The organism is Pseudomonas sp. S2_C11, assembly GCF_054668395.1.
On the sequence record NZ_CP162765.1, the window covers coordinates 737978 to 795112 of the forward strand.

Consider the following 57135-nt stretch of genomic DNA (forward strand, 5'->3'; position numbering starts at 1 on the left):
GTCTCTGGATGCAAATGCGTGTAAAAGTTGCCATGCCTTGAAGCAAGTGACTGGGATATCGTGCGTGTTCTAAAAATTCGAACAGCGAAAACTGGACTTGCCCATGAATAAAGTGCTGATCGTGGATGACCACCCCGTCATTCGACTTGCGGTACGTATGCTGATGGAACGGCATGGCTACGAAGTCATTGCAGAAACGGATAATGGCGTTGATGCACTACAAATTGCTCGTGAACAAATACCCGATCTTGTCATCCTGGATATTGGAATACCCAAACTCGACGGACTGGAAGTTATTGCGCGCCTGACCTCCACTGCCATGCCGGTGAAAGTGCTGGTGCTGACTTCCCAGGCTCCCGGCCATTTTTCAATGCGTTGCATGCAATCGGGCGCAGCGGGTTACGTGTGCAAACAGCAGGATCTGACCGAATTGCTCAGTGCGATCAAGGCAGTACTGTCCGGCTACAGTTATTTTCCCAATCAGGCGCTGCACACCGTGCGCACCAGTCTGGGCAATGCGAGTGAAGCGGACATGGTTGATCGTCTGTCCGGGCGGGAAATGATGGTGTTGCAGCAGTTGGCGCGCGGCAAGACCAACAAGGAAATCGCCGATGGCATGTTTTTAAGCAACAAGACTGTGAGTACCTACAAGACTCGCCTGTTGCTGAAACTCAATGCGCGCTCTCTGGTTGATCTGATCGAGCTGGCGCAGCGCAACGGCCTGGTTTGAACGATTCGACAGCTGAGAACGTCATGGGCCGATCAAGCTCGGTTGTCGCAGAAAATGAAAAGCCTCCGTCTAGGGAGGCCTTCAGATATCACAGATCATAATCGTAGTCGGCCAATTGCCTTTGCAGTCGGCGCTCCTCAAGCAGGTTGTCGATTGTGCGACGCTTGCTAAGGTTGGTCTTGGCCACTTCAACCACCGGTTCGACCTCATCGGCGTCGGTGGCAATAAGATCCTCTTCTACATCCAGTTGCTCTGTGTCGGTACTCATGAAGTCAACTCCCGGCTAAGACTGCCTTTGGCGCTCCTTATATCGACATTACTGCGGCGGGTAAAAAAGATTTTTTCAATCGATGGATGCGAAAAACCGATGACCGCTCAATCGTCAGAAGTTTTATGTTTGTATTCGCATAGATCTTCGATGCGGCAGCTGCCGCAGCGCGGTTTACGCGCCAGGCAAACATAACGACCGTGCAAAATCAGCCAGTGATGAGAGTCGAGCAGGAATTCTTTCGGTACAAACTTCATCAACTTCATTTCTACTTCCACCACATTTTTCCCCGGCGCGATGCCGGTGCGATTGCTGACGCGAAAAATGTGCGTGTCGACCGCCATGGTCAATTGGCGGAAAGCGGTGTTGAGCACCACGTTGGCGGTCTTGCGCCCGACGCCCGGCAAGGCTTCCAGTTCTTCCCGGGTTTGCGGGACTTCACCGCCATGACGCTCAACCAGCAAACGGCAGGTTTCAATGACGTTTTTCGCCTTGCTGTTGTAGAGGCCAATGGTCTTGATGTACTCGGACAGCCCCTCGACACCCAGCGCATGAATCGCGGCGGGTGTATTGGCGACGGGAAAGAGTTTGGCAGTCGCCTTGTTGACGCCGACATCGGTGGACTGCGCCGAAAGAATCACCGCAATCAGCAGCTCGAACGGCGAAGAGTAGGCCAGTTCGGTTTTCGGCTCGGGATTGTCTTCGTGCAGTCGGCGAAATATCTCAAGACGTTTTGCAGCATTCATGGGCGATGCGTTTCCTTGATGACAGAGTTGCGGCGTGTCCACGCCTGACGGGCGGCGAGAAGCAGGCCCAGTAAAACCAAAGCGCCGGGAACCAGCGTAATCAGACGCAGTCCTTCGGGGAACAAAACCAGACCTGGCCAATGCTCCGAAAGGCCTCGGCCAAGGCTGCCATAACCGATAATCTCGCGCAGCCCGCCGACTACCAGCATGAGCGAGCCGAACATTGCGCAGCGTTTGAAGCTGACAGCGACGGGCTCGCGGAAGGCACCGTGGTATTCAAACACGACGCAGTGCAAGGCGATCAGCCCTATGTAGAGCTCAGACGTCTGCTGCCATGGCAAAAACCAGCGTTGCGCCACAATATCCGCGCAACTGGTCAACGTCGCGGCGATTATCAGGCTGGCGAGCAATGCACGGGTGCCCGTGAGGCGCTCGCGCAGCGGCGACATGCAGACGGCAAATACACCGAGTACCGCGCTGAGCATCAAGGTTATCCCCAGTGCAGCGCTGAATGTTGGTGTGGCGCCCAGTAGGGGCACCAGCATCAATAAATTCACCGTGTGCTTCATGGCCCAGTCCCCAACAGCAGCGCCCGATGCTCGTCGAAATAACGCAGTGCGTCATGAATTGCGTCAATGGCGGCACGGGAGGTAATGGTCGCGCCAGCGATCTGATCGAACTGCCCCTGATCCTTTTTCAGCGCCCAACCGGCGTCTGTCGGCTCAGTACGGGATTTGCCGACGAAGGCCTGAAGCCAGGCATTCGGCCATGCACCGATGTGACCACCCAATCCTGGCGTTTCGCGCTGCTCAAGGGTTTTCACGCCTAAAAGTTTGCCATTAGCATCAATGGCAATCAGCAGTTCCAGAGTACCTGCGTAGCCTTCACTGCAACTGCGCAACAGCACCGCAACTGTCTGACCGGAGCGGGTCGCTCGATAGCCGCCCGACAGCGTGCTATGGCGCAAAGCAGGCTCGGCGAGCGTCAGCGGTTGCTCCAGCGGCTGATTGTCGTAGAGCGCGGCAGGCATGACATCAAGCAATTTGCGGCTGTCGAGCAAGCGCTGCTCGCTGGCAATCTGCGGTGCACTGCTGCGCTGCAACACGTATGTCGCACTCACGCCAACGAGTGCCAGCAGCACCACCGTCGCGACACTCGCTGAGCGATTCACGCGTTCACCTTCGACTGGCGGCTGAGGGCGAAGCGTTCGAGTGCCGGCACCAGAAGATTCATCAGCAATACCGCAAACGCGACGCCGTCCGGGTAACCACCCCACGTGCGAATCAGATAAGTCAGCAGGCCGACGCCAACACCGAACAGCAGGCGGGCAAGGGCGCTTTTCGCGCCGGACACCGGCTCGGTCACAATAAAAAATGCACCGAGCATGGTCGCGCCGCTGAGCAGGTGAAACAGCGGCGAACCATGGGAATCCGACCCCGAGCCGTTCCAGCACAACAGGCTGATGACGAACAGACTGGCGAGCATCCCCAGCGGTGCGTGCCAGGAAAAGATCCGCCGCTGCAACAGCCACAGGCCGCCGAGCAGAAACGCCAGATTCACCCATTCCACACCGCGCCCGCCGAAACGGCCGAAGGCCGGGTTGCTGGCGAACAGCTCCTGCATGGTCAGGCTTTTATTGATGCGCAAACTGTCGAGTGCCGTGGCTTGCACCCAAGCGTCCGGCGCCTGCGCTGGACTGAAAACCTGTTGCAGCGCCGCAAGAGAATCCAGGCCATGAGCGGGCCAATGGGTCATCGCTTGCGGGAACAGCACCATGCTCAGGACAAAGCCAAGCATCGCCGGGTTGAACGGGTTTTTGCCGACGCCGCCATACAGATGTTTGCCGAACAACAGACCTGAAGCGGTCGCAATGACCGTCAGCCACCAAGGGCAATAAGCCGGCAGCGCGGCGGTCAGCAACATCGCACTGACCAGCGCGCTGCCATCAAGCATTGCCGCTTGCACCGCTTGCCGACGCAGACAGGCGACGCCCGCTTCGACGAGCAAAGCACTGACAACCGCCAGGGAAAGGTTGATCAACACGCCCCAGCCATACAGCCAGAATAAAGCGAGCAGACCCGGCACAGCGGCCAGCAGCACGGTGTTCATCGCCTGTTGCAGGCGATCGTCCACTGGCTCAAGGGGCGGCATGGTCTTGCACCCGGCGCTCGGCGTCACTCACGGCTTGCTCCAGTGCTGCGATCTGCTCCGGCGCAGCCTCCGCTGCCTGAGCCTTTTTCAACTCGGCGCGGCGCATGGCCAACTGGATCTTGGCTCGCTTCAGTTCGGCGTCGTTGGTAGTTGCGGGAACGGCGGGAATCACCGTTTGGCTGCTTTCCAGATTCGCCAGCGCCTGCTCGGCGGCTTCGAATTGTTGCTGCAGGACGATCAATTGCGACTGCTGCTCGAACGTCGGCGGGTGACCGAAGGCTTTCAGCGATTTGTGCAGTTGCGCTCGACTCATCGCCACATCGACCTTGGCCTTCTTCAGCGCCGCATCAGCGTTCGCGGCTTTTTGTGCACGCACCCGCTCCAGCGCAGCCTGCACCGGGTCGGCGGTCGATACTTGCGGTTGTGCCGCACGCGCGGCTCGCGCTTCACGTTCAGCCTGCTTTTGCTGTTCTTCATGCAGCAAGCGCTGGTTGCGGCGCTCGAAACGCTGGCGCGCATGGTCACGCTTTTCAGCGCGGGCGCGCTGTTCTTCGAGATCGAATGCGAGACCGCCAACCACTGGTATCGTGTGCGCAGGCAAAGGATGCATTTCTATGCAGTCGACCGGGCACGGCGCAACGCACAGATCACAACCGGTGCACTCGTCGATCAGCACCGTGTGCATGAGTTTTGCCGCGCCGACGATGGCGTCGACCGGGCAGGCCTGAATGCACTTGGTGCAGCCGATGCATTCGGCCTCGCGGATAAAGGCGATTTGCGGCGGTGCCGGGCCACGGCTGATGTCCAGTTCCAGGACCGGTATTTTCAACAGCTCGGCCAGGGCGGCGATAGTCTCCTCGCCGCCCGGCGGGCACTTGTTGATCGGCTCACCGTCAACAATGCCTTGCGCATAGGGTTTGCATCCGGGATGGCCGCACTTGCCGCATTGGGTCTGCGGCAGCAGGGCATCGATGCGTTGAATCAGACTCATGTTTTGATCAATCCACTGAATCCGAGAAAAATCACTGCGACCAGTCCGGCGCTGATCAGATCGATCGGCAGGCCGCGAAAGGGCAGGGGAATATCGTTGTCGACCGTGCGCTCGCGCAGGTCGCAGAACACACTCAGCACCAGCCAGAAACCCAGCCCTGCACCCAAACTCAAAGCTGTCGCGTGCAGCAGGCCATGATCGTTTTGCGCATTGATCAAGGCCAGCCCGAGTACCCCGGCATTGCCCAGCAGCAGCGGCCACAATCCAGCGAACGGCCAATCGGGCAGGCCGCGCGCCAGCAGTTTCAGCAGCGGCGCGATCAACAACACACTCAATGGCAGAAACACGAACAGGCGCAGCGCTTCAAGCTGCAACGGCACCAATATCCACTGCCAGATCGCCTGACCGATAACGCCGACCACCACCATCAGGCACAACGTCGCCAACCCCAGCGCATGGACCTGGCGTCGGCTGCCCGCCAGCAGCGGAGCGACGCCCAGCGGCCAGTGCAACACGAAGTTGTTGAGCAGCGCAGCACTGATCAGCGTTAACACGAGTTCGGTCATGGTTCTGCCAGCGAAACGGGCGGGTGTCTCTTAAGGGTAGGCACTATCGGGCCAGATATGAAAAATCCCACCGGCATGCAGAGCACGTCGGTGGGATCGTTTTGCGGCAACGTCTTACTTGATGCGCTGACCCGGCTTGGCGCCGCTGTCCGGGCTCAGCAGGTAGATCTCTTCGCCGCCGGGACCGGCTGCCATCACCATGCCTTCGGAAATACCGAACTTCATTTTCCGTGGCTTGAGGTTGGCGATCATCATGGTCAGGCGACCGTCGAGCTTGGACGGGTCCGGGTAGGCGCTCTTGATCCCGGAGAACACGTTGCGTTGCTCGTCACCGATGTCGAGGGTCAGGCGCAGCAGTTTGTCGGCGCCTTCGACGTGTTCGGCCTTGACGATCAAAGCGACGCGCAAATCGATGGCGGCAAAGGCGTCGAAATCGATTTCCGGCGACAGCGGATCCTTGGCCAGTTCGCCGTTGCCCGCAGGCTTGGCTTCGCCGGTGTCGGTCTGGCTGGCGGTCAGGTCTTCCTTGGAGGCGTCGGTCATGGCTTGCACTTTTACCGGGTCGATGCGGGTCATCAACGGTTTGAATTCGTTGAGCTGGTGATTAGCCAGCAGGGTGGTGTGGTCATTCCAGGTCAGCGGCGCGACGTTGAGGAACGCCTCGGCATCTGCGGCCAGCAGCGGCAGTACCGGTTTGAGGAAGATCACCAACTGGCGGAACAGGTTGATGCCGGTGGCGCAGATCGCCTGGACTTCATCCTGCTTGCCTTCCTGCTTGTTCAACGACCACGGCGCCTTGTCGGCGATCCAGGCGTTGGCACGGTCAGCCAGGGCCATGGTTTCACGCATGGCGCGGGCGAAGTCGCGGGCCTCGTAGGCGTCGGCAATGCTCGGCGCGGCGGCGAGGAAAGCCTCGGTCAGCTCCGGCGCGGCATTGTTGTCGACCAGCAGGCCGCCGTTGCCCTTGTGGATAAACCCGGCGCAACGGCTGGCGATGTTGACCACTTTGCCGACCAGGTCGGAGTTGACCTTCTGCACGAAGTCTTCGAGGTTCAGGTCGAGGTCGTCGACGCCACGGCCAAGCTTGGCCGCGTAGTAGTAGCGCAGGTATTCCGGCGACAGATGATCCAGATAAGTGCGGGCCTTGATGAAGGTGCCGCGCGACTTGGACATTTTCTGGCCGTTGACGGTCAGGTAGCCGTGCACGTTGATGCCGGTCGGCTTGCGGTAGCCGGCGCCTTCGAGCATGGCTGGCCAGAACAGCGCGTGGAAATTGACGATGTCCTTGCCGATGAAGTGATACAGCTCGGCGGTCGAGTCCTTGCCCCAGAACGCGTCGAAGTCCAGCTCCGGCGTACGGTTGCAGAGGTTCTTGAAGCTGGCCATGTAACCGATCGGCGCATCCAGCCAGACGTAGAAATACTTGCCCGGCTCGCCCGGGATCTCGAAGCCGAAGTACGGCGCATCGCGGGAAATGTCCCACTGCTGCAGGCCGGCATCCAGCCATTCGGCGATCTTGTTGGCCACGGCGTCCTGCAGGGTGCCGCTGCGGGTCCAGGCCTGAAGCATTTCCTGGAAATCCGGCAGCTTGAAGAAGAAGTGCTGGGAATCCTTGAGCACCGGGGTGGCGCCGGAGATGGCCGACTTCGGATCCTTCAGATCGGTCGGCGCGTAGGTCGCACCGCATTTTTCGCAGTTGTCACCGTACTGGTCTTCAGTGCCGCATTTCGGGCAGGTGCCCTTGATGAAGCGGTCGGCCAGGAACATTTTCTTTTCCGGGTCGAAATACTGGGTGATCGAGCGCTGGGCGATATGCCCGGCGTCACGCAGCTTGAGGTAGATCTGGCTCGACAGCTCACGGTTTTCTTCGGCGTGAGTGGAGTGGAAATTGTCGAAATCGACAAGGAAGTCGGCAAAGTCGGCGCTGTGTTCAGCCTGCACGTTGGCGATCAGTTGTTCCGGGGTGATGCCTTCCTTTTCCGCGCGCAGCATGATCGCCGAACCGTGGGCGTCGTCGGCGCAGACATAAATGCATTGGTTGCCGCGATGCTTCTGGAAGCGCACCCACATATCGGTCTGGATGTATTCCAGCATGTGGCCAAGGTGAATCGAACCATTGGCGTAGGGCAGGGCGCTGGTGACGAGGATCTTGCGTGGCTCGGACATGGGGCTTCGCTACTTGATGAAACGGAGGTCGGCCACTATAAAGCGCCGGCGCATATTTTTCACCCCTGCGCCACTGGGTACTTTGAGTGTTCTTGTGGCGAGGGGATTTATCCCCGCTGGGTGGCGAAGCCGCCCGAAAACCGCAAACTTCGATGTATCAGATAGTCCGAGTGCAATGGCTTTACGACTGCTGCGCAGCCGAACGGGGATAAATCCCCTCACCACGGTGGCTTTTCAGCGCAAGTAATCTGTTCGCCTCAAATCGGTGTCCAGCGTACGATAGCCGCCATTCTTTCCAGTCTTGTTATCGGAGTTGCCCATGAGCGCCGTCACTCGCGCAGCGGTGGAAGCCGTCCTCAGCCAATACACCGACCCTTACCTGAACCAGGACCCGGTCAGCGCCGGTTGCGTGAAAAACATCGAGATCATCGGTGACCGCGTCAATGTGCAGCTGGAAATCGGCTACGCCGCGGGACTGTTCAAGAGCGGTTGGGCGCAATTGCTGCAACTGGCCATCGAAAACCTCGACGGCGTGGTCATCGCTCGCGTCGAGGTCACCAGCGTGATCGCCGCGCACAAGGCCCAGGCGCAGATTCCCGGGCTGGCCAACGTCAAGAACGTCGTCGCCGTCGCTTCCGGCAAGGGCGGCGTGGGCAAATCCACCACCGCTGCCAATCTCGCGCTGGCGCTGGCGCGCGAAGGCGCCAAAGTCGGCATCCTCGACGCCGATATCTACGGCCCGAGCCAGGGCATCATGTTCGGCATTCCCGAGCGCACCCGTCCTGAGGTCAAGGATCAGAAGTGGTTTGTGCCGCTCAAGGCCCACGGCGTGGAAGTCATGTCGATGGCCTTCCTGACCGACGACAACACGCCGATGGTCTGGCGCGGGCCGATGGTTTCCGGGGCGCTGCTGCAACTGGTTACGCAAACCGCGTGGGGCGATCTGGATTATCTGGTCATCGACATGCCACCAGGCACCGGCGACATTCAACTGACTCTGGCGCAGAAAGTCCCGGTGGCGGGTGCGGTGATCGTCACCACGCCGCAGGATCTGGCACTGCTCGACGCACGCAAAGGCGTGGAAATGTTCCGCAAGGTCAACATTCCGGTGCTGGGCGTGGTGGAAAACATGGCGGTGCACATCTGCTCGAACTGCGGGCATGCCGAGCATCTGTTCGGTGAAGGTGGTGGCGAGAAACTGGCCACCCAGTACGGCGTCGAATTGCTGGCCTCGCTGCCGCTGTCGATGCTGATCCGCGAACAGGCCGATGGCGGCAAGCCAACCGTAATCGCCGAGCCGGACAGCCAGATCGCCATGGTCTATCAGGAACTGGCCCGCCACGTCGGCGCGCGCATTGTCTTGCAGGAAGCGGCCACGCCGGCGATGCCGAATATCACCATCAGCGACGATTGATCAGCGTCGCCTGCAAAAAGATCGCAGCCTCGCTCCGCTCGTCAGCTTCTACACATTTACCGTAGGAGCTGACGAGCGAAGCGAGGCTGCGATCTTTTGATTTTGCTTTAGATTCGCAACCCGCCATCCATCTCCAGAATCCGCCCGGTGTAGTAGTCGTTCTCGAAGATATACGCCGCCGAATGGGCGATCTCCTCAGGCTTGCCCATGCGCTTGAGCGGAATGCCCGACGTCATCTTCTCCAGCGCTTCCGGCTTCATGCCCAAAGTCATTTCGGTTTCGATGAAGCCCGGTGCGATGCCCGCCACGCGAATGCCGTAACGCGCCAGCTCCTTCGCCCAGGTCACGGTCGCCGCTGCGACGCCGGCCTTGGCTGCGGAATAGTTGGTCTGGCCGACATTGCCTGCGCGGGAGATCGACGAAATATTGATGATCGCGCCGCTGTTCTTCAGCTCGACCATCTTCGCTGCGACTTCACGGGTGCAGAGAAACACGCCGGTCAGGTTGACGTCGATCACCGCCTGCCACTGCGCCAGGCTCATCTTGGTCATCTCGCCGTCCTTGACCTTCAACAGCAGACCATCGCGCAGAATCCCGGCGTTGTTGATCAGGCCGTGGATGGCGCCGAAGTCTGCGGCCACTTGCGCGACCATGTGCTCGACCTGTTCTTCATTGGCGACGTTGCACAGGTAGCTGCGCGCTTCGACACCTTTGGCTTTGCAGGCGGCCACGGCGTCGTCGAGTTTTTCCTGATTCAGATCGACCAGGGCCAGCTTCGCGCCCTTGCCGGCGAAATACTCGGCCATGGAACGGCCCAAACCCTGGCAACCGCCGGTGATAATGATTACTTTGTCGTTGAGTTGCATTCGCATGTCCCGCTGGCAGGTCTGAGTTGTTTTTGTTGTCGGCAACGCTCGATCGGCACCGGTCAGGCCTGGTAGCACACGAACATTTGCCCGATGCGCGCCGGTTACTTTTCGCTGCGCGCCTGTCCGTTTTCTAGACGGAACCCATTTAAGGAGTCACAAATTGAGCGCTGAAGTGGCGAAGAATGCCCGAGAATTGCTTCTCAAGGAATACCGAGGAGTGCTGTCGACCCACTCCAAATCCATGCCGGGTTTTCCCTTTGGCTCGGTTGTGCCGTATTGCCTGGACGAGCAGGGCCGGCCGCTGATCCTGATCAGCCGCATCGCCCAGCACACGCATAACCTGCAGAAAGATCCGAAGTGTTCGATGCTGGTGGGCGAGCGCGAGGCCGACGATGTACAGGCGGTCGGGCGGCTGACTTATCTGGCCGAAGCGCAGAAGCTCGCAGAACCGGCAGCCATCGACGCTGCCGCCGAACGCTATTACCGCTATTTCCCCGACTCGCAGAATTATCACCAGGCCCACGACTTCGACTTCTGGGTGCTCGATCCGGTGCGCCATCGCTACATCGGCGGCTTTGGTGCGATCCACTGGATCGACGATCTGACCTTGGCCAACCCGTTCGCCGGCAAGGCTGAAATCAGCATGGTCGAGCACATGAACAGCGATCATGCCAAAGCCATCGCCCATTACGTCGAGCTGGCCGGGCTGCCCAACAGCACGCCGGCGCAACTGGCCGGCATCGACAGCGAGGGCATGCACCTGCGCATCGGTCAGGCCGTCTACTGGTTGCCCTTCGCGGCGCCATGTAATACGCCGACACAAGTGCGCGAGGCCTTGGTTTCTCTGGCTCACGCCCAGTCCTGGCCGAAAAAAGCGCAAAGTTAAGCTTGAATTCACGCAAGGGCGACGTCATCTAGGGCTTACTGCAAGGCATTTCTTGCGTTGAGGAAACTTTGATGCGCCCTTTTCTGTTGCTCTTTCTGCTGTTTCCAGTGCTGGAGCTGTTCGTATTCGTCAAAGTGGCAGGCTCTATCGGGTTCTTCCCGGCCCTGCTGCTGATCATTCTCGGCTCGATGTTCGGTGTGTTCGTGCTGCGCGTCGCCGGTCTGGCCACCGCATTGCGTGCCCGGGAAAGCCTGAATCGCGGCGAGTTGCCCGCGCAGACCATGCTCGAAGGCCTGATGCTGGCACTCGCCGGTGGCCTGTTGATCATTCCCGGCTTCATCAGTGACGTCGTCGGTCTGGTGATGCTGTTGCCGGTCACCCGTCGTCTGCTGGCGAACAAGATGCGCCAGCGCGCCGAAGATCAGGCCATGCGTCAGCGCGCCTTCGCCGACGACCTGCAACCCCGTGGCGGCCCGGCCCCGCGCGAGCCGCTCGGTCGAGAGCCGAATGTGATCGAAGGCGAGTTCGAACACCGCGACAACAAGTGATATCAGCATCGACACGGCACCCTCGGGTGCCGTGCTCGTTTATGGCGCTTTTTTACTGGGTGGCGATGAAAAATTTTTTCCGCCAGCCCTTGTAATCGGCTTGTACGCCCCTATGTATCGGTCACCGAAAGGTTTCCGGTATTCAAACCGGACAGACTTGCGCGGTTCGCTCGACGGACCGCAACCGGCGCAGGCCGGATTCGTTAAACCCGCCGGGACTACACCGGCCGATGAAAACCACAATTAGGAGAGATCGACAATGAAGCTTCGTCCTCTGCATGACCGCGTCGTCATCCGTCGCAGCGAAGAAGAAAAGAAAACCGCTGGCGGTATCGTCCTGCCGGGTTCGGCTGCTGAAAAAGCCAACCACGGTGTGATTCTCGCTGTAGGCCCGGGCAAAGCTCTGGAAAACGGTGAAGTGCGTGCACTGTCCGTGAAGGAAGGCGACAAGGTTGTGTTCGGTCCTTACTCCGGCAGCAACACTGTGAAAGTCGATGGCGAAGACCTGCTGGTAATGAGCGAGAACGAAATTCTCGCGGTTATCGAAGGCTGATACTCCCGTTCATTTTCCCGTTACTACAAAGTATTTAAGGAATATCGATCATGGCTGCTAAAGAAGTTAAGTTCGGCGATGCCGCCCGCACCAAGATGCTCAAAGGCGTCAACGTTCTGGCTGACGCGGTAAAAGCGACCCTGGGCCCGAAAGGCCGTAACGTGGTTATCGAGAAGAGCTTCGGCGCTCCGACCATCACCAAGGACGGCGTTTCCGTCGCCAAAGAAATCGAACTGGATGACCGCTTCGAAAACATGGGCGCGCAGCTGGTCAAAGACGTTGCCTCCCGTGCCAACGATGACGCTGGTGACGGTACTACCACCGCTACCGTTCTGGCTCAGTCGATCGTCAACGAAGGCCTGAAAGCCGTCGCTGCCGGCATGAACCCGATGGACCTGAAGCGCGGCATCGACAAGGCGACCATCGCCATTGTCAAAGAGCTCAAAGCCCTGTCCAAGCCATGCGCTGACTTCAAAGCCATCGCTCAGGTCGGCACCATCTCGGCCAACTCCGACAACTCCATCGGCGACATCATTGCCGAAGCCATGGAAAAAGTCGGTAAAGAAGGCGTGATCACCGTTGAAGAAGGCTCGGGCCTGGAAAACGAACTGTCGGTTGTAGAAGGCATGCAGTTCGACCGTGGCTACCTGTCGCCATACTTCGTCAACAAGCCGGACACCATGGTTGCCGAGCTCGACGGCCCGCTGATCCTGCTGGTCGACAAGAAGATCTCGAACATCCGCGAAATGCTGCCAGTGCTGGAAGCCGTTGCCAAAGCCGGCCGTCCGCTGCTGATCGTGGCCGAAGACGTTGAAGGCGAAGCCCTGGCGACTCTGGTTGTGAACAACATGCGTGGCATCGTCAAAGTCGCTGCCGTCAAGGCACCGGGCTTCGGCGACCGTCGCAAGTCCATGCTGCAGGACATCGCTGTTCTGACCGGCGGTACCGTTATCTCCGAAGAGATCGGTCTGAGCCTGGAAAGCACCACCCTGGAGCACCTGGGTAACGCCAAGCGCGTAACCCTGTCCAAGGAAAACACCATCATCGTTGACGGTGCTGGCGTGCAGGCAGACATCGAAGGCCGTATCGCCCAGATCCGCGCCCAGGTTGCCGAAACTTCCTCGGACTACGACCGTGAAAAACTGCAAGAGCGTCTGGCCAAGCTGTCCGGCGGCGTTGCAGTGATCAAGGTTGGCGCTGGTTCCGAAGTTGAAATGAAAGAGAAGAAAGCCCGCGTTGAAGACGCCCTGCACGCAACCCGCGCAGCCGTTGAAGAAGGCGTGGTACCTGGTGGTGGCGTGGCACTGATCCGTGCTCTGGAAGCACTGACCGAGCTGACCGGCGACAACGCTGACCAGAACGTCGGTATCGCTGTGCTGCGTCGCGCTGTTGAAGCGCCGCTGCGTCAGATCGCTGCCAACTCCGGTGACGAGCCAAGCGTAGTCGTCAACGAAGTGAAGAACGGCAAAGGTAACTTCGGTTACAACGCTGCTTCCGGCGAATACGGCGACATGATCGAAATGGGCATCCTGGACCCAACCAAGGTAACCCGTTCGGCTCTGCAAGCTGCAGCCTCGATCGGCGGTCTGATCCTGACCACCGAAGCAGCGGTTGCCGACGCACCGAAGAAAGAAGGTGCAGCTGGCGGCGGTATGCCAGACATGGGCGGCATGGGTGGCATGGGCGGCATGATGTAAGCCAGCCCTGGCCCTGTAACGCAAAACCCCGCTGGCGAAAGTCAGCGGGGTTTTTTATTACCCCAATTTCGAAGCTCACTGGTATCCCCCTGTGGGAGCGAGCCTGCTCGCGAAAGCGGTCTGTCATCCGACATGCAAGCCAGTTGAGCCGACAATTCGCGAGCAGGCTCGCTCCCACAGGTGCTTTATTTCAGGCATTGATCGGCTGTGTGTTCATCGCCGTCGAAGTCTTGCCAGCCGGGCGATACAGCACCCAGTAATAAGCCCCCAGGCAAATCAGCCAGCAGAAAATCGCCGTCCACACGTTGTGCGAAAAGAAGTGCGCGCCTTGCATCATGCGACTGATCGAGAACACCGAACCCAGCGCAAAGGCGAACACAAACGCCTGCCGCGCCAGTCGTGGACGGCGGTCGCGCAGCACGAAGAACAGTGCAAACAGGGTGAACCCGGTCGCCGCATGGCCACCCGGCCAGCAACGTCCCGGCTTGTCCGTGGCGGGGCGATGTTCCATGAGTTTGCTGTAGGTCTCGTGACCGCCGAATTGCTCCAGGCTCCATGGGCACTGCACAGCGGTGACGGCTTTGACCGGAGTGACAAATGAAGTCGCCAGCCCCAGCGACAGCACCAGACAGCCCAATTCACGCTTGAACGGTTTCAGCCGTTCGATGAAAAACGCACCGATGAAACCCAGAATGGCAAACACCGAGAAGCCGATCACCAGCTGTTTTGCCCGGTCATGCAGGATGTCTTCAAGCACATAGCTGTGCCGCCCGATGAAATCCCCCGCGACCGGGTCGTAGAACATTTGCGCCAGAACCATGTCCAGATCGGTCAGTTCGAGCAACAGCAGAATGATCGCCGCCGCTGCGGGAATGCCCAGACACAACCACCAGTTGAGCGGTCTTGCAGCGCGAAGGGCAGAGGTCGACACCATGGCAGGTTCCTTGGTCGATGAACGGAGGAGAGAGCGTAATCGCGCGGAGTCTGCGCGCGCTGGCGTCGGCGATTTGTTAACCGAAAGTGAAAAAAACGTCGGAGCGCGCGCAGTGCAGGTTTATCGAAAAACGCCCCTAGCCCTGAGCCACACTTGGCCGTAAGCTGCGCGGGCCAAGACGGCCGTTACCCCGTTCGGAGGAGATGTCCATGCGAATTCTGCTGGTCGAAGACAACCGTGACATCCTGGCCAATCTGGCCGATTACCTGGGCCTCAAGGGCTATACCGTCGATTGCGCACAAGACGGCTTGTCCGGTCTGCATCTGGCGGCGACCGAGCATTACGATCTGATCGTGCTTGACATCATGCTGCCCGGCATCGACGGCTACACCTTGTGCAAACGCCTGCGCGAAGACGCCCGGCGTGACACGCCGGTGATCATGCTGACCGCCCGTGATCAACTCGACGACCGGCTGCAAGGCTTCAAGTCCGGCGCCGACGATTACCTGATCAAACCGTTTGCGCTGTCCGAGCTAGCGGCCCGCGTCGAAGCGGTGATGCGCCGTGCTCAGGGCGGCGGTCGCCGGGCGTTGCAGGTCGGTGACCTGAGCTACGACCTCGACACCCTGGAAGTGACCCGCGAAGGCAAGCTGCTCAAACTCAACCCGGTGGGTCTCAAGCTGCTCGCGGTGTTGATGCAGAAGAGCCCGCACGTGCTGCGTCGGGAGATTCTCGAAGAAGCGCTTTGGGGCGATGACTGCCCGGACAGCGACAGCCTGCGCAGCCATGTCCACCAATTGCGGCAGGTGATCGACAAGCCATTCGCCAAGCCACTGCTGCACACCGTGCACGGTGTCGGTTATCGCTTGGCCGAGGGGCGAGATGGAGTTTAAGCAGAGTCTTTCCCAGCGGATCATCATCGCCTTTGCGCTGATGAGCGCACTGGTCGCCGGCGCTTTCGCCATGGGCATCGTTGCGACGGTGCACCTGGTGGAAGAGAAACTGATTTCGGCGGGATTGGGCGGCGACCTGCAACGTTTGCTGCTGATGGACAATGTCTCCGACTGGAGCCATCGGCCCGAGCCGGATCAGTTGTTCTATTTCAGTGGCGGGCCTGGGGATTTCGACCTGCCCAAGGATCTGCGTCACCTCGATGCCGGTTTCCATGAGGTCTTTCGCGAGCAGCTGTCCTATCACGCCATGGTCGAAGTGGTGGATGGTCGGCGTTATGTCTTGCTGCAGGACCAGAGCGATTTCGAAGAGCGCGAGCGCGTGCTGTTTGCGGTGGTGCTGGTGGGCTTCGTGCTCAGTCTGGCGCTGGCGGTGTTTCTTGGCTGGGTGCTCGCGCGCAAGGTGATGGCGCCGGTGGTGCGCCTGGCGCGGCAGGTCCGTCATCGCGACCAGCTGCTCGGGCTGGCGCCACCCTTGGCGCCGGACTACGCGGCGGATGAAGTCGGTGAACTGGCGGTGGCGTTCGATGCCACCCTGGGGCGCTTGCGTCAGGCACTGACCCGCGAGCGTCTGTTCACCAGCGACGTCAGCCATGAATTGCGCACGCCGCTGATGGTCCTGGCCAGTTCCTGCGAACTGCTGCTGGAAAACCCCGGAATCGATCAGCGCGGTCGCGCCCAGGTCGAGCGCATTGCCCGGGCCAGCGAGGAGATGCGCGAACTGGTACAGACCTTCCTGATGCTGGCGCGCACGCAGAACGAAGAGGCCGCAGCGGCGCCCCAGCAGAACCTCACACAAGTGGCCGAGAGCCTGCTGTGCCTGTGGCGTGAGCCGATCGAGCGCAAGGGGCTGACACTGATATTCGAGCCGGGCACACCAGCGGATACTCGCTACAACGCGACCTTGCTGAACGCGGTGATGGGTAACCTTTTGCGTAACGCACTGCATTACACCGAACAGGGTTTCATTCGCCTGACGCTCACCGCCAACGGTTTCGTCGTTGAGGATTCGGGCGTGGGCATTCCCGAGGAAAAACGCGAGGCGATGTTCGAGCCCTTTGTGCGCGGCAGCGAGAAGCGTGGCGAAGGGCTGGGCCTGGGTTTGTCGCTGGTGCAGCGTATCTGCGAAAACCAGGGCTGGACGGTCAGCTTGAGCACGATGGACCCCAATGGCTGCCGATTCGAGGTAGATCTTGGCGTGAATGCCAGCAAATAGTGGCTCGAGGCTACTCCCGTACACCTGTCTGAATCCTGTATAACGTTGTAATAATTTACGGATTTACCTGACAGATTTTTCACAATTGGATGACCTGACGCTGACACGCCGCTGTTTAAGGTGGCGTCATCAGAACAGGAGTCCAGATGATGGCCGGCCCGATCAAGCTCGATTTTTCCGAAAAGTACGACGACCAACACGCACAACGATATCTGCGCAAGCACCAGCAAAGCCTTGGTCGCCGCCTGTCGCACTTGCGCGATGAGCAAGTCGGTCGCAAGGCCTTGGCGCTGGCGGGAGATCCCGGGCTGGTGCTGGATCTGCCCTGCGGTGCCGGGCGTTTCTGGCCAATGCTCGCGGAGAAGCCCAACCGGGTGATCATCGGCGCGGACAATTCCGAATCGATGATCAAGACCGCGATGCAGGGACAACCGGCCGAGGTGGTCAAGCGTGTACAACCGCTGCACACCTCGGCATTCGATATCGCTCTGCCGGATAATTCGGTCGACAGCATCTTTTGCATGCGTCTGTTGCACCACATCGGCGAGGCCGAGCACCGCCGGGTGATCCTGCGCGAGTTCGAGCGGGTGACCCGTGACAGCGTGATTGTTTCGTTGTGGGTCGACGGCAATTTCAAGGCCTGGAAGCGCAAGCGTGCCGAGCGGGATCGGCCAAGTCATGATTACCAGAATCGGTTTCTGATTCCGGCGGCGACGATCGAGAAAGAATTTGAACAGGCGGGTTTCCGCATTCAGGAACAACTGGACTTCATACCGCTCTATGCGATGTGGCGAGTTTACGTATTACGCAAGAGGTAGAGGATGGCAGTGCAAGCAGCGGTTGAAGCGGATGTCGCTCCCCAGGATCGTTTCGATTATTACTGGAACCAGCGCGGCGAATGGGTTGAAGAGCCCAATGTGCGCCGTGGTGGCGAAAGCGGGGTGCAGCGCATCGTCGACCGTGACGGGCAGCTTTTGTACGCCAAGCGCCAGACCGGGCACATCTATCGCAGTTGGTTGCACCCCTTCGGTCGCCCGACCGTATTGCGTGAACTCGACGCCCTGACTGGCGTTAGCAAACTCGGCGTGCGCGTACCGCAGATCGTCTTTTGCGGCGCCCAGCCGGATCCGCAGCACAAATGGCGCGCGCTGCTTGTCACCAAATCCCTCGACGGTTTCCAGGAACTGGAACGCTGGCTGGCCGCTGCCGGTGGTCGCGATCAGTGTGGCGACGTGGTTTACGAGAAAGTCCTCAAGGACCTCGCCGAGAACCTGGCGCGCATGCACAAGGGCCGCTGGCAGCACAGCTGCATTTACATCAAGCACGTTTTCGTTCGCGTCACCGGCGAGGGCGAAGCAGCGCAGGTTGAAGTGGCGTTGATCGATCTGGAGAAGTGCCGCCAGCGTCTGACCCCCTATCGCGCCGCGCAGCATGACATGAAGCAACTGCGTCGCCATTCGTCGTTCCGCGATGCCGACTGGAAGAAACTCGTCTACTTTTATGAGACGGCGTTTGGCAGCGCTATCAAAGGTTTATAGCGATGAAACTCGAAATTGCACGAGGTTTGTTCCTGATCGGGGCCTTGGCAGTTGCTTCACTGGCGGTGGCTGCCTGGGAGCAGCCGCGCATGCAGGTCATAGGGGCGTCCGGGAACGACGCTCATTGTTCGGTTCCACGGGTGGCGAAAGCCTCTGTGGCAACCCAGCCCGATCATGATCTGCTGTTGTTCATGTTCGGACTGTCCCAAGGGATGAGGCCAGCCAGTTGACACGATTCAAGCCCAAATAAAAGGCCTCGCAGTTGCGAGGCCTTTTTTATTCAACAACTTTCAAGATACATATCGTCCTCTGTGGGAGCGAGCCTGCTCGCGAAGGTGTGTCAGTCGACATCAATGCAACTGAAATACCGCATTCGCGAGCAGGCTCGCTCCCACAGGGAAATGTGCTTATCTGGCATCTGGCTTAGCAAGGAAGGTATAAACACACGGCAGCACGAACAGCGTAAACAACGTGCCAATCGACATCCCCGTGGCAATCACCATGCCGATATCAAAGCGGCTCACGGCGCCCGCGCCGGTTGCCAGAATCAGCGGCACCATGCCGAACACCATTGCCGCCGTCGTCATCAGTACCGGGCGCAAGCGAATTGCTGCCGCTTCCTCCACCGCGTCACGGGCGCTCAGGCCCTTGTCCTTGCGCAACTGGTTGGCGAATTCGACGATCAGGATGCCGTGCTTGCTGATCAGGCCGATCAGCGTCACCAGCCCGACCTGGGTGTAGATGTTCATGCTCGACCAGCCGAGGAACAACGGGATCAGCGCGCCGCAGATCGACAGCGGTACGGTGACCAGAATCACCAGCGGATCGCGGAAGCTTTCGAACTGTGCGGCCAGCACCAGAAAGATGATCGCCAGCGCCAGAGCGAATGTGACCCACAATGCGCTGCCTTCCTGCACGTACTGGCGCGAGGCACCACCGTAATCGAAGGCAAACCCGGCCGGTGCTTCTTCGCGGGCAATCTGCAGCACGGTATCGATGGCTTCGCCCATGCTCACCAGCGGGAAACCGGAAATCTTCGCCGCGTTGAGCTGCTGGAACTGATTGAGCTGGCGCGGCCTTGCGCGGTCGCTGACCTTGATCAGCGTCGACAGCGGCAGCAATTCGCCCTGGGTGTTTTTCACGTAGTAATTGTTCAGCCAGTCCGGGTTGTCGCGGTAGGCCCGTTCGACCTGGGCGATGACCTTGTAGCTGCGCCCGTCGATGGTGAAGCGGTTGATCTCCGCCTCGCCCAGCAAGGTCGCCAGCGTGCTGCCGAGGTCTAGCATCGACACGCCCATCTGCGCAGCCTTGTCGCGGTCGATATCGACCACTACTTCCGGCTTGTCGAACGCCAGATCGAGGTCGACGAAGGCGAACTTGCCTGACTCCATGGCGCGTTTCTCGATGCGCTCGGCGACTTGCAGCAGCAGTTCATAGTCATTGGCGGTGTTGACCACGAATTCGAAGGGCAGGCCTTCACCGGTGCCGGGCAGGGAGGGCAGGTTGAAACCGAAGATCTGCAGGCCGGGAATGCTCTCCAGTTTGCTCTGCACCTCGGGAAGGATTTCCATCTGCGTGCGGCTACGCTCATTCCATGGCTTGAGCAGGAAGCCGCCGATACCGGCCTGCACGCCGTTGTAGCCGTTGATCTGGAACGAGGAGTAGTACTCGGGAAACTCCTTGAAGATGGTGATGAATTCGTCGGTGTAGGTGCTCAGGTAGTCGAGGTTGGTCGGCTGCGGCGCGCTGGCCATCATGAAAATGATGCCCTGGTCTTCGTCCGGGGCCAGTTCCGACTTGGTGAACTTGAGAAACACCGGAATCAGGCACAGCACGATCACCGCAAACACCAGCACCACCGGCCGAGTATTCAGCGTGCCATGCAGCATGCTTTGATAACGGCGCTTGAGGCCTTCAAAGACTCGGTCGAGACGATGGGCCAGGCCGCTGGGATTCTCTTCGTGGCGCAGCAGAAACGCGCACATCATCGGCGACAGAGTCAGGGCGACGACGCCGGAGATCACCACCGCGCCGGCCAGGGTCAGGGCGAACTCCTTGAACAGCGCTCCGGTCAGCCCGGTGAGAAAACCGATCGGCGCATACACCGCCGCCAGGGTGATGGTCATCGACACCACCGGCATGGCGATTTCCCGGGCGCCTTCCAGGGCTGCGTCGAACGGCGTCTTGCCTTCCTCGATGTGCCGGTGGATGTTTTCCACCACGACGATCGCGTCGTCCACCACAAGACCGATGGCCAGCACCATCGCCAGCAGCGTCAGCAGGTTCATCGAGTAACCCATCATCTGCATGAAGAACATCACGCCGATCATCGACAGCGGAATGGTCACCACCGGGATCACCACCGAACGCAACGCGCCGAGGAACAGGAACACCACGACGATGACGATCAGTACCGCTTCGAACAAGGTCTTCACCACCTCATCGATCGAGGCCTGAATGAACAGCGTGGCGTCGTAGGCGATCTCGCTTTTCAGGTTCGGCGGCAGCTGCGCTTCCAGCTCGGGCATCAGCTTGCGCACTTCCTTGATCACGTCCAGCGGGTTGGCGCCGGGAGTGGCCTTGATGCCGATATACACCGACGGCGTGCCGCCGAACGAGCTGATCGAATCGTAGTTTTCCGCGCCCATTTCCACCCGCGCGACATCACGCAGCAACACGCGGCTGTCGCCATCGACCTTGAGCGGAATCGCCGAAAAGGCCTCGGCGGATTTCAGTTCGGTGTTGGCGTTGATGCTGGTGACGGTGTACTCGCCTTTCACTTCGCCGGCGGCGGAGAGGAAGTTGTACTGGCGCACCGCCGCAGTCACGTCGGCGGCGCTGAGGCCGAAGCCGGCGAGTTTCACCGGGTCGAGCCACAGGCGCATGGCGAACACCTGGTTGCCGAGAATTTCCGCTTCGGCCATGCCCGGCAGCGTCGCCAGTTTTGGCTGGATGACCCGCGACAGGTAATCGGTGATCTGCGGGTTGCTCAGGTCCTCGCTGAAGAAACTGATGTACATCAGCGCCGAGGCATCGGCGGATTCCTTGCTCAGCACCGGGTCTTCGGCGTCCTGCGGCAGCTTGTTCTTCACCTCGTTGGCCTTGGCCAGCAGTTCGGTGAACAAGCGGTCGGTGTTGGCACCGATGCGCGCGTAAATCGAAATCACCGAGAAGTTCTGCCGGCTGACCGAGGTCATGTAATCGATGCCTTCGGCGCTGGCCAGGCTCTGTTGCATCGGCTGGGTGATGTAGCCCTGAATGGTTTCGGCGTTGGCCCCGGGATAAGCGGTGGTCACCGTGATCAGGGCGTTTTCCATTTGCGGGTACTGGCGCAGCGGCAGCTTGCTCCAGGCCTGAAAGCCCAGCAGCACAATCAGCAGGCTGACCACGGTGGCGAGCACCGGGCGGCGGATGAACGGATCGGTAAAAGCCATGGGGATTCCTTGATCAGTCGGCGCGAGGCGGACTGTTCTGCTCGCCGAGGGTCTTGTCGTCGCTGATGGCAATGTGGGCGCCGTTGTCCAGTTTGATCTGGCCCGCCGTCACCACTTGTTCGCCGCTCTGCACGCCCTTGTTGATCATCACCAGGCCATCGCGGCGTTCACCGGTCTCGACGAAGCGCCGCTCGGCAATCAGCAGCGGTTGGCCGTTGTCATCCTTGGCGACGCTGCCGTCCTCGGCCTTCTTCTGCCCGACCACGTACACCGAGTTGCCGTACAGGGTGTAGGTGATCGCGCTTTCCGGCACGACGATGTGGTTCTGGGGATTCGGCAGCAGCACTTCAAGGCTGGCGAACATCCCCGGCAGCAGCTTGCCGTCGGGGTTGGCGAGGGTGGCGCGGACCAGAATATTACGCGTGGTGCTTTCGACGATCGGGTTGATCGCGCTGATCTTGCCGACAAAGTTCTGTCCCGGATACGCGGCGACAGTGAACTGCACGGGCTGGCCGATAGCGAGTTTCGGCACCGCTTGTTCGGGCACGTAGAAGTCGGCGTAAAGGCTGCTCAAGTCCTGCAACGTGGCGATTTTGGTGCCACTGGCGAGGTAGTCGCCGACGTCGACCTGACGGATGCCGATGGTGCCGCTGAACGGCGCGAGGATGCGCTTTTTCGCCAGCGATGCGTTGAGCTGATTGACCGTGGCCTTGTTCTTTTGCAGCACGGCGGAGAGGCGGTCGTACTCGCCTTTGGAGATCGCGCGGCTGTCGACCAGTTGCGCGCCACGGCCGAAATCAAGCTGCGCTAGACCGAGGTCGGCGCGGGCAGTTTCCAGCAGAGCGGTCTCGACGGCGCTGTCGAGCTGCAGCAGCGGTTGGCCGGCCTTGACCTTCTGCCCGGATTCGAATTTGAGTTCAGTGACGGTGCCGGCGACTTCCAGACTCAAGTCGACACCTTGCAGGGCCTTGAGCGTGCCGACGGTGGGCAGGCGCATCTGCCACGGCTGTTCGCCGGCAGTGGCCACGGCGACGCTGATCGGCGGCTTGGGCTTGGAAAAGCCCTGGATCATCGTGTAGATCGAAAAGGCTTTGTATCCGCCCAGTACCAGGACGATCAGCAAAACAACACCCAACATGATCAGCATGCGGCGACGCAGCATATTTCCATTTCCTTGGATAAATCATGAGACAGGCGGGCACATTACTCCGAGTCAGGTGGGGATTCCAACTGGCAGTTATTACGTGAAGGCCGGATATGAACCCTGTGGCGAGGGGATTTATCCCCGTTGGGCTGCGAAGCGGCCCCCTGAATCCATCAGTCATACCGCAATTGCAGTTTTAAGGGCGGCTGCGCCACCCAACGGGGATAAATCCCCTCGCCACAGGATGGGGGGCCATCTCAAAAATGGGAGGGTATCAGGCCATCAGATGAAGATGGTTGTCCCAGAGCCCCGCCGGCAATTCCAGCGGCTTGGCCAGCAGTTGTTCCTGGCGGCAATCGTAGTAACGGCAACGGCCCTGCCCCGAGGTCACGACAAAGCCATCCTTTACCGCACCGACGCCGGCGCAATCAGGCAAAGGCGCATCGAGGCGCAGTTCGCCGCTGTCCAGATCCCAGATAAAGAAGCGATTGCCGCGCGGTGCCGTCAACGCGACCAGACGCAGATCGCTGTGCACCGCGACGCTGGCGGTGTAGTGCCCCATCGCCTGCAACTGCTGCTCGGCCACCGGGAACGCCACGAACGCTTGTCCCGGTCGCTTGATCGCCAACAGCTCCGAGCGCTCGTGGGAAGGCCCCATGAATTGCTGACCGGCAACGATGGTGCCGTCACTGGCGATGCCCAGGTGGCGGACGCTGTTCATCTGCTGGGCGAGGGTTTCCTTGCTCAGCAACGTGCCGTCGCGCTGCATCAACACCAGGCTCGGTTCCATGGCGTTAAGGTTCATGTCGACGCGGCTTTCCGCCTCGGTGCGAATCCCACCGTTGGCCACTACCAGCGTCTCGCCGTCGGGCATCCAGGACACCTGATGCGGGCCGAGACCGTGAGTGGAAATCTCGCCCGTGTGCACCAGCCGTTCGCCTTCGAACTTGTACACGCCGAGCAGGCCACGGCCGGGATCGCTCGTGTCATTCTCGGTGGCGTACAGGTATTCGCCGTCCTTGTGCACCACGGCGTGGCCGTAGAAGTGCCGGTCCGGCTGCGAGGTCACGGTCTGCAGCAGCTTGCCGTCGCGCAGGTCGATCAGGTAACTCTCGGTTCCCGGACGCCGCGCGACGAACAGCGCCAGCGGCTGCGTCGGATGATTGATGATGTCGTGACAACGCTGGCCGACGTGGGTAGCGAACACCCGCGTACCGTCGAGCCGATAGCCGACGGCGTAATGCTTGCCGTCAGTATCGTCGCGCGCCGACAGCAACAGCGGGCTCTGATCCTTGCGTTTGAACAGCGTCCAGCCGCCCAGCGTCACTGCTCCCAGCAGTGCACTACCTAAAGTCAGAACCTGACGTCGCAGCATGGCACTCGCCCTCATCAGTCACCGTCGTTGGCGTTGAAGCCCAGTTGGATGCCCAGCGCCTTGGCCAGCTCGCCTTCATGCAGGCGATGGACGACGTTGAGGCTGTCGTAGATATCGTTGAGTTGCTGGCGCCCGGCGTCGTCTTCGAGCATTTCGCCGAGCGAACGCTGGGTGCTGTCGAACAGCTTCAGCGAAGCGGCATAAGCGGCATCGACCTTGTCCGCCAACGGTTTCTGCTCGGCCGGCAGCAGACCGCGCAGGCCTTTGTTGTCGACGCCTTCCCAGACGGTTTTGGCTGCGGCAAGGCTGGCTTCCAGCGCCGTCAGCGACGACTGGCTGCGCCACGCATCCGCCTGGAATGGCTGCGGCACGCCTTTGCTCTGCCGGCCCATCGGCGTGCCGAGTTTTTTCTTCAGGGTATCCAGTGCCGTCACTTGTACGCGCAGCAGATCGGCGATCGCTTCGTGGGAGTCGGCGTAGCGCTGGTTAGGGAACTTGCTCATCTGCGCGAGCATGCCGTCGGTGTTGTTCCAGCCCTGCAGGATTTCTTCGGCCAGTTGCTTCTGGCGTTCGCCGATGGCGATCAGCAGCGGGCAGTATTTGGCTTTTTGCGCGTCGTTGGCGACGTCAGGCTTGGCGTCGAAGAGGATGTATTCGTAAGCCGACAGGCCCTGCACCACGACGCTGGATTTGGCCAGCGCTGCGGCATCGATCTGCGGCTGGGCCACGACCAATTGCTCGACCTGACGGCCGACGAGGTTTTTCTTGTCCGGCCAGAACTGCACTTGCCACGAGCGATTGCCCTCGGCCAGCGGCCCGATCAACAGCGGTTGCAACTCGGCCCAGGCTTTCTGCGCGTGAAGGAAGTCGGCACGGGCGGTTTCCAGGGTCTCTTTGCCCTGGCAGTAGGCGAGGGCGCTGACCGCCAGTTGCCGGTCGGCTTCGACCCAGCGAGTGTAGGTCGGCAGGATCACCGATTTGGCGATCGCCGCCGAAGTGACCGCTTGCGGGTCCTGCGGCGAGCAGGCGCCGAGGGCGAGCGCGGCAAGGCTGGTGAACAGTAACTTGGGACGGAACATGTCGGGCTCCCGATGCTTTTACAGTATTTAAAGTGAGTTCAGAAAAGCCAGCAACGCAGCGCGCTGCTCGGCATTGAAAGACAAAACCTGTTGCTGCGCCGCCGTCGCCTCGCCGCCATGCCAGAGCACCGCTTCGAGCAGGTTGCGTGCGCGACCGTCATGCAAAAACTGGGTGTGACCGCTGACCGCTTGCGTCAGACCAATCCCCCACAACGGCGGCGTGCGCCAGTCGCGGCCGGAGGCCTGAAATTCGGTGCGGTTGTCCGCCAGGCCTTCGCCCATGTCATGCAGCAGCAAGTCGCTGTATGGACGAATCACCTGATTGGCCAGTTCCGGTTCGGCGGCATCGGCGGCAGTGGTGTATTTCGGCGTGTGGCACGACTGGCAACCGGCCTGGAAAAACAGATTCTTGCCGGCCAGCACCTGTGGATCGTTGACGCCACGGCGCGCCGGCACTGCGAGATTGCGGCTGTAGAACAGCACCAGCCGCAGGATGTTGTCGCTCACCTCCGGTTCACCGTCCGGGCCATTGCCGTTCGGCGCCTGTTTGCAGGCAGTCTGCGCCTCGGTGCAATCGTCGAACGGCCGCAGGCTGGTGGTCAGGCCCATGTCCCCCGAGAACGCATGAACATTCTGTTGATTGAGATTCGGTTGCCCGGCTTTCCAGCCGAACCGGCCGATGACGGTTTTCTGCAACTGGTCATCCCAGACCTGGTTGGGTCGGCCATTGATGCCGTTGCTCTCTTTCGCCTGGGCGGCGGCGTTGGCGAGGATCGCCTCTTCGGGGATCGCTTCGAGCAGGCCCAGACCAATCATCGGCGGCGCCACCCGCGCGGAAAAACGCGTGTCCGGGTGCATCGGCCCGTAACCGAGTTGAGTGATCTGCAAGGTCGGTTTGCGCAGCTCGACTTCAGTGCCGTCCTTGAAGCGTACCGGCACCGGCGTGTAGTCCACCCGCACCTTGCCTTCCGGGGCAACCCCGGGCACGGCCATATCCTGGAACTGCCCGCCATATACCGGCTCCGGCACCACGCCGAGCTGTTGGATGACTTTGGCGTAGGGCGGCGCGTCGGGAATCGACAGGCGCACCAGCATCGACACTGCATTGCTTGCATCAGGTGCCGGCGGATGACCGCGACCGTCCTTGATGTGGCAATTCTGGCAGGCGTTGGTATTGAACAACGGGCCGAGACCGTCGCGCGCCGTGGTGGTCGACGGCGCGATCACCCACGGGCTGCGAAAGAAACTGTTGCCGACACTGAAGTCCACCCGCCGCGAGGGCGGCAAGTTGGCCGATGGCAGGGAGAAGGCGTTCTGATCGCTCTTGCGCACGGTCGCCGCACCGCCCGAACGCGCTTCCCCCGGCTCGGCCTTGGTGAAACGCGGGGCGTCATCGCAGGCACTCAGGCCCAGGGCCAGCAACAGTGCGGACAAGCGAAGAGGCAGCGAGGGCATCAGACATCCTGCGGACGGGCAAAAATGAAGGCGCAAAGTCTAACAGGGCGGGGGAGTTTGAATAAGAGGAATTATCGTTTGCTTGATATCGCGCAAGCCTTTAAGCGCATGCCAACACTGTGGGAGCGAGCCTGCTCGCGAAAGCGATGCCCGACGCGCTGAAAATGCTGCGCCGGATCAAGCCTTCGCGAGCAGGCTCGCTCCCACAGGGATAGTGGTGTGCCAATAATGAAAAAGGCGACCCGAAGGTCGCCTCTTTTTGACGCGGACGCTGCGATCAGAATTCGTGATCGGCGCTGTCCGGGTTCAGGTCGCTGATGCCCAGTTTGCCCGCAGCGGCTTCGATCGAGCCGGTCTGCTTGACCAGCGCGGCGATGGCGTCGCGAACGACCTGGTTGCCAGCGGTGTTGCCGGCAGCGATCAACTGGTCGTAGTGCTCACCCTTGTTGGCGTGATCGACCATGACCTGGATCTTCGCTTCGGTCGCGGCCAGATCGGCTTTCAGCGCGGTGTCGGCAGCCGGGTCGGCCTTGGCCACCAGCGACGACAGGCTGGCGCCGGTCATCTTGGTGCCGTCAACACGGGTGTACTCGCCCAGGTAAACATTACGAATGCCTTTGGCGTCGTAGAAGTGCGAGTAGTGGGTGTTGTCGCTGAAGCAATCCTGCTCGTCTTCAGGGGAGTTGGCTTCCAGGGAAACCTTCATGCGCTCGCCCGCCAGTTCACCCAGGGACAGGCTGCCCATGCCGAAGAGCATTTTGCGCAGGCCGGTTTCGCCTGGCTCGGCTTCCAGGGTGGCGCGGTAGTTGTCGGCCACGTTCGGCTTCCAGTTGGCGACCATTTCTTCCAGATCGCTGACCAGCAGTTGGGTCACGGCTTTCAGGTAGGCGCGACGACGCTCGTTGTGACCACCGGTGGCGCCGGCGCCTTCCAGGTAGTCCGAGGCCGGACGGTTGCCAGCGCCAGGGCCGGTGCCGTTCAGATCCTGGCCCCAGAGCAGGAATTCGATCGCGTGGTAGCCGGTGGCGACGTTGGCTTCGGAACCGCCCAGCTCGTTGAGGCTGGCGAGTTTTTCCGGGGTGATCTCTTTCACGTCGACTTTGTCTTCGCCGACCTGCACTTCGGTGTTGGCAATGATATTGGCGCTGGCGCCCGGGTTACCCAGTGCGTGCTCGTAGGATTTGTCGACGTAGTCGATCAGGCCTTCGTCCAGCGGCCAGGCGTTAACCTGACCTTCCCAATCGTCAATGATGGTGTTGCCGAAGCGGAACACTTCGCTCTGCAGGTACGGCACGCGCGCGGCAACCCAGGCAGCCTTGGCGGCTTTCAGGGTGTCAGCATTCGGCTTGGCGAGGAACGCGTCGACCGCAGTTTGCAGGGTTTTCGCAGTGGATTCGGCATCGCTGTAAACGGCGAAGACCATGTCGGCATAGTGCGCGACCACGGCCTTGGCGGCAGCATCGTCAACTTTACCGGCAGCAGGAGCCGGTGCAGCGGCAGGGGCTGGAGCAGCGCTGCTGGAAGCCGGAGTCATTTCGGAGGCTTTTTCTTTGTCCTTGCCTTCGCCGCAACCGGCGAGGGAAATAGCGATGGCCAGCAGACTGGCGGTAGCCAGAGGCATACGAATCATGGCGAACATCCTGCTTCGGTAGTTGAATGGACTGGCGCCGGTGGCGCGCAAAACTGCGACATAATGCAAATCTTTCGCATTATGTGTAAAGGCGTGCTTGGAAATATTTCTTATTTGCGCATGAAAATCAAAAGTCGCAGCCTCGTTTCACTCGTCAGCTCCTACAGGGGGAACGCATTTCAAATGTAGATACTCTGTTCACGGTCAAGCTTTTTGGGTGTGTTTATCGCTAAAAAGCTTGGCTGTACTGAAGTCTTCGCCTGCCCGCATGCAGGCCCATAGTCCGGTCAGGTATTTGCGCATGACTGCGACAATAGCCTGCATCTTCCTCTTTCCTCGAGCCACCAAGGCTTCGTAAAACGCTTTAACGTTCGGGTCGCAACGTATGGCGGTCAGCGCAGGCATGTACATCGCTGATCGCAAATAGGCATTGCCGCCCTTACTTATCCGGCCGGGTTTATCAATGCTGGTGCCTGATTGCGTGAGTCGGACATCGAGTCCGGCATGGCGGCTGACCTGCGCTGACTTGAGCGTTACCGGTAAGGTCGTCAGTTCAGCCAGCGCCGCAAATACTGAGATCTCACCCATGCCAGGGGCGGCGATCATGTGGGCGAACTGGGCGCTCAACGTTGGGCAGTTGTCGATCAATGCACGACCCGCTAGTCGGAAACGCTCGATTCGTTTGTCAAAGGCGTTGATGGCTTCTTCTTCGTCTTCAATCAGCATCAGAAGAGTTGTTTGAGTGGCTTTTAGTGCATGCAGCTCGTTTTTGGCGCGGGTGCGATGACCCGTCAAACGATTGATGTGGCGACCGATAGCGCGTAGCTCAAGCTGTATTGAAGTGGGCGGCGTCCACAACCTTGGGCTCATGCGTTCGCCGTACTCAGCTAATAACTGGGCATCGATTGCGTCCGTTTTGCTGTTTTTCAGCATCAGTTTTGCAAAGTTGTGAAAACTCTTCGGATTGATAACCGAGACTGGCAAACCCGCCGCAGCGAGCTCCATGGCCAAGTCCAGATAGTAGATTCCTGTGGCTTCCATCACCACAGACATAGGCTTGAGCTCAAGCAATTTGCCGACAGCAGCTTTGCGCCCCGCCGGTGTCTGGTCGATATTGCACTGACCTGCAAAGCGGCCGCCATTGCGCCAGCCCATCGCTGTAGTGCGAGATCCCACATCCAAGCCGACGTGCATGTTCATGCTTTCAACTCCAAGAGAACTGAGTTAAAAATGCTTCCTGGTTCCCCTGACCTCGAACTTCATGCCACTGCAACCTTGTAATGCGAAGTCCGACTCGTCGGCTTCTCGATACTCTTCGTGGTGGGCAATGAGGCGGGGGGACCTCTCTACATACAAGGTCAGGAGCAAGTCCTGCCTTAAGGAGCGATCGGTCTCCCCCAGAAACACATCTTCGTATGTCGCACCAGCGAGCTTAGATCTCATTCATGCTGGTGTGTGGGGAACATACAAGGAGCTGCCGAAGGCTGCGATCTTATAAAATAGCCGCGTTGCTGCGTTGCGCCTGCTTGAGGTAAATACCCAGCTCCCGCGCCGGCAGCGGTTTGCTGTAGTGGTAGCCCTGACCTTCGTGGCAACCCTCGGAAATGATGTAGGTTTCCTGCTCGGCGGTTTCCACGCCTTCGGCAATCACCTGCATGCCGAGGCTCTTGCCCAGTTGAATGATCGCCCGAACGATGGTCGCGTCATCGTCGTCATCGAGCAGGTCCTGCACGAAGCTTTTGTCGATCTTGATCTTGTCCAGCGGCAGGCTTTTCAGATAGCTGAGGGACGAGTAGCCGGTGCCGAAGTCGTCGATCGCGATCAGCGCGCCGGAGCGGCGCAGGCTGAGCAGATGCTGGGCGGCGGTGGTGATGTCTTCCATCAGGCCGGTTTCGGTGACTTCCAGTTCCAGACTGCGCGGCGGCAAGCGGTACATCTGCAACAGGTTGTTGACCACCCGTGGCAGCTCGGCGTGGTGCAGTTGCACGGTGGACAGATTGACCGCCATGCGCAAATCGACAAAACCTTGATCGTGCCATTCGCGCAATTGCTTGCAGGCCTGATCGAGCACCCACTCGCCGATGGCGATGATCGTGCCGTTCTGTTCGGCCAGCGGAATGAACAGGTCCGGCGGCACCAGCCCGTGTTCCGGATGTTGCCAGCGAATCAGCGCTTCGACGCCAACCACGCGGTGATCGCGATAACTGATCTGCGGCTGATAGACGAGGTAGAACTGGTCGCGGATCAGCGCATCGCGCAAATCCTTTTCCAGCTCGCGACGACGGCGCATCTCGCTGTCGACGCTGGCGATATAGAACTGATAGCGATTGCGCGAGCGGGTCTTGGCCAGGGTCATGGTCTGCTCGGCTTTCTGCAACAGCTTCTCGGTGCTGTCGCCGTCCTCGGGGAACAGGGTGATGCCGATGGTCGCGCGCAGGCGGATTTCCTGATCGTCGAGGGCGAAGGGCGCCTCGAGGTCATCGAGAATGCTCTGCGCCAGTTCCGCTGCTTCGTAAGGCTGTTCAATGTCGGCCTGCACCAGCGCGAACTGATCGCCGCCCAAGCGAGCGAGGGCGCCCAGGCGACCGCTGTGGGCACGTAGACGATCGGCCAGGGCCAGCAGCAATTGGTCGCCGGTCTGGTAGCTGAATTGCTCGTTGATGCCCTTGAAGTCATCCAGGCCGACGCACAACACCGCGACGCGGCGCTGCAATTTTCCGGCATCGACGAGAATCTTGTCCAGTTGCTGCTGCAATTGCTGGCGGTTCGGCAGGCCGGTGAGGAAGTCGTACTGGGCCATGCGCAGCAGGCTGTTTTCCGCTTCGTGGCGCAGGTGGGTGTTGCGTTCGATGGACTCGAGCAACTGGTTGGCGGTGTTGATCCACAGGCCCAGCTCGTTTTTTTCGTGGCCCTTGATCTGCGGAATCTTGTGCTCGCTGGGACGATCGGGGTTGATCTCGGTGAGGTGCTCGATGATTCGCGACAGCGGTTTGGTCAGCAGCCAGTGATAGACCAGATACAGCACCAGCCCCAATGCCAGTGCGCGCAACACCCCGGAAATGAAAATGATCACTGAGCTGACGATAAACCCTTCGCCATAGGTGGCGGTGTCGAGGGTGATGCTCAGGTCGCCGTAGTATTCGCTGTAGGGGCCGCGGCCGACCAGTTGCGTGGTGAAGGTGCGTTCCTGGCCGAGGATCAGGTCGGTCAGCCAACGGCTATTGGAATGCTGCAGTTCGCGGGATTTCTGCGCGAGCATGGCTTCGTTGGGGTGGCCGATGGAGGCCTGACGCACGGCGTCGTCCTGGAACAGCCCTTCGATCACCTGCATGCCCATTTCCCGGTCCAAGCTGTACACGGCCTGGGTCGATGGATCGCGGAACATGTCGAGGATGCGCTCGGCGTCGCCGGCAACCGCCTGACGGGTCTTGTAGGCATCGAAGACAATCTGCGCGCAGCTCAAGACTACGCCTACGATCAATGCCGACAGGAGCACGACCCGGAGCAACTTCACCGACAAGCTGTTCTTGAGTTCCAGCTTCAAAGGGTTATTCCTTGTTCCGTGCGGGTAGCGTCAAGTTGCCATGAGTATTGGCAATCCCGGGTTGGCAGTCAAAGGGACAATCGGGCACGGGAAAAGTCGCCGTGATCCTGGCCGCAATGTCGTCATTTGAGTAATAGCTCTGAATTAACTGTGTCGGTTGCAATTGCCTTCAACTTGAGCACTGGGCCAAAGATTTTTTCCTGTCTGTGATGGTAGACGGCTGGGGGCTGGCGGCAAACGGCGCGAAGCTGCTTTTACCGTGCGAGAAACGCCATGCGCCGGGCATAAAAAAACCCGGCCGAAGCCGGGTTTTTCATCTGGCGCGCAGCTTAAGCGGTGAAGGTTTTGCCTTCGAACTGCTCGGCCACGAACTTCCAGTTGACCAGGTTCCAGAACGCTTCAACGTACTTCGGACGCAGGTTGCGGTAGTCGATGTAGTAAGCGTGTTCCCAGACGTCGCAGGTCAGCAGCGGGGTGTCGCCGCTGGTCAGCGGGTTGCCGGCGCCGATGGTGCTGGCCAGGGCCAGGGAACCGTCAGCCTTTTTCACCAGCCAGCCCCAGCCGGAACCGAAGGTGCCGATCGAGGTTTTGCTGAATTCTTCCTTGAACTTGTCGAACGAACCGAACGCTGCGTTGATGGCATCTGCCAGTGCGCCGGTTGGTTGACCGCCGGCGTTTGGCGCCAGGCAGTTCCAGTAGAAGGTGTGGTTCCAGACCTGAGCGGCGTTGTTGAAGATGCCGCCCGAAGAAGTCTTGACGATTTCTTCCAGGGTCTTGCCTTCAAACTCGGTGCCTGGCACCAGGTTGTTCAGGTTCACGACATAGGTGTTGTGGTGCTTGTCGTGGTGGAACTCCAGGGTTTCCTTGGAGATGTGCGGCTGCAGGGCATCGTGTGCGTAAGGCAGCGGCGGCAATTCGAAAGCCATGATGATTCTCCTAATCAGGTCTGTTGCGGTGAGCGCAAGGCCGATCACGGGCGGCCGGAAATGCACCGGCGAGTTTTTACTCTTTGCGGCGCAGGGTTCGGATCATAGCACCGGGGTCGCGCCTTAACCACGCAACAACTGTGTGGGATAGAGGTTCCAGAGCCTTTGCGAATAAATCATCCGGCGATGATCAACTGCGCGGCGACGGCGAACATCATCAACGCCACCACCAGATCGAGAATGCGCCACGTGCTCGGGCGGGCCAGCCACGGTGCCAGCCACGCCGCGCCGAGGGCCAGGGTGAAAAACCACAACAGCGAGGCACTCGCCGCGCCGACCACATAAGCGCCCGGCACCGATTGCTGCGCGCCCAGCGAGCCGATCAGCAAAACCGTATCGAGATAAACGTGGGGGTTGAGCAAGGTCACCGCCAGCGCGCTGAGCATCACTGCGCGCAGCGAACGCACGCTCTGGTTCTCGCCTTGCTCAAGGCTCTGTTTCGAGCAGGCCCGGCGCAGTGCCTGGCTGCCGTACCAGATCAGAAACGTCGCACCGCCCCAACGGGCGATCGCCAGCAGGGTCGGGTTCTGCGCGAGGATCGTCGCCAGGCCGAACACCCCGGCCGCGACCAGAATTGCGTCACACACCACGCACAATGCCGCCACCGGCAAATGGTGTTCACGGCGCAGGCTTTGCGCCAAGACAAAAGCGTTCTGCGTGCCGATCGCCATGATCAGGCCGAACGCCACCAACAGGCCGTTTACGTAGCTTTGCCACATGGGAGAGATCCTTGAAAGAGAGTGCTTGCTGGCTATTCTCCGGTGTGACGCTGTATAAGAAAAACCAATAGTGCTGATCGCCCATTAGGAAAACTGATGTTCGACTATAAATTGCTTTCCGCGCTCGCCGCTGTGGTCGAGCAGGCCGGATTCGATCGCGCCGCACAGGTGCTCGGCCTGTCGCAGTCGGCGATCTCCCAGCGCATCAAATTGCTTGAAGCGCGGGTCGGCCAGCCAGTGCTGGTGCGCGAAACACCGCCATCGCCGACCGAGATCGGCCGACGCTTGCTCAACCATGTGCAGCAGGTGCGTCTGCTGGAGCGCGACTTGCAATCAGTGGTGCCGGCGCTGGACGAAGAAGGCCTGCCCGATCGCCTGCGCATCGCCCTCAACGCCGACAGCCTCGCCACTTGGTGGGCCGAGGCCGTCGGCGATTTCTGCGCCGAGCAGCATTTGTTGCTCGACCTGATCGTCGAAGACCAGACCGTTGGCCTCAAGCGCATGCGTGCCGGTGAAGTGGCCGCATGCCTGTGTGCCAGCGAGCGGCCGGTGGCCGGCGCACGCAGCGTATTGCTCGGCGCCATGCGTTATCGGGCGCTGGCCAGTCCAGCCTTCCTCGCTCGGCATTTTCCCGAAGGCGTGCGCGCCGAACAGCTGCCGCGCACCCCGGCGCTGGTGTTCGGTCCGGACGATTTCCTTCAGCATCGCTATCTGGCGCTGTTGGGCGTCGACGGCGCGTTTGAACATCACTTATGTCCGTCCTCCGAAGGCTTTATCCGCCTGACCGAAGCCGGTCTGGGTTGGGGCCTGGTGCCGGAACTGCAGGTGCGCGAGCAATTGCAACGCGGGGTGCTGCGCGAATTGCTGCCAGATAAACCGATCGACGTGCCGCTGTACTGGCATCATTGGCGCAATGGCGGCCAGTTGCTCAATCTACTGACCGAACAACTGCTGCGCTCCTCAAAGCAATGGCTAGTGGCTTGAACGCAGCATCAAGCGTCAAGCTGCAAGCGGCAAGAACACGCACCGTTTCAACTTGCAGCTGAAAGCTCGAAGCTTGCAGCTGCTTCCCTGGAGTTTTTGATGAAGATTTTGGTTACCGGCGCCAGCGGCTTTATTGGCGGGCGCTTTGCGCGTTTCGCCCTGGAGCAGGGCCTTGAAGTGCGGGTCAACGGTCGCCGGGCCGAGAGCGTCGAACATCTGGTGCGCCGGGGCGCGGAGTTCGTGCCGGGCGATCTGAGCGACGCCGATCTGGTGAGGGATCTGTGCAGCGATGTCGAGGCCGTGGTGCATTGCGCCGGTGCTGTCGGTGTGTGGGGGCGTTATCAGGACTTTCATCAGGGCAACGTCGAAGTCACCGAAAACGTCGTCGAAGCCTGCCTCAAGCAGCGGGTGCGGCGGCTGGTGCATCTGTCGTCGCCATCGATCTATTTCGATGGCCGCGACCATGTAGGCCTGACCGAAGAGCAAGTGCCCAAACGCTTCAAGCATCCCTACGCCGCGACCAAGTATCTGGCCGAGCAGAAAGTCTTCGGTGCCCAGGAATTCGGTCTGGAAACCATCGCCCTGCGCCCGCGTTTCGTGACCGGTGCCGGCGACATGAGCATCTTCCCGCGCCTGCTGAAGATGCAACGCAAGGGCCGGCTGGCGATCATCGGCAATGGCTTGAACAAGGTCGATTTCACCAGCGTGCAGAACCTCAACGAAGCCATGCTCAGCAGCCTGTTGGCGCAAGGTTCTGCGCTCGGCAAGGCTTACAACATCAGCAACGGTACGCCGGTGCCGCTGTGGGACGTGGTCAATTACGTGATGCGGCGGATGGACGTCGATCAGGTGCGCAAATATCGCTCCTACGGTCTCGCGTACAGCGTCGCGGCGCTCAACGAAGGCGCGTGCATGCTCTGGCCGGGACGCCCGGAGCCGACCCTGTCGCGCCTGGGCATGCAGGTCATGAAAAAAAATTTCACCCTCGACATCAGCCGCGCCCGGCATTATCTCGACTACGATCCGAAAGTCAGCCTCTGGGCTGCCCTCGATGAGTTCTGTGCGTGGTGGAAAGCCCAGGACATCCGTTGAAACGATTCGGCCGGGCGGCAATGAACCGCCTTGCGGGTTGAGGGTCAATGCCTGCGGCTGCGGCGGTTATACTTCGCAGCATTTAGCCATCACCGCGTTTGCCAAAGGTTGCCTCAATGTCTATGCGAAACGATGCCCACGACGACGATTTCGATAACGTGCCAAGCCTGCGCGCTGACCCGTTCGACGACGATGACATCGCGCCCGGCCCCCGCACTTCCGTGCATTCGCGCACGGCGCCAGTGATCAAGGTCAGGGCCGCCAGCACCGGGCCGCTGTGGGCGCTGGTCGGTGCGTTGTTTTTCGCCTTCATCGGTCTGGCCTGGTGGAGCTTCCAGCAGATCTCGCTGATGGAACAGCAACTGGTCGCCACCCAGGAAAGCTTCGCCCGCATCAGCGAAGAAGCGGCGGGGCGCCTGCAGGATATTTCCGGCAAGGTCGTCGCCAGCCAGAGCAACGTCAACAGTGACAGCGAAGCGCTGAAGCTGCAGATCAAACAACTCGAAGGCAAGCTGCTCGACCAGAGCAAGCAGCAGCAAGGCGTGGCCGGGCAGGCCAGTGAGCTGGACAAGCGGCTGGCGCAAATGACCGCGCAGACCACCGAACAGCAGAACGCCAATACGCAGTTGCAGGTTCAGGTCAAAGCCTTGAGCGCCGAGCTGGCGACCATCAAAAGCACCCCGGCCGATACCAGCAAGGTCGATGCGCAGTTGAAAGCCTTCGACGCCCAGTTCAAAAGCCTCGGTGCCGATATCGCCGCGCTGAAGAAACAGGGCAACCCGAGCGCGGCGATCGATCGTCTGGAGCAGGACATCGTCGTGCTGAAAAGTCAGCAGGACAATCGCCCGGCAGCGCCGCAGGGTGGCGGCAATACCGCCGAGTTCGATGCGTTCCGCGCGCAGATGACCCGCAACCTCAACACTTTGCAGGCGCAGATCCAGAATCTCCAGCAGCAGATCAATTCCCGCCCGTAGCGACTGATCTGTTGCCCGGAGGGCTTTGTCCCCTCACCACAGGGGCCTGTAATCCCCTGCATCATTCTGAATACTCGTACATCAGCCCAAGCCGTCTACGCTCTTGAGACACCAAAAAGAACGAGGGATGCGCTATGGGGTTTTTGCATAAAGTGGCCTGGCTCGGCCTGATTCTGCTGGCCGGTTTCGGCCAGGCCAGCGCCGCCACCGCCGCCAAGGATGACAGTCAGGCGGCCATCGCCCTGCTGGAAAAAGCCTTGGCCTACTACCACGACAATGGCGACAAGGCCTTCGCCGCCTTCAGCCGCCAGGGTGAGTTCGTCGACAAGGATCGCTACGTGTTCGTCCTCGACACCAAAGGCGTCATGCTTGCCAGTGGCGGGCCGTCATCGGCGCTGATCGGCCGTGATGTCAGCGAAGTCCTCGGACCGGATCTGCAGAAGGCGTTCAAGGATGCGCTGAAAGTGCCGGAAGGCAATGGCATCCAGCAGGCCGAATACCGCTGGCAGAACTGGGCCGACGGCAAGGTCGAGCGCAAGCATGTGTTTTATCAGCGCGTCGGGCAGCGGATTCTCGCGGTGGGTTACTACTTGCCACGGGCTTCGGCTGAGCAGGCCAAGGCCTTGCTGGACAAAGCCGCGACGGATCTGGGCAAGGACGAGAAGGGCACGCTGGTGGCGATCAACTCGCTCAAGGGCGGATACCTGCAGGATGACCTGTATGTCTTCGTGGTCGATCTGAACAACCAGCGTTATGTCGCCCACGGCACCAATCTGCGCTTGATCAACACTGATTTTGGCAAGGTCAAGGACCCGGAAGGCAAACCGGTGGGCGAGCCGATTCTGGCGCTGATCGGCAAGCAGGATGAAGGCGAATACGAATACCGCTGGAAAAACCCGGTGACCGGCAAGATCGAGGACAAGCATGCGTACCTGAAAAAGGTCGGGCATTTCCTCGTCGCGGTGGGTTATTACAGCCCTTGAGCGAACACCGTTCCCTTGTGGGAGCGAGCCTGCTCGCGAAGCGGTGTGTCATTCAGCTATGTGTCGGCTGACACCGCGCATTCGCGAGCAGGCTCGCTCCCACAGTGGTATTTGTTGCGGCAATTATTTCGCGCCGTGCTCCCGTCCGCGCAGCAGGTTGTTCGGCATGGCAATCGCCGCTGCCAGCCCCAGCAACGACACTGCCGTGCTGACCCAGAGCAAGTGGCGGAAGGTCACCAGCAGCTCCGCGCGCAAAGCGTTCTGCGCTTCACCGGGTGCGGCGTTCAGGCCATCGAGCAGGACGTTGCCCGAATGCCCTTCGCTGATCAGCGAACTGTTCGCCAGGTGGGCGAAACTGGAATCGTGCAGCAACGCCAGCAGCAGCGCCGACATCAACGCCACGCCCACCGCGCCGCCCAGTGAGCGGAACAGGTTGGTGGTGCTGGTGGCGACGCCGATGTCGCGTTGTTCCACCGAGTTTTGCGTGCCGACCAGCGAGGTCGGGAACTGCATGCCGCCGGCGATGCCGCTGAGCAGCATGAACAGACCGCTGAGCAGCGTTGCTTGTGGCGGACTGAAGGCCATGCCGAGAATCGAGATCGGCATGAGGATCGCCCCGGTGAGAATCTGCGGTTTGTAGCGTCCGGTAATCGAGGTGCGGCGGCCGGCGAAATAGGCACCGATCGGCAAGCCCATCGCCAATGGCAGCAAGTGCAGCGCTGCGCTGTCGGCGCCAGCGCCGGTGACGCTTTGGAAACGCAATGGCATCAGCACGATCAGCGAGATGGCCTGGAAACTGGTGAAGAAGATCGTGCACCAGCACAGCAGCGCGCTGCGATTGGTGAACAAGTGCATCGGCAGCAATGGCTCACGTGCACGGCGTTCATGCCAGACGAACAGCGCCAGCACCACCACGGCGCAGGCGAACAGGCCGAGCACTTCGCCGCTGCGCCATGAATGACCCTGGCCGACTTCGGTGATGCCGAGCAGCAACGCCGTGAGACCAATGATCATCAGCACCGTGCCGAGGTAATCGATCACCGGTTTGCGCTGCGGAATCGGCAAGCCGCGCAGGTTGCGCCGTGCCACCCACCACGCGCCAAGCCCCAGCGGCAGGTTGATCAGAAACACCCAGCGCCACGACAGGTATTCGGTCATGTAGCCGCCGAGCACCGGGCCGGCGACGCTGGCCACGGCGTACATGCTGCTGAAGTAACCCTGATAGCGCCCGCGTTCACGTGGCGGGACGATGTCGCCGATGATCGCCTGACTCACCGAGATCATGCCGCCGGCGCCGATGCCCTGAAGGATCCGCGCCAGCACCAGTTGCTCCATGCTCTGCGCCATGCCGCAGAACAGCGAGGCGAGGGTGAACAGGCCCATGCCGAACAACATCAGTTTGCGCCGCCCGTACAGGTCGCCGAGTTTGCCGTAGATCGGCACCGCCACGGTCATCGCCACCATGTAACCGGAAATCACCCAGGCCAGCAGGCTGACGTCCTTGAATTGCGCGGAGATCGCCGGCATCGATACGGCGACGATGGTCTGGTCCAGCGCACCGAGGAAGATCGCCATCATCAAGGCGACCAGCACGCTGCGAATGGCCGGTTTGGGCGTTTCAGGTTGATTGAGAGTGGTCACGGGCGAGCCTGCGGGCATTGATGGACCCGCGCGGCCATCGCGCGCGGGTGGATGCTCGCAGTGTAAGTCGGTAGGAAGCTATTCGATAGCCTCGTACGGAAGCCCGACGTAATTTTCTGCAATGGTTTTTTGCCCGGCTTGCGAGCTGACAAAATAGTCCAGTTCCGAAGCGCAGATGCGCTGGCTGAACTCATCGTGATCGTCGAAGCGATGCAGCATCGAAGTCATCCACCAGGAAAACCGTTCGGCTTTCCACACCCGGCGCAGGCAGATTTCCGAGTATTTTTCCAGCAGATCAGTGCGGCCTTCGCGATAGACCTTCAGCAGAATATTGAACAACGTGCTGACATCGCTGGCCGCCAGGTTCAAGCCCTTGGCGCCAGTGGGCGGGACGATGTGGGCGGCGTCGCCGACCAGGAACATCCGGCCGTATTGCATCGGTTCGACGACAAAACTGCGCAGCGGCGCGATGCTTTTTTCGATCGAAGGACCGGTCACCAGTTTTTCCGCGAGGGCATCCGGCAGGCGTTTTTTCAGCTCATCCCAGAAACGCTGATCGCTCCAGTCATCGACGTTTTCATCTGCCGGGACTTGCAGGTAATAGCGGGTGCGGGTGGCCGAACGCATGCTGCACAAAGCGAAGCCACGCTCGTGGCGGGCATAGACCAATTCGTCGTGGACCGGCGGCGTGTCGGCGAGAATGCCCAGCCAGCCGAACGGGTAGACCCGCTCGAAGATCTTCAGGCAATCGGCCGGAATCGACTGCCGCGCGACGCCATGGAAACCATCGCAACCGGCGATGTAATCGCAATCGACGCGCCAGCTTTCACCGTCCTTTTCAAAGGTGACGAAAGCTTCGTCGCTTTTCATGCCGTGGGGAACGACATTGCTTGCCTGATAAATTGTCGGCGCCCCCGCATCCCGACGAGCGGCCATCAGGTCGCGGGTGACCTCGGTCTGACCGTAGACCACTACTGTTTTACCGCCGGTCAGAGCGTGCAGATCGATGTGCACCTGACGCCCGTCCAGCGCCAGATCGAAGCCGCCATGAACCAGGCCTTCGGCATCCATTCGCTGACCGACGCCGGCCTCACGCAGCAGCTCTACCATGCCTTGTTCAAGCACACCGGCACGGATGCGCCCAAGAATGTAATCAGGCGTCTGGCGTTCGAGGATCAGGGTTTCGATGCCAGCGTTGTGCAACAGCTGGCCGAGGAGCAGTCCGGAAGGACCGGCGCCGATAATGGCGACTTGGGTTTTCAGGGTTTTCATTGTTTTTATGACTCGCAAGCTTCACGCAGCAACAGCCGGTGAATGATTTTATGGATCGAGTGCTTGCATTTTTCCCTTGCGGGTCTGTCAATTGAAGGTGAAAACTGAGCCGATACCTGTACATTCTGCCAATCGGTGCGATTATCGCCCAAAAACCAGAGGCCTGGATTGAAGTATGAACAAGCCTGCCCTGCCTTCTATTCCGGTGTTCAAGCTCTACGGTGAAAGCCTGGACTGGCCGACCCCGGACTTGCTGCACTGTGAAACCATTTCCTCGCGCAGTCGTGAACATCAATGGGAAATCAAACCTCACCGCCACGCGGATCTGTGCCAGCTGCTGTTCGTTTTCAAAGGTCAGGCAGAGCTTGAAATCGAAGGCCAGCGCACGCAGCTTGAGACGCCAGCGATTCAGGTGCTGCCACCGTTATCGGTGCACGGGTTTCGTTTTTCCGAGGATGTTGAAGGCTTCATCGTCACCTTGGCCACGCCGCTGATCAATCATTTGCAGGCGCAATTGGGCGATTCGGTACACGCGTTGGCTCGGGCGGAGAACTACCCGGCCGGCAAGGATGGCGATTATCTCAACAGCCTGTTTTCAGCCTTGCAGGCCGAGTACAACGGTCATCAACCGGCGCGGGAAATGCTCATGCATTCGCTGGTCAGCGTGATCATGGTCTGGGTCAGCCGCCAGGCGATCGTCCGCCACAAGGCCAGCCAACGGCCGCAACGCCAGCGCGAATACCTCAACGGTTTCATTCAGTTGGTGGAAGAGACTTACCGCCAGCACGTCAAGGTCGAAGACCTCGCCCATCGCCTGGGCATCTCCGTGTCGCATCTCAACGGCACCTGCCGTGAACTGGCCGGGCAACCGGCGTTGCAGATCATGCACGAGCGTCAGTTGCTGGAAGCCAAGCGCCTGCTGACCTACACCAGCATGACGATTTACGAGATGTCGGAGTTGCTTGGTTTTTCCGATCCAACCAACTTCACGCGCCTGTTCCGTCGCCGGGTGGGGATTTCGCCAAAGGCATTCCGCGACCGCTTGAAGGCCGAGCAACAATCCTGATGCGCTGATGCGCTGATGAGCCCTGTGGGAGCGAGCCTGCTCGCGAATACGCTCTTTCATTCAGCAACTAGGCTGGCTGACACAGCGCATTCGCGAGCAGGCTCGCTCCCACAGCAGTTGCAGTCCAGCGCAGGTCTATCAGCGCAATGCGTTCAGCGTGGCATTGTGCGGAATACACCGCTCATAGTTGCAGCTCGCATACTCACGCGGCAGCTGGCGCAACTGCTCGACCCGCCAGGCAGCGGTGCCGTACAGCGCTAGCGTGGCGGCGCAGGTGATGAAGATGGCGGCGTATCTTTTTGTTTTGATGTTCATGGTGTTCGACCTCTGAACGTCTACCTTGCGGTATTACTTTGAGCATAGGTCAGCGGCGCGTACTTGCCAGCGAGTGCGCTTGAGGATTTAGCCGGCCATTCAGCGAATTGATGCCTATGTGGGAGCGAGCCTGCTCGCGAAGGCGGTGGTCCAAGCGACATCAATGTTGAATGTACTGGCCTCTTCGCGAGCAGGCTCGCTCCCACAAGGGATCGGGTTTACAGGCCGGCATCCCAGGCCGGGGCCTCGGGAAAGCGCTGCACAAGAAAGTCGAGCATGCTGCGCAATGCCGCCGGCATGTGTTTGCGTGAGGCGTACACCGCGTAGATATTCATCTGGCGCGGTTCGACATGTGGCAGCAAGCGCAGCAGTTCGCCGCTGTGAATATGCACGCCAGCCTGGTAGGTCGGCAGCATCGCCACGCCCGCGCCGGCCAGGGTTGCGCGCAGGAGGGTGCTGGCCTCGTTGGCGCTGATATTGCCCTGCACCGGCACCGAAACCGGTTCGCCATCCTCCTCGAAATGCCACAGGCTCTTGCCGAAATAGGAATGGGTCAGGCAGTTGTGTCGGCTCAGTTCCTCCACCCGCAACGGCGCCGGATGCTCAAGCAGATACGCCGGTGCTGCGCAGACCACCGAGCGGCACACGGTCAGGCGCCGGGCGATCAGATTCGGATCAAGATCATTGCTGGTGCGAATCGCCAGATCGATGCGTTCATCGACCAGATTCACCGTGCGGTCGAGCATTTGCAGATCGATGCTCACGCCGGGGTAAAGCTTGACGTATGCCGCCATCGCATCGGCCAGTTGCGCTTGGCCAAACGAGGTGCTGACGCTGATCCGCAGCAATCCGCGCGGCGCGTCATGGGGTTCACTGACGGCGGCCTGCATGTCGTGCGACAGGTCGATCATCTGCCGGCAGCGCGGGAGGATTTCGCTGCCGGCGGCGGTCAGGCTCAATTTGCGCGTGGTGCGGTGCATCAGCCGCGCGCCGACCCAGTCTTCCAGCTCCGCCAGATAGCGCGACACCACCGGCCGCGACAGATCGAGGTGGTCGGCCGCCGCCGACTGGCTGCCCAGGTCCACGACCGTGACGAATACCCGCATTGCTTGAAGCCGATCCATGATTTGCCCGCTTTCAGAAACAAACTATGTCCAAGCATCGCATTTTTTGTACTGAGTCTGGCAACTAAGCTCTGTTGCATCGCCAGACTGGCATTCGCAATCCGGAGCAACACATGATCGGCTTCACCCCCTTCAAACGCGTTCTGCTCGCCGCAGCATTTTTCGGCTTTGCCGCCCATGCATCCGCCGCCGAGCTGAGCCTCGATGTCTACAACCCGGGCACCCAGGCGATTTTCCCGGTCAGCTCGGTGCTGGTCAGCGGTGAGAAAGAAGCGATTCTGGTCGACGCGCAATTCGGCAAATCCCAGGCTGAGCAGGTCGTGGAAAAGATCCGCGCCAGCGGCAAGCAATTGACCACCATCTACATCAGCCATGGTGACCCGGATTACTACTTTGGCCTCGACACCCTGACCAAGGCATTCCCGCAGGCGAAAGTGCTGGCTTCGCAGCCGACTGTCGATCACATCAAGCACACCGTCGACGGCAAACTGGCCTACTGGGGGCCGAAAATGGGCGCCGACGTGCCGGCGAAAACCATCGTCCCGGACGTGCTCAAGGGCGACAGCCTGACCCTCGAAGGCAAGCAATTGCAGGTGATCGGCCTCGACGGCAAGCAACCGGATCGCAGCTTCGTATGGATCCCGTCGCTCAAAGCAGTGGTCGGTGGCGTAGTGGTCGCCGAGAACATTCATGTGTGGATGGCCGACACCCAGACCGCGCAATCCCACGCCGACTGGCTGCACACCCTGCACACCATCGAAAGCCTGAAACCGCAAACCGTGGTGCCCGGTCATTACCTGGGGGACAGCAGCCGCTCGCTGGCCAGCGTGAAATTCACCGCTGATTACATCAAGGCCTTCGATGCCGAAACCGCCAAGGCCAAAGACTCTGCTGCACTGATCGCTGCGATGAAAAAACGCTACCCGCAACTCGGCGAGGAAAGCTCGCTGGAACTCAGCGCAAAAGTCGCCAAGGGCGAGATGCAGTGGTAAGCCGAACCTGAACACGCAGCATTTTCAAGCCAACTGGAGAATGTCATGAGCAAGATCGCAATCATTGGCGCCACCGGCCGTGCCGGTAGCCAATTGCTGGAAGAAGCCCTGCGTCGCGGCCACAGCGTCACCGCCATTGCCCGCGATACTTCGAAGATCGGCAGCCGTGCCGGTGTCGTCAGCAAGAGCCTCGACGTGCTGGATTCGGCGGCGCTGCAAGCGGCGGTGGCCGGTCACGACGCAGTGATCAGCGCAGCGCATTTCGCCTCCGTCCCGGCCTCGGCGATTGTCGGACCGGTAAAACAGGCGGGCGTGAAGCGCTTGCTGGTGGTCGGCGGCGCCGGTTCGCTGTTGCTGCTGGATGACACGCGAGTGATCGACAGTGCCGGTTTCCCGGCCGAATACAAAGCCGAGGCGAGCGCAGGTGCTGATTTTCTTGATGCGTTGCGTCACGAGCAGGAACTGGACTGGACCTTTTTGTCGCCGTCGGCGGAGTTCGTCGAGGGTGAGCGCAGTGGCACATTCCGCGTCGGCAAGGATCATCTGTTGGTCAGTGCCGAAGGACGCAGCTGGATCACATTTGCCGATTACGCGATTGCGCTGATTGACGAAGTGCAAACGCCGAAGCATTCGCGGCAGCGTTATACCGTCGGGTATTGAGTCAAGCCTTTTCCCCTCACCCCAGCCCTCTCCCGGGGGAGAGGGAGCCGACCGAGTTGTCTTGGGTCACGCATTGACCTGAACGACCGTGTCGATTATGGATTCGGCGTGGCTGTGTCAGGTCGATGAATTTCTTGAGTATCCCCAATCAGTTCCCTCTCCCTGGGGAGAGGGAGCCGACCGAGTTGTCTTGGGTCACGCATTGACCTGAACGGCGGTGTCGATTATGGATTCGGCGTGGCTGTGTCAGGTCGATGAATTTCTTGAGTATCCCCAATCAGTTCCCTCTCCCTGGGGAGAGGGAGCCGACCGAGTTGTCTTGCGTCACACATTGACCTGAACGGCCGTGTCGATTATGGATTCGGCGTGGCTGTGTCAGGTCGATGAATTTCTTGAGTATCCCCAATCAGTTCCCTCTCCCTGGGGAGAGGGCTAGGGTGAGGGGAGAGGCTTCAGCGCAAATGAGCCTGCTCAACCAGCCAGAGCATCAGCTCCTCAAGTTGCGGCGAGGGTTCGGCTCCAGCAGGCACCACCACGTAATACGCCAGCCCCGTCTTCACCTTCAACGCAAACGGCATCACCAGCCGTCTTGCGTTCAGATCATCACCAATCAGCGACCAGTCCCCGATCGCCACCCCCGTGCCGTGCGAGGCCATCGACATCGCCTGATCCAGCGTTTCGAAATGCTGCCCGCTGCCAAGGTTGCCCAGTCGCAATCCCGCCGCGTCGAGCCACACCGACCAGTCCTGAATGTCGTGGGTCGGGTGCAATAACAGATGCTCCTGCAAATCCTGCGGTGAATTCAGCGCCGGCGAACCTTTGAGCAGTTGCGGTGAGCAGACCGGTGTCAGTTGCTCGTCGAACAGATGCAGTGCGCCTGGCGAATTGTCCGGCGGCGGACCGTAGATCACGGCGGCGTCGAATTGCTCGCGCTGGAAATCCACACCGTGTTGCAGCGACGCCGTCAATTTCACCGGCACGTCCGGACGTTCCTTCTGCCATTGCAGCAGACGCGGCAGCAGCCAGCGCATCACGCAGCTTGGGGCCTTGAGTTGCAAGGTTTGCCGCGTCTGACCGATCTGCTCGGTCGCTTCACTGATCAGCCCGAAAACCTTCTCCACTTGTGGCAGCCATTCGCGGCCTTCGGCCGTCAGCGCCAGACCTCGGGCCAGACGGATGAACAGCGGATAACCGAGCTGTTCTTCCAGCCCGGCGATCTGCCGGCTCACCGCGCCCTGAGTGATGTGCAACTGCTCGGCGGCGCGAGTGAAATTGCAGCATTGCGCGGTGATCCAGAACGTATGCAGAGCGGGCAGGGGTGGCAGGCGTTTCATGGCGATCCGAGGTATGACGTGGGGACATGGCTAGTATGACTTTTAATCGATTGTTGCTGCCAGTTGCGCACCGTTCCAATGGGCACTCCACGGACCCTGTGGGAGCGAGCCTGCTCGCGAAGACGGTTCAAGGTCCGACACGGATGTTGGCTGGACCGCTTATTCGCGAGCAGGCTCGCTCCCACAGGGAGTGTTCAGTGAATGAAAGGGCAATCAACATGGCAACGTGCGGCGAAGTACTGGTCAGGCTGTTGGAAAATTACGGGGTCGAGCAGGTGTTCGGCATTCCCGGTGTGCACACCGTCGAGCTGTACCGAGGCCTCGCGCGTTCAAGCATCAACCACGTCACGCCTCGCCACGAACAGGGCGCCGGGTTCATGGCTGACGGCTACGCGCGTACCAGCGGTAAACCCGGTGTGTGCTTCATCATCACCGGCCCGGGCATGACCAATATCACCACGGCCATGGGCCAGGCTTACGCCGATTCGATTCCGATGCTGGTGATCTCCAGCGTGCAGTCGCGCAGTCAGTTGGGCGGAGGGCGCGGCAAGTTGCATGAGCTGCCGAACCAGAGCGCACTGGTCGGCGGCGTCGCAGCGTTCTCGCACACGCTGATGTCGGCTGCCGAATTGCCGGCGGTGCTGGCACGTGCGTTTGCCTTGTTTCAGGCCGGACGACCACGACCGGTGCACATCGAAATTCCGTTGGACGTGCTGGTGGAAGAGGCCGATGAATTGCTCGCCAGCCTGCCGGTGAATATCGATCGCGCCGGCGCCGCACCGGCTGCCGTGAGCCGCATGAGCGAAATGCTGGCCAGCGCGCAACGTCCACTGATTCTTGCTGGCGGCGGTGCTATCGACGCGGCGCCGGAGCTGACCCGACTCGCCGAACTGCTCGACGCTCCAGTGGCGCTGACCATCAACGCCAAAGGCATGCTGCCGACCAGCCATCCGTTGTTGATCGGTTCGACGCAAAGCCTGGTCGCCACTCGCGCACTGGTCGCTGAAGCCGACGTGGTGCTGGCGATCGGCACGGAGCTGGCCGAGACCGATTACGACGTGACCTTCGCCGGCGGCTTCGAGATTCCCGGCAAGCTGCTGCGCATCGACATCGATGCCGATCAGACCGTGCGCAACTACCCGCCGCACGTCGCACTGGTCGCTGATTCGCGCAACGCCGCGCAAGCCTTGCTCAGCACGCTGACGCAAAAGCCGCTGGCCGAGCGCCGCAATGATTGGGGCCAGGTTCGCGCCATGCGTCTGCGTAATGAATTGGCGGCGAGCTGGGATGCACCAACGCTTGCGCAGACGCGTTTCCTCGAAACCGTGTTGCACGAATTGCCCGAAGCGGTGTTCGTCGGCGATTCCACGCAACCGGTGTACACCGGCAACCTCACCTTCAATCCCGCGCGTCCGCGTCGCTGGTTCAACGCATCCACCGGTTACGGCACCCTCGGCTATGCGTTGCCGGCGGCGATTGGTGCGTGGCTCGGCGGCCAACTCGACAACGGCGCGCGCCCGCCAGTGGTGTGCCTGATCGGTGACGGCGGCTTGCAATTTACCCTGCCGGAACTGGCCAGCGCCGTTGAAGCACGGGTGCCGGTGATCGTGCTGCTGTGGAATAACCAGGGTTACGAGGAGATCAAAAAGTACATGGTCAACCGCGCCATCGAACCGGTCGGCGTGCACATCTACACCCCGGATTTCGTCGCCGTGGCCAAGGGCCTCGGTTGCGCCGCGCAAGCCATCAGCAGCATCGACGAATTGCGCGCAGCGTTGCGTAAAGCGACGGACCGCCAAGGCCCGACGCTGATTGAAATCGACCAGAACCAGTGGATGCAGGCGGTGGCCCAATGATCAGTTTTCCAACCACACTCGACGGGCTCTACATCAACGGTCAATGGTCGTCAGGCCGCGAGCATCTACGGGTGATCAATCCCGCTACCGAAGCGCTGCTGACCACCGTCAATGGCGGTGACGAACACGCCGTCGACCAGGCGATCAGCGCGGCGACCGAGGCGTTCAAACACTGGTCGACAACCACCGGCGCCGAACGCGCTGCGATCCTGCGCAACATTGCCAACGGCGTGCGCAACGGTCGCGATCACTTGATGAACCTGCAGTCGAGTAATAACGGTAAACCGCAGTTCGAAGCGGCCATCGATGTCGATGACGTGATCGCCACTTTTGACTATTACGCCGAACTCGCCGAAGGCCTCGACGCCGGGCAGGACAGCAACGTGCCGCTGCCCAGCGATGACTTCAGCGCACGCCTGCGTCGTGAGCCATGCGGTGTGGTCGGGCTGATCGTGCCGTGGAATTTCCCCATGGTCACCACCGCTTGGAAGCTCGCCCCGGCGCTCGCCGCCGGTTGCTGCGTGGTGCTGAAACCTTCTGAAGTGACGCCGTTGCCGGAGCTGGAACTGGCCGCGATCATCGCTGCATCCGGTTTGCCCGACGGCGTGTTCAATCTGGTCTGCGGCACTGGTCTGGCGGTGGGCGCGCCGTTGTCGGCGGATCCACGCATCGCCAAGATTTCCTTCACTGGCAGCAATGCGGTTGGCGTGCAGGTAATGCAACGCGCTGCTGAAACCGTGAAGGGTGTGAGCCTGGAGCTGGGTGGCAAATCGTCGTTGCTGGTGCTGGCGGATGCTGATCTGCAGCTGGCGGTGGAACTGGCTTGTGGCGGGGCGTTCTTCAACGCCGGGCAGATGTGCTCGGCCACCAGTCGGGTGCTGGTTGCCGAGGAATTGATGGATGAGTTTCTTCAGCGTCTGCAAAAGCGCGCAGAGGCGATTCGAGTGGCCGATCCGTTCGATCCGGACGTGGAGGTGGGCGCGCTGGTCAATCAGGCGCAGTACCAGCGGGTGCTTGGGCATATTGATCGCGGTTTGAGCGCCGGGGCGAGGTTGGTGTGCGGCGGTAATCGTCCGGCGCATTTGCCGCGCGGTTATTTCCTGCAACCGACGGTGTTCACCGACGTGCCGCTGGACAGCGCGTTATGGCGTGAAGAGATTTTCGGCCCGGTGGTGTGTGTGCGCGGTTTCGCCAGTGAGAACGAGGCGATTGCGCTGGCCAACGACACGCAGTTCGGCCTGGTCGCGAGCGTAGTGACACGCGATGCCACAGCGGCGGATCGTGTGGCCAATGCCTTGCAGGCAGGGCTGGTGTGGATCAATGCACCGCAGGTGATTTTCCCGCAGACGGCTTGGGGCGGTTACAAGCAGAGCAGTGTCGGCCGCGAACTGGGGCCTTGGGGGTTGGCGGCGTTTTTGGAGATCAAGCACGTCGTGCGAGCGGTGTAGAAGCCTGCCCTCACCCCAGCCCTCTCCCGGGGGGAGAGGGAGCTGACCGAGGTGTCTTGCGTTCTCCGTCGACCTGAAAAACCGAGTCGATTATGGATTTGAAGGTCATCAACCCAACGCCGGGTTGGCCTGGCTTGGCTGATTCCGGATTCAGCACCGATATCGCAAGTCGATGAACCTCTCCAATATCCCACAATCGGTTCCCTCTCCCTCTGGGGAGAGGGAGCTGACCGAGGCGTCTTGCGTTCTCCGTCGACCTGAAAAACCGAGTCGATTATGGATTTGAAGGTCATCAACCCAACGCCGGGTTGGCCTGGCTTGGCTGATTCCGGATTCAGCACCGATATCGCAAGTCGCTGAACCTCTCCAATATCCCCCAATCGGTTCCCTCTCCCTCTGGGAGAGGGCTAGGGTGAGGGGCTTCTATGGAGTCACACCGACAGCCGCAACCGCGCCAGATCCCGCAACGGCGGCGCGCCAAACAGGCGGCTGTATTCGCGGCTGAACTGCGACGGACTTTCATAGCCCACCCGATACCCCGCCGCCGAGGCTTCCAGGCCTTCGGTCAACATCAGCCGCCGCGCCTCTTGCAGGCGCAATTGCTTCTGGTACTGCAACGGACTCATCGCGGTCATCGCCTTGAAACGGTGATGCAACGTCGACACGCTGAGGTTCACTTCCCGCGCCAGATCATCGATGCGCAGGGGTTGTTCGAAATTGCCGTTGAGCCATTTGATGGCCTGGCTGATGCGATGGCTCTGACTGTTGGCAATCGCAATCTCATACAGACGATGGCCCTGTGGGCTGCGCAGCAGGCGATAGAGAATCTCCCGGCGAATCAGTGGCGCGAGCATGGCGATGTCTTTCGGCGCGTCGAGCAGCCGCGCCAGCCGCAGCACCGCGTCGAGCATGGCGCTGTCGATTTTTTCCACGTACAGACCGCGTCCGGTCGGCCGCGTCGGTACGCCCATCGGGCCGGCGTCGGCGATCAGCGCGGTGATTTCGGTCGGATCAATGTCGAGGCGCACGGCGAGGATCGGTTCTTCCGGCGAGACATTGACCACGCGCCCGCTGAGCGGCATCGAGACCGACACCACCAGATAATTCAGCGGGTCGTAGTTGAAGAACTCGTCGGCCAGGCGCACCTCTTTGCGCCCCTGCGCCATGATGCACAGCGCCGGCTGCGCGAGCACCGGGGCAAAGTCATGGGACTGGGTGTGGCGCGACATCACCAGCGAACCGATCGCGGTCTGGTAGCTGCCATCGTCGCTGGTGTTGCGGCGGATGATCGCCGCCAGCTCCGCGCGCTGCTTTTCCATGTCGGCGCTGGGTTCGGCTTGAAAACGATCGAATGACGTCATGCACGGCATCCTCGGCAAGTGAGGGGGGAATGCAGCAGAGCATATGTTTGTGCAAGCGGCGGCGGTAGACACATTCTGCCAAATGCTTGCCTGATTCTGCCCGCAGGTGCGCACATGTCTCCCGCCATACGATTCTGTAGGAGCTGCCGAAGGCTGCGATCCGTTGATCTTCAAGGCAAAAGCACAAGATCGCAGCCTTCGGCAGCTCCTACACAAAACGCGTATGACAGACGTGTTGCGCGGGTTTACAGGTTGTTACAGGTCGTCTGCGCAGTCTCGCAGGATTGTGCAACGCGAAGGCAGGAATCGACTAACGGCGCAGCCGCCCCGGCCCTTAATCTTTGCTTCAGTCGCAGCCCGTCCCCCGGCTGTCACGCGATTTCATGGAGGGTTGATCATGTCCAAGCAAATGCCTGTCAGTCATATGGCCTTCGTTCGTGCCCAGGCCGGGCGTTCGGCGGAACTCGGTGTGCGCCTGAGCGCATTGATCGAAGTCTCGCGCGCGGCGCCCGGCTGCCTGAGTTTTTCCTTGCAACAATCGCAGTGCGACGCCGACCTCTGGCTGGTCAGCGGCTACTGGAGCAGTCAGCAAATGATGACGGCGTATTTCAACAGTCCGTCGATGGAAGTCTTCGCCGAGCTGGTCCAGGACCTGGTGGTCAACAGCCTCGACTTCCACACGTTCAGGGACGTTTCCGCCGCGCAGGCCCTCGGTCAATGCGCGGCGCCGATACACAAACTCGCCGGTTGAGGGTTTAATGTCCGGCTTATTTGATTGAGCCAGGATCCGCGACATGGCACGTAAAGAGTTTGAACGCTTCGAAGCAGTCTCCGCAGTCGTCCCCGTCGAGCTGGGCGGCAACAAGGGTTATTACGCGGCGATCGCGGTCAAGGCCCTGGTCGATGGCGGCGCACCACGCTTTCACAAATTGCTCAATGAGCAGGTGTTTCCTGGCGCCATTGCTGCCGATGACGCAGCCATCAACGAACTGGACAAGCTCAAGGGCGTCACCGATGACGCCGAGCTGATCTGGTAATTACTTCTGCGCCCCCGGGCGCCACATCTTGAACAGCGCCTCAGGCCCCAGCTGGAAATAATCCGCCGGCCCGCCGCCGCGCAGAATCGGTTGTGCGGCGGCGGTGTCGTAGATGCCATCCTTCAGCAGCCATTTGGCGATGTGCACCGCGACCACCTCGCCGAGGATCAGCCAACTCGGCACCGTTTCGCCATCGGCGCGTTGCAGCTGGACGATCTGCGTGACCTTGCACTCGAAGGACACTGGACTCTCGGCGACCCGTGGGACCGAAATCACCTTTGACGCCACGGTGGTCAGCCCCGCCAGTTCAAACTCGTTGACCTCGGGCGCGACCATCGCGCAGCTCTGGTTCATCTGCTCGGCCAACGGGCGCGTGGCGAGGTTCCAGACGAACTCACCGGTCTGCTCGATGTTGTTCAGACTGTCTTTGCGCCCGACACTGGAAAAACCAATGATCGGCGGCACGTAGTTGAAGGCGTTGAAGAAACTGTACGGCGCGAGATTGAGTCGGCCTTCGGCATCCTGCGAGGAAATCCAGCCGATGGGGCGCGGGCCGACGATGGCGTTGAACGGATCGTGAGGCAGGCCGTGGCCGTTGGCGGGTTCGTAGAAGTGGATGTCATCGGGCATGGGGAGCGGATTCCTGAGCTGCATTCGGATGCAGCCATAGTGCAAGGACCCAGCGCATATTTCCAGCCAGACGCGAGACCCCGTAGGGTTCGTGGCAGGACACAGATTTTGTGGCCTGCCAGCGATGCGGTGCGATCAGTCAGTGACGATCCGCGAATGCTTCTGGGTATCTTTCATGGTGATGTACACCAGCAGCGACACGGCAATGCACGCCGTGACGTACCAGTAGTAACCGGTTTCCATGCCGATGCTCTTGAACCACAGCGCGATGTATTCGGCAGTGCCGCCGAAGATCGACACGGTCAGTGCGTACGGCAGGCCAACGCCCAGGGCGCGGATTTCGGTCGGGAACAATTCGGCTTTGACCACCGCGTTGATCGAGGTGTAGCCGCTGACAATGATCAGCGCCGCCATGATCAGGAAGAACGCGCCCCACCAGGTCTGGATGGTGTGCAGGGTCATCAGGATCGGCACGGTGAAGATCGTACCGAGCACGCCGAAGGCGATCAGGATCGGGCGACGACCGATCTTGTCCGACAGGCCACCGATGATCGGTTGCAGGCACATGAACAGGAACAGCGTGGCGGCGGAAATGGTGGTCGAGTCGGAGATGCTCATGCCGACCGTGTTCACCAGGTATTTCTGCATGTAGGTGGTGTAGGTGTAGAACGCCAGGGTGCCGCCCATGGTCAGGCCGACCACGGTCAACAGCTCTTTCGGGTGGCGCATCAAGGTGCGCATGGCGCTTTCCTTGGATTTCTCTTTTTTGGTGAACGACTCGGTTTCTTCCATGCCGCGACGCAGGTACAGCGCCACGACCGCACACAGCGCACCGATGGCGAACGGGATACGCCAGCCCCACGCGTAGAGCTGTTCGGTGGTCAGCATGTTTTGCAGCACGATCAATACGCCAAGGGCGATGAGCTGCCCGGAGATCAGGGTCACGTACTGGAAGCTGGAGAAGAAGCCGCGACGTTCCTTGGTCGCCATCTCGGACAGATAAGTCGCCGAGGTGCCGTACTCGCCGCCGACCGACAGGCCTTGCAGCAGGCGGGCAAACACCAGCAGGATCGGCGCGCCGATGCCGATGGTTTCATAATTCGGGCTCAGGGCGATCAGCAGCGAGCCGAAGCACATCAGGTACACCGAGGCCATCAGCGCTTTCTTGCGCCCGACCTTGTCGGCGTACATGCCCATCAGCCAGCCACCGATCGGACGCATCAGGAAGCCCACGGCGAAGATCGCTGCGGTGTTCATCAGTTGCGCAGTGGTGGAACCGGCGGGGAAAAAGGTTTTCGCGAAGTACAGGGAGAAGGCGGCATACACATACCAGTCGTACCACTCGACCATGTTGCCGACAGAGCCGCTGAAGATCGATTTGATCCGGCTGGCGGTGGTTCTCGGTTTGGCCGGCACGGCAGCCGACCCAAGGGGCAGGGCGTTGGAGTTATCCATTGAAGGATCCTTCGTTTAATTGTTTTTGTGGAGCGCGTCGGAACGCAGCCTGCCAGGGCTATAGCAGGAGGTGTGCCAAGGGGTGAGGGGCCGGTTTAGAGGGGGTAGCGGGGAGGAGTGAGCGGATTTGTGCCGACTGATTGGGCTGAGTGAGCGGATTTCCGCTTACCGCGTGAAGATCAAAAGCCCCTCACCCTAGCCCTCTCCCAGAGGGAGAGGGGACTGACCGAGGTGTTCTCGTGGGTTACATCGACCTGCAATATCGAGTCGAATACAGATTCGGGAAAGCATGGAGATCGGCTCCCTCCCCCCTCGCCCCCTTGGGGGAGAGGGCTGGGGTGAGGGGGATGGATTTCAGCTACACCACAAATCTCTGCCTCACTCCGCCAGAAACATCTCCCGACTCAACCCATGCCGCTGCATCTTTTCATTGAACGTGCGGCGCGGCAGTTGCAGTTCTTCGAGCACGGCTTTGACATCACCTTTGTGCCGGGTCAACGCCGCGCGCAGGCATTGCGCTTCGAAGGCTTCCTGCTGCGCCGCCAGTGATTGTCCCGGATCGATTCCGGCGACCGGTTCATCCAGCCCCAATACCTGACGTTCCGCGACGTTGGCCAGTTCGCGCACATTGCCCGGCCAGTCATGGCTGAGCAGGTGACTGAGCTGCGCACCGGTCAACGGCGGAAAGGTCCGGCCCAGACGCTGGGCGGCGTTGTGCGCAAAGGTCTCGAACAGCAACGGAATGTCTTCGCGGCGATCGCGCAGCGGCGGCAAGCGCAGTTCGGCGACGTTCAGGCGATACGCCAGGTCCTCGCGAAAACGCCCGGCGCGGGCTTCGTCGAGCAGGTCCGGTTTGGTCGCCGCGACGATACGCAAATCAACGCGAATGCTCTGGTTCGACCCCAGCCGCTCAAGCTTTTGCTCCTGCAAGACCCGCAGCAATTTCACCTGCTGGGCCAGCGGCATGCTTTCGATCTCATCGAGAAACAGCGTGCCGCCATCGGCATATTCCAGCTTGCCGATGCGTTTGCCCGAGGCGCCGGTAAACGCGCCGCTCTCATGGCCGAACAGTTCGGCCTCGAACAGTTGCTCCGGGATCGCCGCGCAGTTCAGCGCCACGAACGGTTTGCCGGCGCGCGGGCCGAAATCATGCAGGCAACGTGCGACCAGTTCCTTGCCGCTGCCGGTTTCGCCCCGGATCAGCACATTGACCGGCAATGTCGCCAGATCCAGCACTTGCCGACGCAAAGTCTGCAAGCCACGGGACACGCCAAGCAGCGTCGCATCGAGCTTTGCGCGGTTGTCGGCCAGTTCGTGCAGGGCGCGGTTTTCCAGGACCAGGCGGCGTTTGTCCAGCGCCCGGCGCAGGCTGCCGAGCAGGGTTTCCGGGCTGAACGGTTTTTCCAGAAAGTCGTAGGCGCCATCGCGCATGGCTTCGACCGCCATCGGCACATCGCCATGGCCGGTGAGCAGAATCACCGGCAGATCGCTGTCGCGCTTTTGCACTTCGGCGAGCAATTGCAAACCGTCCATGCCGGGCATGCGCACGTCGCTGAGGATCACCCCGGCAAAATGTTCCGGGAGCGCGGCGAGGCATTCTTCGGCACGGCTGAACAATTGCACCTGAAACCCCGACAGGCTCAGCCACTGTTCAACGGCGTCGCGAATGCTGCTTTCGTCGTCGACCACCATCACCGAATTGAGCATCAGATATGTGCCTCCAGATCGATTGGCAGGGTCAGGCTGAACACCGCGCCGTGGTCGCCATTCTCGACGCTCAGGCGTCCGCCGGATTCATGCACGATGGCGAAGGATACTGCCAGCCCCAGGCCCAGACCGTCACCCACCGGTTTGGTGGTAAAGAACGGATCGAACACCTGGCCGAGATGTTCCTCGGCAATGCCGCCGCCGTTGTCGCTGACGCTCAGCCGCCACAATTGTTCATCAGCCTCCAGACGGATTTCCAGACGCTTGCAGGCTTTGCCGTGCATCGCATCCAGCGCATTGCGCAGCAGGTTGATCAGCACCTGTTCCAGACGAATCGCATCACCGCGTACCCACGCCGGGCGGGTCAGATGCAGCACCAGACTGACCTGTTCGTCACGCAGTCGCGCATCGAGCAGTTGCAGCGATTGATCGACCACCGTCGCCAAATCCAGACGTTCGCGCAAGCCGCTCGGGCTTTTGCGGGCGAAGGTCTTGAGGTGGCCGGTAAGGGCGGCCATGCGCGTGAGCATGTCGTCCACCGGTTTCAGCGCCTTGTAGGCGTCATCGACGCGGCCATGTTCGAGCAGCAGGCGCAGAGTTGCCAGTTGCATGCGCTGGGCGGTCAGCGGTTGATTGATTTCGTGAGCCAGCGCCGCAGACATCTGCCCCAGCGCGGCGAGTTTGGCCGACTGCACCAGACCTTCCTGCGCGGTACGCAAGTCGCGGGTGCGCTCCTCGACCAGGCGCTCGAGTTCTTCACGATTGCGCTGACGGACCTTGGCCAGCCGCCAGCGCTGATTGAGGAACAACAACAGGAACACCAGCGCCAGCCACACGCCAGCGGCGGCCAGCGCGGCGTTGCGCAAATCCTCGAAGGCCACTTGCGGACGGCGCAGCAGGTGCAGGGTCCAGCCTTCGGTCGCCAGCGGCAGTGATTCCCACAGATAATCCGCCGTGCCCTGCGGACCTTCGACCCGGCGCAGATCGCTGTTGTCATCGAAGCGCCGTAGCGGCAAATGGGTCAGCGGCAGCAGCGATTGCTTGTCGTACTGTCGCGTGGATTTGATCTCGGCCAGATCATCAGCGCTCAACGGCCGCAAGGCGCGATAACGCCAGCCCGGCTGATTGGCGATAAAGATGATCCCGCGTGCATCGCTGACCAGCAGCGTGTCGCTGCCCTGGCTCCATTCGCGCTCCAGTTCGGGAAACTCCAGCTTGACCACCATCGCGCCGAGAAACTCGTCGTTGTCGCCAAGTACGGCGCTGGAAAGGAAATACCCGGGAATGCCGCTGGTCACGCCTACCGCGTAAAAACGCCCGGTGCCTTGGGTGCGGGTCTGGCTGAAATAGGGGCGGAAGCCGTAATTGTGGCCAACGTAACTGCTGGGCAAGCGCCAGTTGCTGGCGGCCACGGCCAGGCCGGTGCGATCGAGCAGTTCAAGGGTCGAGGATTGCGCGGCGCCATTGATCTTTTCCAGCTTCACATTCAATGCCGCTTGCTGCGCAGCATCGACCGGGCCGGCCAGGGCCGAACGCAATTGCGGATCCAGCGCCAGTACGGCGGGCAGGGCGCGATAGCGGTCGATCAGGGTGTGCAAGGAGTTGGCGTACAACC

52 protein-coding genes (1 of these 52 running past the window's edge) are annotated in these 57135 nt (G+C 60.5%); 22 read left to right on the forward strand and 30 right to left on the reverse strand.

Annotation, left to right across the window (positions count from 1 at the left end; translation table 11 throughout):
- Positions 1 to 103 precede the first annotated feature (103 nt).
- Positions 104 to 730: a response regulator transcription factor gene (locus AB4N48_RS03510; RefSeq protein ID WP_016773408.1), complete on the forward strand. Its 627-nt coding sequence runs from the start codon at positions 104 to 106 to the stop codon at positions 728 to 730.
- Positions 731 to 818: 88 nt separating this feature from the next.
- Here the strand turns inward: AB4N48_RS03510 and AB4N48_RS03515 are convergent, their stop codons facing one another.
- The 8 genes from AB4N48_RS03515 to metG all read right to left on the reverse strand — a co-directional run bounded on the left by AB4N48_RS03515 (position 819) and on the right by metG (position 7618).
- Entirely contained in the window at positions 819 to 998 is a 180-nt protein-coding gene (locus AB4N48_RS03515; RefSeq protein ID WP_041479865.1) for a PA3496 family putative envelope integrity protein, read from the reverse strand.
- Between the two features lie 107 nt (positions 999 to 1105).
- The gene (gene nth / locus AB4N48_RS03520; protein WP_016773410.1) at positions 1106 to 1744 is read right to left on the reverse strand and encodes an endonuclease III; all 639 of its coding nucleotides are present in this window, start codon (positions 1742 to 1744) and stop codon (positions 1106 to 1108) included.
- The gene (locus AB4N48_RS03525) at positions 1741 to 2313 is read right to left on the reverse strand and encodes an Rnf-Nqr domain containing protein (protein WP_460094805.1); all 573 of its coding nucleotides are present in this window, start codon (positions 2311 to 2313) and stop codon (positions 1741 to 1743) included. The genes nth and AB4N48_RS03525 overlap by 4 nt, the downstream gene beginning before the upstream one ends.
- A complete protein-coding gene (locus AB4N48_RS03530) occupies positions 2310 to 2915 on the reverse strand; it encodes an RnfABCDGE type electron transport complex subunit G (RefSeq protein WP_460094807.1) in 606 nt (201 codons plus the stop codon). Before AB4N48_RS03530 ends, AB4N48_RS03525 begins: the two co-directional genes overlap by 4 nt.
- Positions 2912 to 3895, reverse strand: a complete 984-nt coding sequence (locus AB4N48_RS03535; protein WP_460094808.1) for an RnfABCDGE type electron transport complex subunit D — start codon at positions 3893 to 3895, stop codon at positions 2912 to 2914. The genes AB4N48_RS03530 and AB4N48_RS03535 overlap by 4 nt, the downstream gene beginning before the upstream one ends.
- Entirely contained in the window at positions 3882 to 4886 is a 1005-nt protein-coding gene (rsxB, locus tag AB4N48_RS03540) for an electron transport complex subunit RsxB (protein ID WP_460094809.1), read from the reverse strand. Before rsxB ends, AB4N48_RS03535 begins: the two co-directional genes overlap by 14 nt.
- Entirely contained in the window at positions 4883 to 5452 is a 570-nt protein-coding gene (locus AB4N48_RS03545) for an Rnf-Nqr domain containing protein (RefSeq protein ID WP_150637387.1), read from the reverse strand. Before AB4N48_RS03545 ends, rsxB begins: the two co-directional genes overlap by 4 nt.
- 114 nt (positions 5453 to 5566) lie before the next feature.
- Positions 5567 to 7618, reverse strand: a complete 2052-nt coding sequence (gene metG / locus AB4N48_RS03550) for a methionine--tRNA ligase (RefSeq protein ID WP_095181794.1) — start codon at positions 7616 to 7618, stop codon at positions 5567 to 5569.
- A gap of 319 nt (positions 7619 to 7937) precedes the next feature.
- Between metG and apbC the strand changes: the two genes are divergently transcribed.
- Positions 7938 to 9032 (forward strand): iron-sulfur cluster carrier protein ApbC, encoded by a 1095-nt coding sequence (apbC, locus tag AB4N48_RS03555; RefSeq protein ID WP_024014150.1) that lies wholly within the window; start codon positions 7938 to 7940, stop codon positions 9030 to 9032.
- Between the two features lie 107 nt (positions 9033 to 9139).
- Here the strand turns inward: apbC and AB4N48_RS03560 are convergent, their stop codons facing one another.
- Positions 9140 to 9898, reverse strand: a complete 759-nt coding sequence (locus AB4N48_RS03560) for an SDR family oxidoreductase (protein WP_053123391.1) — start codon at positions 9896 to 9898, stop codon at positions 9140 to 9142.
- A gap of 163 nt (positions 9899 to 10061) precedes the next feature.
- Here AB4N48_RS03560 and AB4N48_RS03565 point away from each other — a divergent pair, with 163 nt between their 5' ends.
- From AB4N48_RS03565 to groL, 4 genes are all read left to right on the forward strand, one after another.
- Positions 10062 to 10787 (forward strand): HugZ family pyridoxamine 5'-phosphate oxidase, encoded by a 726-nt coding sequence (locus AB4N48_RS03565; RefSeq protein WP_041479857.1) that lies wholly within the window; start codon positions 10062 to 10064, stop codon positions 10785 to 10787.
- A gap of 71 nt (positions 10788 to 10858) precedes the next feature.
- Positions 10859 to 11335 (forward strand): FxsA family protein, encoded by a 477-nt coding sequence (locus tag AB4N48_RS03570; RefSeq protein ID WP_016773418.1) that lies wholly within the window; start codon positions 10859 to 10861, stop codon positions 11333 to 11335.
- A gap of 259 nt (positions 11336 to 11594) precedes the next feature.
- Positions 11595 to 11888, forward strand: coding sequence for a co-chaperone GroES (locus tag AB4N48_RS03575; protein ID WP_007916610.1), 294 nt, complete (start codon positions 11595 to 11597; stop codon positions 11886 to 11888).
- Positions 11889 to 11938: 50 nt separating this feature from the next.
- Entirely contained in the window at positions 11939 to 13585 is a 1647-nt protein-coding gene (gene groL, locus AB4N48_RS03580) for a chaperonin GroEL (RefSeq protein ID WP_460094811.1), read from the forward strand.
- Between the two features lie 190 nt (positions 13586 to 13775).
- Here groL and AB4N48_RS03585 read toward each other — a convergent pair whose 3' ends face one another.
- Positions 13776 to 14519, reverse strand: a complete 744-nt coding sequence (locus AB4N48_RS03585; RefSeq protein ID WP_460094812.1) for a phosphatase PAP2 family protein — start codon at positions 14517 to 14519, stop codon at positions 13776 to 13778.
- Positions 14520 to 14728: 209 nt separating this feature from the next.
- Between AB4N48_RS03585 and colR the strand changes: the two genes are divergently transcribed.
- The 5 genes from colR to AB4N48_RS03610 all read left to right on the forward strand — a co-directional run bounded on the left by colR (position 14729) and on the right by AB4N48_RS03610 (position 18453).
- Positions 14729 to 15412, forward strand: coding sequence for a two-component system response regulator ColR (gene colR / locus AB4N48_RS03590; RefSeq protein ID WP_041479855.1), 684 nt, complete (start codon positions 14729 to 14731; stop codon positions 15410 to 15412).
- The gene (locus AB4N48_RS03595) at positions 15402 to 16685 is read left to right on the forward strand and encodes a sensor histidine kinase (protein ID WP_041479854.1); all 1284 of its coding nucleotides are present in this window, start codon (positions 15402 to 15404) and stop codon (positions 16683 to 16685) included. Before colR ends, AB4N48_RS03595 begins: the two co-directional genes overlap by 11 nt.
- Positions 16686 to 16834: 149 nt before the next feature.
- Positions 16835 to 17503 carry a class I SAM-dependent methyltransferase gene (locus tag AB4N48_RS03600; protein ID WP_041480029.1) on the forward strand — a complete coding sequence of 223 codons (669 nt, stop codon included), beginning with the start codon at positions 16835 to 16837 and terminating at the stop codon, positions 17501 to 17503.
- A 3-nt stretch (positions 17504 to 17506) separates the two neighbouring features.
- Entirely contained in the window at positions 17507 to 18223 is a 717-nt protein-coding gene (locus AB4N48_RS03605) for a lipopolysaccharide kinase InaA family protein (RefSeq protein ID WP_460094814.1), read from the forward strand.
- A gap of 2 nt (positions 18224 to 18225) precedes the next feature.
- Positions 18226 to 18453 (forward strand): hypothetical protein, encoded by a 228-nt coding sequence (locus AB4N48_RS03610; RefSeq protein ID WP_041479852.1) that lies wholly within the window; start codon positions 18226 to 18228, stop codon positions 18451 to 18453.
- Between the two features lie 177 nt (positions 18454 to 18630).
- On the opposite strand, the gene AB4N48_RS03615 is transcribed toward AB4N48_RS03610, so the two are convergent.
- From AB4N48_RS03615 to AB4N48_RS03660, 10 genes are all read right to left on the reverse strand, one after another.
- Positions 18631 to 21657, reverse strand: a complete 3027-nt coding sequence (locus tag AB4N48_RS03615) for a multidrug efflux RND transporter permease subunit (RefSeq protein ID WP_460094816.1) — start codon at positions 21655 to 21657, stop codon at positions 18631 to 18633.
- A gap of 13 nt (positions 21658 to 21670) precedes the next feature.
- Entirely contained in the window at positions 21671 to 22819 is a 1149-nt protein-coding gene (locus AB4N48_RS03620) for an efflux RND transporter periplasmic adaptor subunit (RefSeq protein ID WP_460094817.1), read from the reverse strand.
- Between the two features lie 256 nt (positions 22820 to 23075).
- Positions 23076 to 24176 (reverse strand): DUF1513 domain-containing protein, encoded by a 1101-nt coding sequence (locus tag AB4N48_RS03625; RefSeq protein WP_056789981.1) that lies wholly within the window; start codon positions 24174 to 24176, stop codon positions 23076 to 23078.
- Positions 24177 to 24190: 14 nt separating this feature from the next.
- Positions 24191 to 25255 carry an imelysin family protein gene (locus tag AB4N48_RS03630; RefSeq protein ID WP_460094818.1) on the reverse strand — a complete coding sequence of 355 codons (1065 nt, stop codon included), beginning with the start codon at positions 25253 to 25255 and terminating at the stop codon, positions 24191 to 24193.
- A 27-nt stretch (positions 25256 to 25282) separates the two neighbouring features.
- Positions 25283 to 26710, reverse strand: a complete 1428-nt coding sequence (locus tag AB4N48_RS03635; RefSeq protein ID WP_460094819.1) for a di-heme oxidoreductase family protein — start codon at positions 26708 to 26710, stop codon at positions 25283 to 25285.
- Positions 26711 to 26987: 277 nt separating this feature from the next.
- Positions 26988 to 28340: an imelysin family protein gene (locus AB4N48_RS03640; protein ID WP_076563990.1), complete on the reverse strand. Its 1353-nt coding sequence runs from the start codon at positions 28338 to 28340 to the stop codon at positions 26988 to 26990.
- Positions 28341 to 28544: 204 nt separating this feature from the next.
- The gene (locus AB4N48_RS03645; protein ID WP_460066159.1) at positions 28545 to 29540 is read right to left on the reverse strand and encodes an IS110 family RNA-guided transposase; all 996 of its coding nucleotides are present in this window, start codon (positions 29538 to 29540) and stop codon (positions 28545 to 28547) included.
- Between the two features lie 292 nt (positions 29541 to 29832).
- On the reverse strand, positions 29833 to 31884 hold the full coding sequence (locus AB4N48_RS03650) for a putative bifunctional diguanylate cyclase/phosphodiesterase (RefSeq protein WP_016773430.1): 2052 nt from the start codon (positions 31882 to 31884) through the stop codon (positions 29833 to 29835).
- 329 nt (positions 31885 to 32213) lie between these two features.
- Positions 32214 to 32810, reverse strand: coding sequence for a superoxide dismutase (locus AB4N48_RS03655; protein WP_016773431.1), 597 nt, complete (start codon positions 32808 to 32810; stop codon positions 32214 to 32216).
- A 176-nt stretch (positions 32811 to 32986) separates the two neighbouring features.
- The gene (locus AB4N48_RS03660) at positions 32987 to 33589 is read right to left on the reverse strand and encodes a LysE/ArgO family amino acid transporter (protein WP_056789970.1); all 603 of its coding nucleotides are present in this window, start codon (positions 33587 to 33589) and stop codon (positions 32987 to 32989) included.
- Between the two features lie 96 nt (positions 33590 to 33685).
- Between AB4N48_RS03660 and AB4N48_RS03665 the strand changes: the two genes are divergently transcribed.
- The 4 genes from AB4N48_RS03665 (at position 33686) to AB4N48_RS03680 (ending at position 37622) form a co-directional block, all read left to right on the forward strand.
- Positions 33686 to 34573, forward strand: a complete 888-nt coding sequence (locus AB4N48_RS03665) for a LysR family transcriptional regulator ArgP (RefSeq protein WP_041479845.1) — start codon at positions 33686 to 33688, stop codon at positions 34571 to 34573.
- 99 nt (positions 34574 to 34672) lie between these two features.
- On the forward strand, positions 34673 to 35665 hold the full coding sequence (locus AB4N48_RS03670) for an NAD-dependent epimerase/dehydratase family protein (RefSeq protein WP_406227280.1): 993 nt from the start codon (positions 34673 to 34675) through the stop codon (positions 35663 to 35665).
- Positions 35666 to 35781: 116 nt separating this feature from the next.
- On the forward strand, positions 35782 to 36639 hold the full coding sequence (locus AB4N48_RS03675; protein ID WP_460094820.1) for an ATPase: 858 nt from the start codon (positions 35782 to 35784) through the stop codon (positions 36637 to 36639).
- Positions 36640 to 36773: 134 nt separating this feature from the next.
- Complete coding sequence (locus AB4N48_RS03680) at positions 36774 to 37622, forward strand: cache domain-containing protein (protein ID WP_095181439.1); 849 nt, start codon at positions 36774 to 36776, stop codon at positions 37620 to 37622.
- 123 nt (positions 37623 to 37745) lie between these two features.
- On the opposite strand, the gene AB4N48_RS03685 is transcribed toward AB4N48_RS03680, so the two are convergent.
- The gene (locus tag AB4N48_RS03685) at positions 37746 to 39263 is read right to left on the reverse strand and encodes an MDR family MFS transporter (protein WP_252876818.1); all 1518 of its coding nucleotides are present in this window, start codon (positions 39261 to 39263) and stop codon (positions 37746 to 37748) included.
- 78 nt (positions 39264 to 39341) lie between these two features.
- Positions 39342 to 40535, reverse strand: coding sequence for a 4-hydroxybenzoate 3-monooxygenase (pobA, locus tag AB4N48_RS03690; RefSeq protein WP_460094821.1), 1194 nt, complete (start codon positions 40533 to 40535; stop codon positions 39342 to 39344).
- Between the two features lie 175 nt (positions 40536 to 40710).
- Here pobA and AB4N48_RS03695 point away from each other — a divergent pair, with 175 nt between their 5' ends.
- Complete coding sequence (locus AB4N48_RS03695) at positions 40711 to 41601, forward strand: helix-turn-helix domain-containing protein (RefSeq protein ID WP_024014136.1); 891 nt, start codon at positions 40711 to 40713, stop codon at positions 41599 to 41601.
- A 138-nt stretch (positions 41602 to 41739) separates the two neighbouring features.
- Here the strand turns inward: AB4N48_RS03695 and AB4N48_RS03700 are convergent, their stop codons facing one another.
- Together AB4N48_RS03700 and AB4N48_RS03705 are read right to left on the reverse strand one after the other, a co-directional pair.
- The gene (locus AB4N48_RS03700; RefSeq protein ID WP_016773438.1) at positions 41740 to 41916 is read right to left on the reverse strand and encodes a hypothetical protein; all 177 of its coding nucleotides are present in this window, start codon (positions 41914 to 41916) and stop codon (positions 41740 to 41742) included.
- A gap of 218 nt (positions 41917 to 42134) precedes the next feature.
- Positions 42135 to 43040 carry a LysR family transcriptional regulator gene (locus AB4N48_RS03705; RefSeq protein ID WP_224789898.1) on the reverse strand — a complete coding sequence of 302 codons (906 nt, stop codon included), beginning with the start codon at positions 43038 to 43040 and terminating at the stop codon, positions 42135 to 42137.
- A 113-nt stretch (positions 43041 to 43153) separates the two neighbouring features.
- On the opposite strand from AB4N48_RS03705, the gene AB4N48_RS03710 reads away from it, so the two are divergent.
- Positions 43154 to 44032 carry an MBL fold metallo-hydrolase gene (locus AB4N48_RS03710; RefSeq protein ID WP_056789950.1) on the forward strand — a complete coding sequence of 293 codons (879 nt, stop codon included), beginning with the start codon at positions 43154 to 43156 and terminating at the stop codon, positions 44030 to 44032.
- 45 nt (positions 44033 to 44077) lie between these two features.
- Complete coding sequence (locus tag AB4N48_RS03715) at positions 44078 to 44692, forward strand: NAD(P)-dependent oxidoreductase (protein ID WP_460094824.1); 615 nt, start codon at positions 44078 to 44080, stop codon at positions 44690 to 44692.
- Positions 44693 to 45144: 452 nt separating this feature from the next.
- Here AB4N48_RS03715 and AB4N48_RS03720 read toward each other — a convergent pair whose 3' ends face one another.
- Entirely contained in the window at positions 45145 to 46026 is an 882-nt protein-coding gene (locus tag AB4N48_RS03720; protein ID WP_460094826.1) for a LysR substrate-binding domain-containing protein, read from the reverse strand.
- A gap of 218 nt (positions 46027 to 46244) precedes the next feature.
- On the opposite strand from AB4N48_RS03720, the gene AB4N48_RS03725 reads away from it, so the two are divergent.
- Positions 46245 to 47882 (forward strand): 5-guanidino-2-oxopentanoate decarboxylase, encoded by a 1638-nt coding sequence (locus AB4N48_RS03725; protein WP_460094827.1) that lies wholly within the window; start codon positions 46245 to 46247, stop codon positions 47880 to 47882.
- A complete protein-coding gene (locus AB4N48_RS03730) occupies positions 47879 to 49330 on the forward strand; it encodes an aldehyde dehydrogenase family protein (protein WP_460094829.1) in 1452 nt (483 codons plus the stop codon). Before AB4N48_RS03725 ends, AB4N48_RS03730 begins: the two co-directional genes overlap by 4 nt.
- Before the next feature lie 431 nt (positions 49331 to 49761).
- Here the strand turns inward: AB4N48_RS03730 and AB4N48_RS03735 are convergent, their stop codons facing one another.
- A complete protein-coding gene (locus AB4N48_RS03735; RefSeq protein ID WP_016773445.1) occupies positions 49762 to 50691 on the reverse strand; it encodes an AraC family transcriptional regulator in 930 nt (309 codons plus the stop codon).
- Positions 50692 to 51088: 397 nt separating this feature from the next.
- Here AB4N48_RS03735 and AB4N48_RS03740 point away from each other — a divergent pair, with 397 nt between their 5' ends.
- Complete coding sequence (locus AB4N48_RS03740; protein WP_056789930.1) at positions 51089 to 51442, forward strand: putative quinol monooxygenase; 354 nt, start codon at positions 51089 to 51091, stop codon at positions 51440 to 51442.
- Between the two features lie 43 nt (positions 51443 to 51485).
- Entirely contained in the window at positions 51486 to 51728 is a 243-nt protein-coding gene (locus AB4N48_RS03745) for a hypothetical protein (RefSeq protein ID WP_041479831.1), read from the forward strand.
- Here AB4N48_RS03745 and AB4N48_RS03750 read toward each other — a convergent pair whose 3' ends face one another.
- The 4 genes from AB4N48_RS03750 to AB4N48_RS03765 form a co-directional block, all read right to left on the reverse strand.
- Positions 51729 to 52358: a flavin reductase family protein gene (locus AB4N48_RS03750; protein WP_041479830.1), complete on the reverse strand. Its 630-nt coding sequence runs from the start codon at positions 52356 to 52358 to the stop codon at positions 51729 to 51731.
- 135 nt (positions 52359 to 52493) lie between these two features.
- The gene (locus AB4N48_RS03755; RefSeq protein WP_024014128.1) at positions 52494 to 53813 is read right to left on the reverse strand and encodes an MFS transporter; all 1320 of its coding nucleotides are present in this window, start codon (positions 53811 to 53813) and stop codon (positions 52494 to 52496) included.
- Between the two features lie 378 nt (positions 53814 to 54191).
- Entirely contained in the window at positions 54192 to 55520 is a 1329-nt protein-coding gene (locus tag AB4N48_RS03760) for a sigma-54-dependent transcriptional regulator (protein WP_252868184.1), read from the reverse strand.
- Positions 55520 to 57135, reverse strand: the 3' portion of a protein-coding gene (locus tag AB4N48_RS03765; RefSeq protein WP_460094830.1) for an ATP-binding protein. 145 nt of this gene lie beyond the right edge of the window; the window shows 1616 of its 1761 coding nt (coding positions 146-1761); the start codon falls outside the window, past its right edge; its stop codon occupies positions 55520 to 55522. The genes AB4N48_RS03760 and AB4N48_RS03765 overlap by 1 nt, the downstream gene beginning before the upstream one ends.

Coding starts and splice junctions, on each gene's coding strand:
- AB4N48_RS03510 (WP_016773408.1), top strand. CDS start 104: ATGAATAAAGTGCTGATCGTGGATGACCACCCCGTCATTCGACTTGCG.
- AB4N48_RS03515 (WP_041479865.1), bottom strand. CDS start 998: ATGAGTACCGACACAGAGCAACTGGATGTAGAAGAGGATCTTATTGCC.
- nth (WP_016773410.1), bottom strand. CDS start 1,744: ATGAATGCTGCAAAACGTCTTGAGATATTTCGCCGACTGCACGAAGAC.
- AB4N48_RS03525 (WP_460094805.1), bottom strand. CDS start 2,313: ATGAAGCACACGGTGAATTTATTGATGCTGGTGCCCCTACTGGGCGCC.
- AB4N48_RS03535 (WP_460094808.1), bottom strand. CDS start 3,895: ATGCCGCCCCTTGAGCCAGTGGACGATCGCCTGCAACAGGCGATGAAC.
- rsxB (WP_460094809.1), bottom strand. CDS start 4,886: ATGAGTCTGATTCAACGCATCGATGCCCTGCTGCCGCAGACCCAATGC.
- AB4N48_RS03545 (WP_150637387.1), bottom strand. CDS start 5,452: ATGACCGAACTCGTGTTAACGCTGATCAGTGCTGCGCTGCTCAACAAC.
- metG (WP_095181794.1), bottom strand. CDS start 7,618: ATGTCCGAGCCACGCAAGATCCTCGTCACCAGCGCCCTGCCCTACGCC.
- apbC (WP_024014150.1), top strand. CDS start 7,938: ATGAGCGCCGTCACTCGCGCAGCGGTGGAAGCCGTCCTCAGCCAATAC.
- AB4N48_RS03560 (WP_053123391.1), bottom strand. CDS start 9,898: ATGCAACTCAACGACAAAGTAATCATTATCACCGGCGGTTGCCAGGGT.
- AB4N48_RS03570 (WP_016773418.1), top strand. CDS start 10,859: ATGCGCCCTTTTCTGTTGCTCTTTCTGCTGTTTCCAGTGCTGGAGCTG.
- AB4N48_RS03575 (WP_007916610.1), top strand. CDS start 11,595: ATGAAGCTTCGTCCTCTGCATGACCGCGTCGTCATCCGTCGCAGCGAA.
- groL (WP_460094811.1), top strand. CDS start 11,939: ATGGCTGCTAAAGAAGTTAAGTTCGGCGATGCCGCCCGCACCAAGATG.
- AB4N48_RS03585 (WP_460094812.1), bottom strand. CDS start 14,519: ATGGTGTCGACCTCTGCCCTTCGCGCTGCAAGACCGCTCAACTGGTGG.
- colR (WP_041479855.1), top strand. CDS start 14,729: ATGCGAATTCTGCTGGTCGAAGACAACCGTGACATCCTGGCCAATCTG.
- AB4N48_RS03595 (WP_041479854.1), top strand. CDS start 15,402: ATGGAGTTTAAGCAGAGTCTTTCCCAGCGGATCATCATCGCCTTTGCG.
- AB4N48_RS03600 (WP_041480029.1), top strand. CDS start 16,835: ATGGCCGGCCCGATCAAGCTCGATTTTTCCGAAAAGTACGACGACCAA.
- AB4N48_RS03605 (WP_460094814.1), top strand. CDS start 17,507: ATGGCAGTGCAAGCAGCGGTTGAAGCGGATGTCGCTCCCCAGGATCGT.
- AB4N48_RS03610 (WP_041479852.1), top strand. CDS start 18,226: ATGAAACTCGAAATTGCACGAGGTTTGTTCCTGATCGGGGCCTTGGCA.
- AB4N48_RS03615 (WP_460094816.1), bottom strand. CDS start 21,657: ATGGCTTTTACCGATCCGTTCATCCGCCGCCCGGTGCTCGCCACCGTG.
- AB4N48_RS03620 (WP_460094817.1), bottom strand. CDS start 22,819: ATGCTGCGTCGCCGCATGCTGATCATGTTGGGTGTTGTTTTGCTGATC.
- AB4N48_RS03625 (WP_056789981.1), bottom strand. CDS start 24,176: ATGCTGCGACGTCAGGTTCTGACTTTAGGTAGTGCACTGCTGGGAGCA.
- AB4N48_RS03630 (WP_460094818.1), bottom strand. CDS start 25,255: ATGTTCCGTCCCAAGTTACTGTTCACCAGCCTTGCCGCGCTCGCCCTC.
- AB4N48_RS03635 (WP_460094819.1), bottom strand. CDS start 26,710: ATGCCCTCGCTGCCTCTTCGCTTGTCCGCACTGTTGCTGGCCCTGGGC.
- AB4N48_RS03640 (WP_076563990.1), bottom strand. CDS start 28,340: ATGATTCGTATGCCTCTGGCTACCGCCAGTCTGCTGGCCATCGCTATT.
- AB4N48_RS03645 (WP_460066159.1), bottom strand. CDS start 29,540: ATGAACATGCACGTCGGCTTGGATGTGGGATCTCGCACTACAGCGATG.
- AB4N48_RS03655 (WP_016773431.1), bottom strand. CDS start 32,810: ATGGCTTTCGAATTGCCGCCGCTGCCTTACGCACACGATGCCCTGCAG.
- AB4N48_RS03660 (WP_056789970.1), bottom strand. CDS start 33,589: ATGTGGCAAAGCTACGTAAACGGCCTGTTGGTGGCGTTCGGCCTGATC.
- AB4N48_RS03665 (WP_041479845.1), top strand. CDS start 33,686: ATGTTCGACTATAAATTGCTTTCCGCGCTCGCCGCTGTGGTCGAGCAG.
- AB4N48_RS03670 (WP_406227280.1), top strand. CDS start 34,673: ATGAAGATTTTGGTTACCGGCGCCAGCGGCTTTATTGGCGGGCGCTTT.
- AB4N48_RS03675 (WP_460094820.1), top strand. CDS start 35,782: ATGTCTATGCGAAACGATGCCCACGACGACGATTTCGATAACGTGCCA.
- AB4N48_RS03680 (WP_095181439.1), top strand. CDS start 36,774: ATGGGGTTTTTGCATAAAGTGGCCTGGCTCGGCCTGATTCTGCTGGCC.
- pobA (WP_460094821.1), bottom strand. CDS start 40,535: ATGAAAACCCTGAAAACCCAAGTCGCCATTATCGGCGCCGGTCCTTCC.
- AB4N48_RS03695 (WP_024014136.1), top strand. CDS start 40,711: ATGAACAAGCCTGCCCTGCCTTCTATTCCGGTGTTCAAGCTCTACGGT.
- AB4N48_RS03700 (WP_016773438.1), bottom strand. CDS start 41,916: ATGAACATCAAAACAAAAAGATACGCCGCCATCTTCATCACCTGCGCC.
- AB4N48_RS03705 (WP_224789898.1), bottom strand. CDS start 43,040: ATGGATCGGCTTCAAGCAATGCGGGTATTCGTCACGGTCGTGGACCTG.
- AB4N48_RS03710 (WP_056789950.1), top strand. CDS start 43,154: ATGATCGGCTTCACCCCCTTCAAACGCGTTCTGCTCGCCGCAGCATTT.
- AB4N48_RS03715 (WP_460094824.1), top strand. CDS start 44,078: ATGAGCAAGATCGCAATCATTGGCGCCACCGGCCGTGCCGGTAGCCAA.
- AB4N48_RS03720 (WP_460094826.1), bottom strand. CDS start 46,026: ATGAAACGCCTGCCACCCCTGCCCGCTCTGCATACGTTCTGGATCACC.
- AB4N48_RS03725 (WP_460094827.1), top strand. CDS start 46,245: ATGGCAACGTGCGGCGAAGTACTGGTCAGGCTGTTGGAAAATTACGGG.
- AB4N48_RS03730 (WP_460094829.1), top strand. CDS start 47,879: ATGATCAGTTTTCCAACCACACTCGACGGGCTCTACATCAACGGTCAA.
- AB4N48_RS03735 (WP_016773445.1), bottom strand. CDS start 50,691: ATGACGTCATTCGATCGTTTTCAAGCCGAACCCAGCGCCGACATGGAA.
- AB4N48_RS03740 (WP_056789930.1), top strand. CDS start 51,089: ATGTCCAAGCAAATGCCTGTCAGTCATATGGCCTTCGTTCGTGCCCAG.
- AB4N48_RS03745 (WP_041479831.1), top strand. CDS start 51,486: ATGGCACGTAAAGAGTTTGAACGCTTCGAAGCAGTCTCCGCAGTCGTC.
- AB4N48_RS03750 (WP_041479830.1), bottom strand. CDS start 52,358: ATGCCCGATGACATCCACTTCTACGAACCCGCCAACGGCCACGGCCTG.
- AB4N48_RS03755 (WP_024014128.1), bottom strand. CDS start 53,813: ATGGATAACTCCAACGCCCTGCCCCTTGGGTCGGCTGCCGTGCCGGCC.
- AB4N48_RS03760 (WP_252868184.1), bottom strand. CDS start 55,520: ATGCTCAATTCGGTGATGGTGGTCGACGACGAAAGCAGCATTCGCGAC.